General features: G+C 61.2%; 48 protein-coding genes, 1 tRNA gene and 4 pseudogenes (2 of these 53 cut by a window edge). 30 read left to right on the top strand and 23 right to left on the bottom strand.

Translation table 11 applies throughout. The features are described 5' to 3' along the window. Both H4P12_RS19000 and H4P12_RS06480 read left to right on the top strand, forming a co-directional pair. On the top strand, positions 1 to 663 hold the 3' end of the coding sequence (locus H4P12_RS19000; RefSeq protein ID WP_187792857.1) for a M10 family metallopeptidase. It extends 1,026 nt beyond the left edge of the window; only the last 663 of its 1,689 coding nucleotides appear in the window; the start codon falls outside the window, past its left edge; it ends in the stop codon at positions 661 to 663. Positions 664 to 732: 69 nt separating this feature from the next. Next, entirely contained in the window at positions 733 to 1,302 is a 570-nt protein-coding gene (locus H4P12_RS06480) for a DUF2585 domain-containing protein (protein WP_187792856.1), read from the top strand. Between the two features lie 51 nt (positions 1,303 to 1,353). Here H4P12_RS06480 and H4P12_RS06475 read toward each other — a convergent pair whose 3' ends face one another. Together H4P12_RS06475 and H4P12_RS06470 are read right to left on the bottom strand one after the other, a co-directional pair. After that, the gene (locus H4P12_RS06475; protein WP_187792855.1) at positions 1,354 to 2,550 is read right to left on the bottom strand and encodes an MFS transporter; all 1,197 of its coding nucleotides are present in this window, start codon (positions 2,548 to 2,550) and stop codon (positions 1,354 to 1,356) included. A 12-nt stretch (positions 2,551 to 2,562) separates the two neighbouring features. Further along, positions 2,563 to 3,387: an aldo/keto reductase gene (locus tag H4P12_RS06470; RefSeq protein WP_187792854.1), complete on the bottom strand. Its 825-nt coding sequence runs from the start codon at positions 3,385 to 3,387 to the stop codon at positions 2,563 to 2,565. A 125-nt stretch (positions 3,388 to 3,512) separates the two neighbouring features. Here H4P12_RS06470 and H4P12_RS06465 point away from each other — a divergent pair, with 125 nt between their 5' ends. The 12 genes from H4P12_RS06465 (at position 3,513) to H4P12_RS06410 (ending at position 19,566) form a co-directional block, all read left to right on the top strand. Then, positions 3,513 to 4,451 carry a LysR family transcriptional regulator gene (locus H4P12_RS06465; RefSeq protein WP_343069775.1) on the top strand — a complete coding sequence of 313 codons (939 nt, stop codon included), beginning with the start codon at positions 3,513 to 3,515 and terminating at the stop codon, positions 4,449 to 4,451. Positions 4,452 to 4,563: 112 nt separating this feature from the next. Further along, positions 4,564 to 5,988 (top strand): SLC13 family permease, encoded by a 1,425-nt coding sequence (locus tag H4P12_RS06460; protein WP_187792853.1) that lies wholly within the window; start codon positions 4,564 to 4,566, stop codon positions 5,986 to 5,988. A gap of 133 nt (positions 5,989 to 6,121) precedes the next feature. Further along, complete coding sequence (locus tag H4P12_RS06455) at positions 6,122 to 7,282, top strand: glycerate kinase family protein (protein WP_187792852.1); 1,161 nt, start codon at positions 6,122 to 6,124, stop codon at positions 7,280 to 7,282. A gap of 339 nt (positions 7,283 to 7,621) precedes the next feature. Then, the gene (gene thiC / locus H4P12_RS06450) at positions 7,622 to 9,415 is read left to right on the top strand and encodes a phosphomethylpyrimidine synthase ThiC (protein WP_187792851.1); all 1,794 of its coding nucleotides are present in this window, start codon (positions 7,622 to 7,624) and stop codon (positions 9,413 to 9,415) included. Positions 9,416 to 9,519: 104 nt separating this feature from the next. Next, positions 9,520 to 10,107 carry an ANTAR domain-containing response regulator gene (locus H4P12_RS06445; protein WP_187792850.1) on the top strand — a complete coding sequence of 196 codons (588 nt, stop codon included), beginning with the start codon at positions 9,520 to 9,522 and terminating at the stop codon, positions 10,105 to 10,107. Continuing rightward, entirely contained in the window at positions 10,104 to 11,285 is a 1,182-nt protein-coding gene (locus H4P12_RS06440; protein WP_187792849.1) for an ABC transporter substrate-binding protein, read from the top strand. Before H4P12_RS06445 ends, H4P12_RS06440 begins: the two co-directional genes overlap by 4 nt. A 295-nt stretch (positions 11,286 to 11,580) precedes the next feature. Next, complete coding sequence (locus H4P12_RS06435) at positions 11,581 to 12,792, top strand: MFS transporter (RefSeq protein ID WP_187792848.1); 1,212 nt, start codon at positions 11,581 to 11,583, stop codon at positions 12,790 to 12,792. Positions 12,793 to 12,810: 18 nt separating this feature from the next. Beyond that, positions 12,811 to 15,246, top strand: a complete 2,436-nt coding sequence (nirB, locus tag H4P12_RS06430) for a nitrite reductase large subunit NirB (protein WP_187792847.1) — start codon at positions 12,811 to 12,813, stop codon at positions 15,244 to 15,246. Beyond that, positions 15,243 to 15,575, top strand: coding sequence for a nitrite reductase small subunit NirD (nirD, locus tag H4P12_RS06425; RefSeq protein WP_187792846.1), 333 nt, complete (start codon positions 15,243 to 15,245; stop codon positions 15,573 to 15,575). The genes nirB and nirD overlap by 4 nt, the downstream gene beginning before the upstream one ends. 11 nt (positions 15,576 to 15,586) lie before the next feature. Next, the gene (gene cynS, locus H4P12_RS06420; protein ID WP_187792845.1) at positions 15,587 to 16,051 is read left to right on the top strand and encodes a cyanase; all 465 of its coding nucleotides are present in this window, start codon (positions 15,587 to 15,589) and stop codon (positions 16,049 to 16,051) included. A gap of 134 nt (positions 16,052 to 16,185) precedes the next feature. Then, positions 16,186 to 16,938, top strand: a complete 753-nt coding sequence (locus H4P12_RS06415; RefSeq protein ID WP_246448999.1) for a formate/nitrite transporter family protein — start codon at positions 16,186 to 16,188, stop codon at positions 16,936 to 16,938. 12 nt (positions 16,939 to 16,950) lie between these two features. Continuing rightward, positions 16,951 to 19,566: a nitrate reductase gene (locus tag H4P12_RS06410; RefSeq protein ID WP_246448997.1), complete on the top strand. Its 2,616-nt coding sequence runs from the start codon at positions 16,951 to 16,953 to the stop codon at positions 19,564 to 19,566. Here H4P12_RS06410 and H4P12_RS06405 read toward each other — a convergent pair. The 4 genes from H4P12_RS06405 to H4P12_RS06390 form a co-directional block, all read right to left on the bottom strand. Further along, positions 19,563 to 20,138, bottom strand: a complete 576-nt coding sequence (locus tag H4P12_RS06405; RefSeq protein ID WP_246448995.1) for an AAA family ATPase — start codon at positions 20,136 to 20,138, stop codon at positions 19,563 to 19,565. The two genes, H4P12_RS06410 and H4P12_RS06405, sit on opposite strands and share 4 nt — an antisense overlap. A 74-nt stretch (positions 20,139 to 20,212) precedes the next feature. Next, a complete protein-coding gene (locus tag H4P12_RS06400; protein WP_223115726.1) occupies positions 20,213 to 20,986 on the bottom strand; it encodes an ATP-binding cassette domain-containing protein in 774 nt (257 codons plus the stop codon). After that, positions 20,983 to 22,038 (bottom strand): ABC transporter permease, encoded by a 1,056-nt coding sequence (locus tag H4P12_RS06395; protein ID WP_187792842.1) that lies wholly within the window; start codon positions 22,036 to 22,038, stop codon positions 20,983 to 20,985. Before H4P12_RS06395 ends, H4P12_RS06400 begins: the two co-directional genes overlap by 4 nt. A gap of 76 nt (positions 22,039 to 22,114) precedes the next feature. Beyond that, positions 22,115 to 23,143 (bottom strand): sugar ABC transporter substrate-binding protein, encoded by a 1,029-nt coding sequence (locus H4P12_RS06390; protein ID WP_187792841.1) that lies wholly within the window; start codon positions 23,141 to 23,143, stop codon positions 22,115 to 22,117. Between the two features lie 124 nt (positions 23,144 to 23,267). On the opposite strand from H4P12_RS06390, the gene H4P12_RS06385 reads away from it, so the two are divergent. From H4P12_RS06385 to H4P12_RS06365, 5 genes are all read left to right on the top strand, one after another. Next, entirely contained in the window at positions 23,268 to 24,380 is a 1,113-nt protein-coding gene (locus H4P12_RS06385) for an ROK family transcriptional regulator (RefSeq protein WP_187792840.1), read from the top strand. A gap of 122 nt (positions 24,381 to 24,502) precedes the next feature. Continuing rightward, positions 24,503 to 27,940 carry an ExeM/NucH family extracellular endonuclease gene (locus tag H4P12_RS06380; RefSeq protein ID WP_187792839.1) on the top strand — a complete coding sequence of 1,146 codons (3,438 nt, stop codon included), beginning with the start codon at positions 24,503 to 24,505 and terminating at the stop codon, positions 27,938 to 27,940. 259 nt (positions 27,941 to 28,199) lie between these two features. Beyond that, positions 28,200 to 29,153: a TAXI family TRAP transporter solute-binding subunit gene (locus H4P12_RS06375; protein ID WP_187792838.1), complete on the top strand. Its 954-nt coding sequence runs from the start codon at positions 28,200 to 28,202 to the stop codon at positions 29,151 to 29,153. 55 nt (positions 29,154 to 29,208) lie between these two features. Beyond that, entirely contained in the window at positions 29,209 to 31,302 is a 2,094-nt protein-coding gene (locus H4P12_RS06370; RefSeq protein ID WP_187792837.1) for a TRAP transporter permease, read from the top strand. Positions 31,303 to 31,313: 11 nt separating this feature from the next. Then, a complete protein-coding gene (locus tag H4P12_RS06365; RefSeq protein ID WP_246448992.1) occupies positions 31,314 to 31,679 on the top strand; it encodes a DUF1850 domain-containing protein in 366 nt (121 codons plus the stop codon). A gap of 15 nt (positions 31,680 to 31,694) precedes the next feature. Here H4P12_RS06365 and H4P12_RS06360 read toward each other — a convergent pair whose 3' ends face one another. The 12 genes and pseudogenes from H4P12_RS06360 to H4P12_RS06305 all read right to left on the bottom strand — a co-directional run bounded on the left by H4P12_RS06360 (position 31,695) and on the right by H4P12_RS06305 (position 44,811). Then, positions 31,695 to 32,171, bottom strand: a complete 477-nt coding sequence (locus H4P12_RS06360; RefSeq protein ID WP_187792835.1) for a MarR family winged helix-turn-helix transcriptional regulator — start codon at positions 32,169 to 32,171, stop codon at positions 31,695 to 31,697. 235 nt (positions 32,172 to 32,406) lie between these two features. Then, the gene (locus tag H4P12_RS06355; protein ID WP_187792834.1) at positions 32,407 to 33,690 is read right to left on the bottom strand and encodes an aspartate aminotransferase family protein; all 1,284 of its coding nucleotides are present in this window, start codon (positions 33,688 to 33,690) and stop codon (positions 32,407 to 32,409) included. Next, positions 33,687 to 34,676 (bottom strand): phosphotransferase, encoded by a 990-nt coding sequence (locus H4P12_RS06350; RefSeq protein ID WP_187792833.1) that lies wholly within the window; start codon positions 34,674 to 34,676, stop codon positions 33,687 to 33,689. Before H4P12_RS06350 ends, H4P12_RS06355 begins: the two co-directional genes overlap by 4 nt. Next, positions 34,673 to 35,347: an FCD domain-containing protein gene (locus tag H4P12_RS06345; RefSeq protein WP_187792832.1), complete on the bottom strand. Its 675-nt coding sequence runs from the start codon at positions 35,345 to 35,347 to the stop codon at positions 34,673 to 34,675. Before H4P12_RS06345 ends, H4P12_RS06350 begins: the two co-directional genes overlap by 4 nt. Continuing rightward, entirely contained in the window at positions 35,344 to 36,396 is a 1,053-nt protein-coding gene (locus H4P12_RS06340; RefSeq protein WP_187792831.1) for a histone deacetylase family protein, read from the bottom strand. The genes H4P12_RS06345 and H4P12_RS06340 overlap by 4 nt, the downstream gene beginning before the upstream one ends. After that, complete coding sequence (locus H4P12_RS06335) at positions 36,393 to 38,093, bottom strand: thiamine pyrophosphate-dependent enzyme (protein WP_187792830.1); 1,701 nt, start codon at positions 38,091 to 38,093, stop codon at positions 36,393 to 36,395. Before H4P12_RS06335 ends, H4P12_RS06340 begins: the two co-directional genes overlap by 4 nt. After that, positions 38,086 to 39,717, bottom strand: coding sequence for an ABC transporter ATP-binding protein (locus tag H4P12_RS06330; protein ID WP_187792829.1), 1,632 nt, complete (start codon positions 39,715 to 39,717; stop codon positions 38,086 to 38,088). The genes H4P12_RS06335 and H4P12_RS06330 overlap by 8 nt, the downstream gene beginning before the upstream one ends. 1 nt (position 39,718) lies before the next feature. Next, on the bottom strand, positions 39,719 to 40,558 hold the full coding sequence (locus tag H4P12_RS06325) for an ABC transporter permease (RefSeq protein ID WP_187792828.1): 840 nt from the start codon (positions 40,556 to 40,558) through the stop codon (positions 39,719 to 39,721). A gap of 7 nt (positions 40,559 to 40,565) precedes the next feature. After that, the gene (locus H4P12_RS06320) at positions 40,566 to 41,543 is read right to left on the bottom strand and encodes an ABC transporter permease (RefSeq protein WP_187792827.1); all 978 of its coding nucleotides are present in this window, start codon (positions 41,541 to 41,543) and stop codon (positions 40,566 to 40,568) included. 129 nt (positions 41,544 to 41,672) lie between these two features. Continuing rightward, positions 41,673 to 43,211: an ABC transporter substrate-binding protein gene (locus tag H4P12_RS06315; protein ID WP_187792826.1), complete on the bottom strand. Its 1,539-nt coding sequence runs from the start codon at positions 43,209 to 43,211 to the stop codon at positions 41,673 to 41,675. Positions 43,212 to 43,403: 192 nt separating this feature from the next. Continuing rightward, positions 43,404 to 43,790, bottom strand: a pseudogene (locus H4P12_RS06310) (transposase); the annotation flags it as partial. Between the two features lie 76 nt (positions 43,791 to 43,866). Then, positions 43,867 to 44,811: a glycosyltransferase family 61 protein gene (locus tag H4P12_RS06305; protein ID WP_187792825.1), complete on the bottom strand. Its 945-nt coding sequence runs from the start codon at positions 44,809 to 44,811 to the stop codon at positions 43,867 to 43,869. Between the two features lie 587 nt (positions 44,812 to 45,398). On the opposite strand from H4P12_RS06305, the gene H4P12_RS06300 reads away from it, so the two are divergent. Both H4P12_RS06300 and H4P12_RS06295 read left to right on the top strand, forming a co-directional pair. Continuing rightward, positions 45,399 to 45,920 carry an SMI1/KNR4 family protein gene (locus tag H4P12_RS06300; protein ID WP_187792824.1) on the top strand — a complete coding sequence of 174 codons (522 nt, stop codon included), beginning with the start codon at positions 45,399 to 45,401 and terminating at the stop codon, positions 45,918 to 45,920. A 44-nt stretch (positions 45,921 to 45,964) separates the two neighbouring features. Then, a complete protein-coding gene (locus H4P12_RS06295) occupies positions 45,965 to 46,189 on the top strand; it encodes a hypothetical protein (RefSeq protein ID WP_187792823.1) in 225 nt (74 codons plus the stop codon). Positions 46,190 to 46,197: 8 nt separating this feature from the next. On the opposite strand, the gene H4P12_RS18725 is transcribed toward H4P12_RS06295, so the two are convergent. The 5 genes and pseudogenes from H4P12_RS18725 to H4P12_RS06270 all read right to left on the bottom strand — a co-directional run bounded on the left by H4P12_RS18725 (position 46,198) and on the right by H4P12_RS06270 (position 50,264). After that, complete coding sequence (locus H4P12_RS18725; protein ID WP_187792822.1) at positions 46,198 to 46,923, bottom strand: YetF domain-containing protein; 726 nt, start codon at positions 46,921 to 46,923, stop codon at positions 46,198 to 46,200. A 278-nt stretch (positions 46,924 to 47,201) separates the two neighbouring features. Beyond that, positions 47,202 to 47,278, bottom strand: a tRNA-Pro gene (locus H4P12_RS06285). 65 nt (positions 47,279 to 47,343) lie between these two features. Then, positions 47,344 to 48,318, bottom strand: a complete 975-nt coding sequence (locus tag H4P12_RS06280; protein WP_281390398.1) for a DMT family transporter — start codon at positions 48,316 to 48,318, stop codon at positions 47,344 to 47,346. Continuing rightward, positions 48,319 to 49,442: pseudogene (leuB, locus tag H4P12_RS06275) on the bottom strand (3-isopropylmalate dehydrogenase). Between the two features lie 105 nt (positions 49,443 to 49,547). Continuing rightward, positions 49,548 to 50,264: an SDR family oxidoreductase gene (locus H4P12_RS06270; RefSeq protein WP_187792820.1), complete on the bottom strand. Its 717-nt coding sequence runs from the start codon at positions 50,262 to 50,264 to the stop codon at positions 49,548 to 49,550. Positions 50,265 to 50,340: 76 nt separating this feature from the next. On the opposite strand from H4P12_RS06270, the gene H4P12_RS06265 reads away from it, so the two are divergent. The 9 genes and pseudogenes from H4P12_RS06265 to H4P12_RS06230 form a co-directional block, all read left to right on the top strand. Then, entirely contained in the window at positions 50,341 to 50,703 is a 363-nt protein-coding gene (locus H4P12_RS06265; protein ID WP_343069774.1) for a DUF488 domain-containing protein, read from the top strand. Positions 50,704 to 50,867: 164 nt separating this feature from the next. Further along, positions 50,868 to 50,977: pseudogene (locus tag H4P12_RS19250) on the top strand (IS5/IS1182 family transposase); the annotation flags it as partial. A gap of 42 nt (positions 50,978 to 51,019) precedes the next feature. Then, positions 51,020 to 51,331: pseudogene (locus H4P12_RS06260) on the top strand (transposase); the annotation flags it as partial. 201 nt (positions 51,332 to 51,532) lie between these two features. Continuing rightward, positions 51,533 to 52,573, top strand: a complete 1,041-nt coding sequence (locus H4P12_RS06255) for a glycosyltransferase family 4 protein (protein ID WP_187792819.1) — start codon at positions 51,533 to 51,535, stop codon at positions 52,571 to 52,573. After that, a complete protein-coding gene (locus H4P12_RS06250) occupies positions 52,570 to 53,199 on the top strand; it encodes a glycosyltransferase family 29 protein (RefSeq protein ID WP_187792818.1) in 630 nt (209 codons plus the stop codon). Before H4P12_RS06255 ends, H4P12_RS06250 begins: the two co-directional genes overlap by 4 nt. Then, positions 53,199 to 53,891: a 5,6-dimethylbenzimidazole synthase gene (bluB, locus tag H4P12_RS06245; protein WP_187792817.1), complete on the top strand. Its 693-nt coding sequence runs from the start codon at positions 53,199 to 53,201 to the stop codon at positions 53,889 to 53,891. The genes H4P12_RS06250 and bluB overlap by 1 nt, the downstream gene beginning before the upstream one ends. Before the next feature lie 135 nt (positions 53,892 to 54,026). Next, entirely contained in the window at positions 54,027 to 55,961 is a 1,935-nt protein-coding gene (locus H4P12_RS06240; protein WP_187792816.1) for an autotransporter domain-containing protein, read from the top strand. A 140-nt stretch (positions 55,962 to 56,101) separates the two neighbouring features. Continuing rightward, positions 56,102 to 57,124 carry an aspartate-semialdehyde dehydrogenase gene (locus tag H4P12_RS06235; RefSeq protein ID WP_187792815.1) on the top strand — a complete coding sequence of 341 codons (1,023 nt, stop codon included), beginning with the start codon at positions 56,102 to 56,104 and terminating at the stop codon, positions 57,122 to 57,124. Positions 57,125 to 57,134: 10 nt separating this feature from the next. Next, positions 57,135 to 57,671, top strand: partial view of a VTT domain-containing protein gene (locus H4P12_RS06230; protein WP_187792814.1) — the 5' portion only. It continues 63 nt past the right edge of the window; 537 of the gene's 600 nt are visible here — the first part of the coding sequence; it begins with the start codon at positions 57,135 to 57,137; the stop codon falls past the right edge of the window.

Here is a 57,671-nt window from a genome sequence, read left to right as displayed (position 1 = left end):
ATCATCGGCAATGTCGTTGCCAACGATCTGCGCGGTCAGGGCGGAGAGGACCGGCTTAGCGGGCTTGGCGGCAATGATACGCTGCGGGGCGGTCATGGTGACGATACCCTGCTGGGCGGGCTTGGGAACGATATCCTTTTCGGCAATCAGGGCGCTGATCTGTTGAACGGTGGCCAAGGCCGCGATGAGATAAGCTTTCTGCGTGCCAAGGCTGCTGTGACGGTCGACCTGACCGAGGCAAGGGGAACCCGTGGCGAGGCGGCTGGCGACCGCTATATCGCCGTCGAAGATATCGTGGGCTCTCGTTTCCACGATGTCCTGATCGGCGACGTCCGCGCCAACAAGATCGTCGGGAATGGCGGCCGTGACCTGATCGACGGGCGCGGTGGAAATGACCACTTGTCGGGCGGTGCCGGGGCCGATGTCTTTGTCTTTGGACCGGGCCGGACACATCGCGACATCATTGCCGATTTCGGTCTGGGCGGCGTTGACGATCATATCAGGATGGCGGGGTTTGGCGGTTACGAAACCTATCGTCAGCTGCGCAACAACATGACGCAATCCGAGGGCGACGTGCATATCGGCGACCGTGACGGCGATCTGATCGTGATCGAGGATACGCTGCTGGCCACGCTTGACCGCGACGTGTTCCTGTTCGCCTGACCTCTGGCCAAGGCTTCGCGCCTGCGATAGGGCCGAGGAAAAATTCCTTCGGCAATGGTTGGTGCGTTGATGTCATCCCGTAAATACCTGCCCTATTTCCTGACTGCGGCCATTGTCGTTGCGGCCGCCGCCTATCTTTTGTGGATCGGGCGCGAGCCGATCTGCAAATGCGGCTACGTCAAGCTGTGGCATGGCGAAACGATGAGTTCCGAAAACTCTCAGCATATCGCGGATTGGTATACGCCATCGCACCTGCTGCACGGGATCATCTTCTATGGCCTGCTGTGGCTGTTTGCGCGGCGTGTGCCATTCGTCTGGCGGCTGATGATCGCCACATTGATCGAGGCGGCATGGGAACTGGTCGAAAACTCTGACGCGATCATCGAGCGTTACCGGGCCGTCACCATCTCGCTGGATTATTACGGCGACAGTGTCCTTAATTCGACCGCCGACATCATCGCCATGATCGCCGGCTTCTTTCTGGCCAGCCGATTGCCGGTCTGGGCCTCGGTCGCGCTGGTGATCGGGTTCGAGTTGCTGACCATGTGGATTATCCGCGACGGGCTGACGCTGAACGTCGTGATGCTGCTGTATCCACTGGACGCGATCCGCGAATGGCAGGCGGCGTTGTCGCACTGAAAAGGGCCAGACCCCGAAGGTTCCGGCCCGACGCACATGTTCACGCGTCACTTATGCGTTGCACAAGTCCGCTTGTGCCGTGCTGCGTTGGCGGCCCAGCCAGACCAGCCCCAGACCGGCCGCGGCAAGCACCCCACCGGCAACCGGCACCATCGCATAGCCCAGACCGGCGCTGATCACGGCGCCCCCGACCGCTGCACCGATCGCGTTGCCAAAGTTGAACGCGCCGATGTTGATCGAGGATGCCAGACCCGGAGCTTCGGACGCGGCCAGCATGACGCGGGTCTGAACGGGCGGGACGACGGCAAAGGCCGCGGCGCCCCAGACCAGCAGGATGATCGCGGCACCGGCCTGCGTGCCAACCACCAGCGGTATGACGACCATGATCGCGGCCAATGCGCCAAGAAAGATCGCCGTCGCACCATCCAGTGACCAGTCGGCCAGCTTACCGCCCAGCCAGTTGCCGATGGTAAAGCCAATTCCGATCAGAACCAGCGCCAGCGTCACAAAGCTGTTCGACGCGCCGGTCAGGGTTTCCAGCATCGGGGCGACGTAAGTATACAGCGTGAACATCGCGGCCGAACCCATGATGGTCGTGCCCATGGACATCAACACCTCGGGGCGGACCAGAACGCGCAATTCGCGGCCGACGTTGGGCCGTTGTCCCGGCATGCCCTTGGGCAGGGCAAAAGCCAGTGCGGTCATCGCGATGACGCCCAGAACCGCGGTGCCGGCAAAAGCTTCGCGCCAGCCGATCTGCTGACCGACCCATGTGGCAACCGGAACGCCGCCGATATTGGCGATGGTCAGGCCCATGAACATGGTGGCCACCGCGCTGGCCTGTTTGTCCTTCGGCACGACGCTTGCGGCAACAACCGCCCCCAGGCCGAAGAAGGCGCCGTGGTTCAGGCTGGTCACGACCCGCGCGATCAGCAGCGTGGCATAGCCCGGCGCCATGGCCGACATCAGGTTGCCGATGGTGAAAATCGCCATCAGCGCCATCAGCGCCGTCCGCTTGCCAAAGCGGCTGAACAGCAGCGTCATGATGGGCGCACCGGCCATCACGCCAATCGCATAGGCGCTGACCAACAGCCCCGCCGAGGGGATCGACACCCCCACGCCATCGGCGATGACGGGCAGCATGCCCATGGGCGAAAATTCGGTCGTGCCGATGCCAAAGGCACCGATTGCCAGCGCCAGAAGCGGCCAGTTGATGCCGCTGCGCGCCCCGGTGTTTACAGCTTCCATTGGAAATTCTCCTTACGCCGCCCAGTCGGGGGCAAGCCCTTCCGGGCTGACGATGCGGCCGTTCGGGCTGGCCAATGCGGAAATCGCAGCCATATCCTGATCGGCCAGGGTAAAGTCGAAAATAGCGGCGTTCTCGGCGACGCGACCCGGATTGGCGGTTTTGGACAGCGCGACAAAGCCCTGCTGGATCAACCAGCGCAGGCCAACCTGTGCCGCCGTCTTGCCGTAACGCGCACCGATATCCTGCAACAGCGCATCCTGCGGCACACGGCCATCGGCCATGCCGTAATAGGCGGTGATCGCCGTGCCGGTCTCACGCGCCGTCGCAATCATCGCGCTTTGGTCCAGATAGGGATGCAGCTCGATCTGGTTCGTCACGATGGGGGCATTCGCCCGTGAGATTGCCTGTTTCAACTGCGATGAATTGTAGTTGCTGACCCCGATGAGCCGGGTTTGACCGGCCGCCCGAACCTCGTTCAGCATGGCGACCTGATCGGCCACCGGAACGCTGTCGCCCGGCCAGTGCAGCAACAGCAGATCGACCTGATCCACCTTCAGCCTGTCCAGGCTGTCCCGGACGGATGCGGCGAATGACGCGTCGCTGTAATTCTCGACCCAGACCTTCGTGGTCAGAAACAGATCGTCGCGCTTCACGCCGGCCGCCTGCAGGGCGCGGCCAAGGGCGGCTTCGTTGTTATAGATCTGCGCGGTATCGAAATGGCGAAATCCCGCATCCAAAGCGGCGGGAACCACGCGTTCGACCTCGGCATCCGACATGCGGAATACGCCAAAGCCCAAGGCCGGGATATTCGCTCCATGTGCTGTGACAAACTGCATGTTCTTCTCCTTTCCGGCGGCGCTGCCGCCTGGTTCATTCCAGAGGGGTCTGCGTTTCGCGTTCACGAGGGCGTAGATAACCCCATCACCACCGCTTGATAATCACCGCAAATGCCACATAATCTGTGAACCAGTTTCACAGATGGGCCAGCCAGATGGACAATCGCGCCGGAGAAATGCAGGTTTTCCTGCGCGTCGTCGAAACCGGCAGTTTTTCCGAAGCGGCCCGATTGCTGATGATGACACCGTCAACCGTCAGCAAGCTGATCGGGCGGATCGAAGCCCGGCTGGGCGTGCGATTGCTGGAACGGTCCACCCGCAAGCTGTCGCTGACGACCGAGGGGCGCATCTATTACGACCGCAGCAAGCATCTGCTGGATGAGCTGGACGAAATCGAGGTCGAATTGTCGCAAGGCGCCGCCAGTCTGGGCGGCGTGGTGCGGGTCAGCACATCGGTTGGCCTTGGCGTCGTCGCGATCGAGCCGTTATTGCCCGTTTTCTGGCAGGCACATCCGAAAATCACCATCGACCTGTCCCTGTCGGATGAAATGGTCGATCTGTATCTGGACCGGACCGATGTCGCCTTTCGTGTGGGGAAGCTGGACAGCTCCAGTTTAACGGCGATCAAACTGGGCAGTGCGCAGCGCAAGATCGTTGCCGCACCCGAGTATCTGGCGCAACATGGCGTGCCCCAAACCATCGACGATCTGGAACACCACAGCTGTCTTGGCTTCAATTTCCGCCGCTCGTCGCCGCTTTGGCCATTGCGCGACAGCGGGCGCGTGATCGACCGCAACGTGTCGGGTCCGCTGATGGCCAATAACGGTGCGACCGTCAGGCATATGGCATTGGCGGGAATGGGACTGGCCCGCATGGGCGAGTTTCATATCCGCGAAGATCTGCGCTCTGGCCGGCTGGTCGAAGTGATGCCGCACGCTGTCGACGGGGATTGCGAGGATATTCACGCCGTCTTTCTGGGCGGCGGGCAGATGCCGCATCGGGTGCGTGCCTTTCTGGATTTCATGACGCCACGCCTGCGCGAATTTCTGGCCGCAGCGGTCTGAGGGGGCCGCCAGATCGTCCGCCAGATCGCCCGCCCGTCATCCCGGTCGTCATGATACGCGGAATATTCGCGGGATAGCGCCGTAAGCCCCTTGTTGGAATACGGAGGCGACCATGACCGCATTGACCCTGAACCGGACCCCGCTGCCCAAGCCACGGCATCTTCTTGTCGGCTTGGCGGCCCTTGGCATCATCTGTGGCGGCATTGCGCTGCCCGGTGCATGGCCGGGCGACGCGCGCGCGGTTTTGGTGGCGATGGCCTTGGCGGTGCTGGGCTGGACCTGCACCCGGTTGCCGGAATCGCTGATCGCGCTGGCGGCGGTCCTTGGGCTGGTATTGGGCGGCACCTTACCAGAGGATATGCTGTTTGACGCCTTGGGCAACGAGTTGATCTGGCTTCTGCTATCCGCCTTTATCATCGCGGCGGTCCTGAAGGATGCGGAGATGGCACAAAGCCTGATCGCACCGCTGACCCGTCGCCCGATCCGCTTTGATGCGTTTGCGATGCTGCTGACCTTGGCGATTGCGGCGACAGGATTCGTCCTTCCCTCGACCTCGGGACGTGCCGCATTGTTGATGCCGGTCTTTGTCGCGCTGGTCGCGGTCATGCCGGATGCCCGGTTGGTCAGGCCGCTGGCGCTGATCTTTCCGACCGTGATCCTGATGTCCGCGGGCGGTTCGCTGATCGGGGCCGGTGCGCATCTGCTGGCGGCGGAAAGTATCCGCGCCGCAACCGGCCTGCGATTGGGCTATCTGGATTGGGCAGCACTTGGGCTGCCCTTCGCATTGCTGGCCAGTTTTGCCGGCACGACGTTGATCCTGTGGTTGTTCGTCCCCACGGACCTGCGCCGCGCACGGATCAGGGCGGCAATGCCAACCCCGGTCCCCCGGGACTTGCGCGCCCGTCAGCACCGCATTTCGCTGGTTCTGGCGAGCATCATCGGGTTGTGGCTGACGGCTGGCCTGCATGGCACCAGCATGGCGCTGATTGCGCTGATCGGCGCGCTGCTTCTGCTGACCAAACCATTCACCCCCCGCAGGCCGAAAGAGATGTTTCGCGCCGTCGATATGGAATTGCTGCTTTATATGGCCGCCACCGTGCTGCTGGCACAGGCGATGACGCGGACCGGGGCGGATCGCCGCCTTGCCGAGCTGGCCTTGTCCGTCCTGCCGCCGTCCTTGGCTGGCAATCTGCCGGTTGTCGCGACACTGTTGGCGGTGATCGCGGTGCTGGCGCATTTGTTCATCACCTCACGTTCGGCCCGCGCGGCGGTGTTGATCCCGGCGGTCGCGCTGCCCTTGGCGGGTTTGGGGCATGATGCTGCGCTGATGATCCTGATTGCCGTGATGGGAACGGGATTTTGCCAGACGATGACGGCGTCGGCCAAGCCGGTGGCGATCTTTGCCAATGCGGATCAGCCAACCTTTGCGCAGAAAGACCTGCTGCGTCTGGCGATGCCGCTGATGCCCGTCGTGACTGTGTTGCTGATTACCTTTGCGCTGACGATCTGGCCCGCGCAGCTTGCACTTCTACGCTGACATCTCGGGACATCAACGGATTGAAAAGGCGGAGGATATCCGCCTTTTTCTTTTGTGCAGAAAAATGAACCCGCGCGGGAATAAGTTGGTGATCGACCCGTAATCCTGTCACCAGAACATGAAAGGACAGGCAATGACACTGACTGTTTTGATCGCGCCCTCGGGCTTCAAGGAATCACTGTCGGTAGATGAGGTGACACGCGCGATTGCCAAGGGGGTCCGCAAGGCAATCCCGGACGCAAAAACGCTGTCCGCGCCGATGGTCGACGGGGGCGAGGGCACGACCCGCGCCCTGATCCACGCCACCGGAGGCAGGATAATCCAGACGCGGGTCACTGGCCCGGTTGGCGACCAGGTGGACAGTTTCTGGGGCCTGATGGGCGGTGAGGGTTCCCGAACCGCGGTGATCGAGATGGCGGCCGCTGCCGGCCTGTCGTTGGTGCCCCGTGATCGGCGCGACCCCACCCTGACGACCAGTCGTGGCGTGGGTGAACTGATGCTGCAGGCGTTGGATCAGGGTGTTGAGCGCATCCTGATCGGTTGCGGCGACAGCGGCATCAACGATGGCGGCGCGGGCATGGCGCAGGCGCTTGGCGCCAGGTTGCTGGATGCCAAGGGCGATGACTTGCCGGCTGGCGGCGGTGCGCTTGCGCGATTGGCCAAGATCGACCTTGGCGGTCTGGACCCACGCCTGACACACACGCAGATCGACGTGGCCGTGAACTGGCACAACATGCTGCTGGGCCAAAAGGGCGTGGCGCGTGTCTTTGGCCCGCAGAAAGGCGCGACGCCGCAGCAGGTCGATCAGCTTGAACAAGGGCTGGACTGCTATGCCGCGCATATCAGGACGGAAACCGGGATCGACCTTGCGCCCATGCAGGGAGCCGGGGCCTCGGGCGGGTTGGGCGCCGGGCTGATCGCCTTTGCCGGGGCAAAACTGCATCCGCGTTTCGATATCATGCTGCAATATCTGGATTTCGACCGGCTGCTCGATCAGGCCGATCTGATCATCACCGCCGAAGGGTCGCTGGACGGGCAAAGCCCCTATGGCAAAGTCCCATGCGAGGTCGCCCGCCGCGCCGCAGCCCGTGGCATCCCCACGATTGCGCTGGCCGGCACCATCGGCAAAGGTGCCCGTCAGACATATGATCACGGTATCGCGGCCTTTACCTCGATCGTGAAACGCCCCTGTTCGCTGGAAGAAGCCATCGAGAAGGGCGAAAAATTGCTGCGCCGCGCGACCGAGGATGCGATGCGGATGATGCAGGTCGGCCGTCGTCTGGCGGCGCATTGATCGCCTCTCTGCCCCATATTGCGGCAACGCCTGAACCTGGCAGCCCACGGCCAACGTGGGCGATCCGATCTGCATGCCCAGCCGCGAAAATGGCGGTTGACCCGCCCCGCAAAAACGACAATGCTGCCCCCACGTCAGGGGAGTCCCGCCTTAGGGGACTGAGAGGCTGATTGGGGGCAAAGCCCCGGTGAAGCGACCCTTTGAACCTGACCCAGTTGACACTGGCGTAGGAAGACCGAAGGGCGATTTCCCCAGATGCAAAAGGGGCGGTCCTTTCGGGCCGCAAGGCCCCTTTCTGCCAGCCGTTCACTTGGGTCTTTTCGCAAAGAGGAGACCAGAATGAACAAGCCCGTTCCCGCCATCACCACCGGTGCTTTGCCCGCTTCACGCAAGATCCATCTGCCGGGGCAGATGCATGATATCCGCGTGCCGATGCGCGAAATCGCCATTTCAAACGAAGACCCGCTGCGGGTCTATGACAGCAGCGGCCCCTATACCGACCCGGATTGCCAGACCGATATTGCCAGAGGATTGGCCGATCTGCGCGGCGATTGGCTGATCACGCGGGGCGATGTCGAAGCCTATACGGGGCGCAAGGTGATCCCGGCGGATAACGGCTTTGCCGAGGGCAAGCGCCTGACGCCCGCCTTTCCCATCCAGCGCCCGCCCTTGCGTGCCGTGAACGGTCGCGCGGTGACGCAGCTTGCCTATGCCCGCGCGGGCATCATCACGCCGGAAATGGAATTTGTCGCGATCCGCGAAAATGAAGGCCGTATCGGGGCGGCGGCGCGTGATGGCGAAGCGTTTGGCGCAGAGCTGCCCGATCTGGTGACGCCCGAATTCGTGCGCGCCGAAATCGCCGCCGGTCGCGCGATCATCCCCGCCAATATCAACCACCGCGAATTGGAGCCGATGATCATTGGCCGTAACTTCAAGGTCAAGATCAACGCCAATATCGGCAATTCCGCCGTCACCTCGTCGATGGAGGAAGAGGTGGACAAGATGGTCTGGGCGATCCGTTGGGGTGCCGATACCGTCATGGACCTGTCCACGGGCCGCAATATCCACAATATCCGCGACTGGATCATCCGCAACGCGCCGGTGCCCATCGGCACGGTGCCGCTGTATCAGGCGCTGGAAAAGGTCGGCGGCGTGGCCGAAGACCTGACATGGGAAATTTTCCGCGACACGCTGATCGAACAGGCCGAACAGGGGGTGGATTACTTCACCATCCACGCCGGTGTGCGGTTGCACATGATCCCGATGACGGCGCGGCGGGTGACGGGGATCGTGTCGCGCGGCGGCTCGATCATGGCGAAATGGTGTCTGCATCATCACCGCGAAAGTTTCCTCTATGACCATTTCGCCGAAATCTGCGACATCATGCGCGCCTATGATGTCAGCTTTTCCCTTGGCGACGGGTTGCGCCCCGGGTCCATCGCCGATGCCAATGACGAGGCGCAATTCGCCGAGCTGCGCACCCTGGGCGAGCTGACCAAGATTGCCTGGGCCAAGGATTGCCAGGTGATGATCGAGGGGCCGGGCCATGTGCCGATGCACAAGATCAAGGCCAATATGGACGAGCAGTTGAAGCACTGCCACGAGGCACCCTTCTATACGCTCGGGCCCCTGACCACCGATATCGCGCCCGGCTATGACCATATCACCAGCGCCATCGGGGCCGCGATGATCGGTTGGTTCGGCACCGCGATGCTGTGCTATGTCACGCCCAAGGAACATCTGGGCCTGCCTGACCGCGACGACGTGAAAACCGGCGTCATCACCTATAAGCTGGCCGCCCATGCCGCCGATCTGGCCAAGGGGCATCCGGGCGCTCAGCGGCGCGATGATGCGCTGTCTCGCGCCCGGTTCGAATTTCGCTGGCAGGATCAGTTCAACCTTGGCCTTGACCCGGACACCGCCCGTGCGATGCATGACGAAACCATGCCCGCCGAGGCCCATAAGGTCGCCCATTTCTGTTCCATGTGCGGGCCGAAATTCTGCTCGATGCGGATCAGTCACGACATCCGGGCCGAGGCCGAAAAGCAGGCGGGGATGGACAAGATGGCCGAATTGTTCCGCGAAGGTGGGGAATTGTATGTGCCGCTGAAAGAGGATGAGCTGGTAAAGTAGCCTGCCAGCCCCGGTGCTTAATTACCGGGCAATCGCGCAGAAGGCGCGGCGTCAACGCAGCCTTGTCGTTGCGTTGACGCCTGCTTCTGTGCATCCACGGGGATATGGCCAATCGCTTGCTGATCGTCGTTGTCGAACCAGACCCGGACCGGGCGCAACCCATCGTCGATGGGCTGCGGGATACCGGCGATCACGACATCCGCATTATCGCTGAGCCATCCGGGCTGGCGCGTCAGGTGGCTGAATTGCGCCCCGATATCGTGCTGATCGACATTGCCAATCCATCCCGCGATGTGCTGGAGGAACTGGCGTTGGCCGCAGGGCCGGAGCAGCGCCCGGTCGCCATGTTCGTTGACCGCTCGGACGAACAGCTGACACGTTCGGCCATCGAGGCCGGGGTTTCGGCCTATGTCGTGGACGGATTGCGGCCGGACCGGATCAAGCCCATTCTGGACGCCGCCATCGCCCGCTTTCACATTCTGCAACGGCTGCGAACCGAACTGATCGCCACCCGTGCCGCGCTGGAAGAACGCAAGATCATCGACCGCGCCAAGGCCGTGCTGATGAAGGCGCGCGGCATCGACGAAGAGGCCGCCTATGGCCTGCTGCGCAAGACCGCGATGGATCAGGGCAAGCGCGTCGCCGACATTGCCCAGCAACTGGTCATGGCGGCGGGGCTGCTGGGCAAATGACGCAACTGCGCCTTGGCTATGTCCCGCTGATCGACGCCGCCCCGCTGATCGTCGCGCATGAACTGGGCTTTGCGGCCGAGGAAGGGCTGACCCTGGACCTGATCCGGCTTGGCGCCTGGGCGCAAAGCCGCGACATGCTGGGGGCAGGTCTGATCGACGCGGCACATATGTTGGTGCCGATGCCCATCGGGCAGGCGCTTGGGCTTGGCCCGCTTATGCCCGAACTGGATCTGGTGATGTTCCTGTCCCATGGCGGTCAGGCCATCGCTATCAACCGGGCCATCGAGACGCGGTTGCGGGCACGCGGCCACAATTTCGACTTTGCCGATGCGCGATTGGCGGGCCGCGCCCTGCGGCAGGTCGTGACAGGCCCGCTGCGGATCGGTGTGCCCTTTGCCTTTTCCACGCAGCTGGAGCTGACCGACCGCTGGCTGACGGTCAGTGGCTTTGTCTCTGATGAAATCGACCTGATCACCGTCCCGCCGCCGCTGATGGCCGATGCCATTCAGGCAGGCGATGTGGACATGTTTTGCGTAGGCGAGCCTTGGGCATCCTTTGCCGTCGAACGCGGCGTTGCGACGCTATTGCTGCCGGGCACCGCAATCTGGGCCGCGCCGCCCGAAAAAGGCTTGGTGCTGCGCCGCGACTTCACCGAACAGCAGCCAGACGAAACCGGCGCGTTGATGCGGGCTTTGTGGCGGGCGGGACGGTGGCTGGACGACCCGGATCATCGCGGCCTTGCCGCCGAAATCATGTCACGCAGTCACTATCTGGACCTGCCCCCGGAACTGGCCGAACGCGGCCTGAACGGGCGGCTGATGATTTCAGCCGCGGGTGAGCTGCGCGATGCCCCCGGCTTTATCGCCTTCAACGCGGGTGCGGCCAGCTTTCCATGGCGCAGCATCGCGGCACTGATCGCACAGCGCATCGCGTTGCGGTATGGGCTGGACGCTGGCGCCGCGATGATCCGCGCGATGCAGCATTTCCGAACCGATCTGTATCGCCAACACCTGCGGCCGTCGGGGGCACCCCTGCCCGGTGCGTCGTCGCGGCTTGAGGGGGCCTTGTCGCAAGACCGGGTGGTGCCTGCGGAAAAAGGCCAGATGATTCTGCGTGCAGACAGCTACTTTGACGGCCTCACGTTCGAACCGCCAGCGTCGCAGTCATCCAAAAACTGACTAAATTCCGGGCAACTCGGGCAGCAATCGCATGAATTTTTTGCGGCGCAGCATATGCACCCGCGATTTTTGCTGCCCCGCAGCATTGATCCTTGTTGCGGCTGTGGTTCGGGACAATCATCCAGTCATGGCCCGGCGCAATGGCGCGTCCCCGGCCTGATCGCAACGATGCGGCATTTTTGCTGAAAGCGTGCCTGCGGCCTGCCGTCCTTTGCCCCATTCGGGCGGCTGCCCCGTCCCGCACGCTTTCCGACAGCCACTGCAAACCAGTTTTGCCATCGGAGCATCAAGGCCAATGACCACCCCATCCCCCCAGGATGCGCGCCATGCGCTGAGCCTGTCCACCTTCGCCTTTACCATCTGCTTTGCCGTCTGGACGATTTTTTCGATCATCGGCATCCAGATCAAACAACAACTCGGCCTGTCCGAGACTCAGTTCGGCCTGCTGGTCGGCATGCCGATCCTGACCGGTTCGCTGGTCCGTCTGGGCTTGGGCGTGCTGACCGACCGTCTGGGCGGGCGCATCGTCTATACCCTGACGATGCTGGCCGCGGCGCTGGCGACGTTCTTGTTAAGCTGGGCCACGACCTATCCGCAAATGTTGGCAGCCGCGCTTGGCGTCGGGCTGGCCGGTGGCTCGTTCGCGGTCGGTGTCGCCTATGTCTCGCGCTTTTTCGAGGGCAAGAAACAGGGCACTGCGCTTGGTATCTTTGGTGTCGGCAATGTGGGCGCTGCTGTCACCAAATTCGTCGCGCCCTTTGTCATGGTCGCCCTTGGCTGGGAAGCGACCGCCCAGATCTGGGCCGCTGCACTGGTCGTCACCGCGATCCTGTTCTGGATGTTCAGCAAGGACGACCCCGTCACCGCCGCCCGACAGACCGAGAAACTGCCGCTGCGCAGCATGAAAGCCGAATTGGCCCCGTTGAAGAATGTGCAGGTCTGGCGCTTCTCGGCCTATTACTTCTTCAGCTTTGGCGGGTTCGTGGCGCTGGCCCTATGGCTGCCGCACTACCTGATCGGTGTTTACGGATTTGACGTGAAAACCGCAGGCATGGTCGGTGCGGCCTATTCGATCCCGGCCTCGGTTTTTCGCGCCTATGGCGGCGTGCTGTCGGACCGCATCGGTGCCCGCAGGGTGATGTATGGGACGCTGATCGTTTCAGCGGTCTGCGCGGCGGTCCTGTCCATGCCGGCCAATGCGCCGGTCACGATGTTTCTGGTCGTGATCTTCGTGCTTGGCTTCTTCATGAGCCTGGGCAAGGCCGCTGTCTACAAGCACATACCGACCTATTACCCCGCGAATGTCGGCGCGGTTGGTGGGCTGGTCGGCATGATCGGTGGTCTGGGCGGCTTCTTCCTGCCGATGTTATTCGGCTGGCTGAAGGATGAAACCGGCCTGTGGTCCACCTGCTTCATGGTGATCTTTGCGCTGGTCGTCGGATGCCTGATCTGGATGCACGCCTCGATCCGTCGGATCGATCGCAACCCTTCCCTGCAAGCCGCCTGAATTCAAGGAGTGCCAGCTATGAAAAAGAAACTTGTCATCATCGGTGCGGGCATGGCCTCGGGCCGGATGCTGGAACATCTTCTTGAGGCCAATCCGGACGCCTATGACGTGACCCTGTTCAATGGCGAGCCGCGCGGGAACTATAACCGCCTGATGCTGTCGCCGGTCCTGTCGGGCGAAAAGACCTATGACGATATCGTCACCCATGACGATGACTGGTATGCCGCCCATGGCGTCGATTGCCGCTTTGGCGAACCTGTCGTGCACATTGATCGCGACAGGCGGATCGTCCATTCCAACCTGTCCAGCGCCGAATATGACGCGCTGGTCATCGCGACAGGCTCGGCACCCTTCATCATCCCCGTCGTGGGCAAGGAACTGCCGGGCGTCGTCACCTATCGCGATCTGGAAGATACCAACGCCATGATCGACGCGGGTATGGCGGGCAAGGAGGCGGTCGTCATCGGCGGCGGGTTGCTGGGTCTGGAAGCCGCCGCAGGCATGGCCGCGCGCGGGGCGAAAGTCACAGTCATTCACCTGATGGGCCACCTGATGGAGCGGCAGCTGGACCCGGCGGCAGGATACCTGCTGCAAAAGGATCTGGAGCGGCGCGGTATCACCGTCCATTGCAAGGGCGCGACCAAGGCGATCATGGGTCATGGCCAGGCCGAGGCCGTGCTGCTGGAAGACGGCACCGTCTATCCCGCCGATCTGGTCTGCATGGCCGTGGGGATCCGCCCCGAAACCCGCATCGCCGTCGACGCCCATCTGGAGGTCGAACGCGGCATCACCGTCGATGACACCCTCCGCACCAGCGATCCGCATATCTTCGCGCTTGGCGAATGCGTGGAACATCGCAAGCAATTGTTCGGTCTGGTCGCCCCGCTTTACGATCAGGCCAAGGTGCTGGCGAAAACCCTGTTGGGCGAGGCCGCCGAATTTCAGCCGGTGCAAACCGCGACCAAGCTGAAAGTCACCGGCTGCGATCTGTTCAGCGCCGGCGACTTTGCCGAAGGCGAGGGCCGCGAGGATATCGTGTTCCGCGATCCGGGGCGCGGCATCTACAAGCGTCTGGTGTTGGAAAATGACCGCATCATCGGCGTCGTCATGTATGGCGATACCGCCGATGGCAGCTGGTTCTATGGCCTGATGAAAGACGGCGCCGATATCCGCGAGATGCGCGATACGCTGATCTTTGGCCCGGCCTTTCAGGGGGGTGCCGCACCGGACCCTATGGCGGCCGTTGCAGCCTTGCCGCCTGAGGCGGAGATCTGTGGCTGCAACGGCGTCTGCAAGGGCACCATCGTTCAGGCCGTCCAGAACGGCGCAACCACGCTGGACGCGGTGCGTGCCTGCACCAAGGCCAGCGGATCTTGCGGCACCTGCACCGGGCTGGTGAAGCAGGTGATGGCCCTCACCCTTGGCGGCGCGGTCGTCGAGGCGCCGACAGGCATGTGCAAATGCACCGATCACACACATGAGGATGTCCGCCGACTGATCACGTCGATGGGTCTGAAATCCATCCCTGCGGTTTTGCAGGAACTGGGCTGGAAAACCGTTGGCGGATGTCATTCCTGTCGCCCGGCGTTGAATTTCTATCTGCTGGCGGAATGGCCGCTGGACTATCAGGATGACCGCCAGTCGCGTTTCGTCAACGAACGCAATCACGCCAATATCCAGAAGGACGGCACCTATTCGGTGGTTCCGCGCATGTGGGGGGGCGTCACCACGCCCGCTGAATTACGCGCCATCGCCGACGCAGCCGACAAATACAATGTCCCCATGGTCAAGGTGACGGGTGGCCAGCGCATCGATCTGCTGGGCGTCCGCAAAGAGGATCTGCCCCATATGTGGGCCGATCTGAACGAAGCCGGACTGGTCAGCGGCCACGCCTATTCCAAAGGGTTGCGCACGGTAAAAACCTGCGTGGGCAGCGAATTTTGCCGGTTTGGCACGCAGGATTCGACCGGCCTTGGCATCCGACTGGAAAAACTGCTGTGGGGATCGTGGACCCCGCACAAGGTCAAGCTGGGCGTATCCGGTTGCCCCCGCAACTGCGCCGAGGCGACCTGCAAGGATGTGGGCGTCATCTGCGTCGACAGCGGCTACCAGATCAGCGTCGCCGGCGCAGCGGGAATGGAGCTGAAGGAAACCGAAGCCCTTGCCGCAACCCCGTCCGAAGATGAAGCGGTCGAGATCATCACCGCCTTTGTCCAGCTTTACCGCGAAAGTGCCAAATATCTGGATCGCCCCTATAAATGGGTCGCCAAGGTCGGTCTTGACTGGGTCAAGGACCGCGTCGTCGCCGATCTGGAAAGCCGCCGCGCATTGGTCGCCCGGTTCGAGATCAGCCAATCGGTCTATCGCAAAGACCCTTGGGCCGAACATTCCACCACGTCCGAAATGCCCAAATGGGCACCCCTTGCCGATCTGACATTGGAGGCTGCGGAATGACCCTTTTCGTTGATATAGGCGCATTGGACGATATCCCGCAGCAGGGTGCGCGGGTGGTCAAGACGGCACAGGGCTGCATTGCGGTGTTTCGCACCGCTGATGATACGGTCTTTGCGCTGGATGACCGCTGCCCGCACAAGGGTGGCCCGCTGTCCGAGGGCATCGTGCATGGCACATCCGTCACCTGCCCGCTGCATAACTGGGTTTTCGACATGAATTCGGGTCAGGCGCAGGGCGCGGATCAGGGCATGGTCCGCACCTATCCGATCCGGGTCGAGGCCGGCCGCGTCCTGATCAGCGCCAGACTGGCCACCCGCAAAGCCGCCTGAAAGGGACGATGATGAACAAGATGACGATTCAGGACCTGAGCCGCGACGATCTGACTGCCATGATCCTGCGCGCCAAGAAACGCGCGGGGCTTGGCTGGGTCGATATTGCCGAAGCCATCGGCATGTCGCCGGTCTGGACCCATTCAGCAGCCACCGGAATGAACGCCTTTCCCGCTGACAAGGCCCGCCTGTTCGCCGACCTTCTGGGCCTGCCCGAAACTGCCATCGAGGGTCTGACCGAAAGCCCCTTGAAGGTCTGGACCCAAACGGTGCCGACCGATCCCTGCCTGTATCGTTTCTACGAGATCGTCGGCGTCTATGGCCCGACGCTGAAGGCCCTGATCAACGAAGAATTCGGCAATGGCATCATGTCGGCCATCGACTTCTCGATGCATATCGAACGCGAGCCGAATCCCAAAGGGGATCGGGTCAAACTGACCATGTCAGGCAAATATCTGGAATACGCCAACTGGTAAAACCCCCACTCTGGCCCGCTGAGAAAGGAAATCCGCATGTCATACGTCGCGCCCAATGACTTCGCCAAGAAGATGATCGATGCAGGCGAGGCGAAGGTCTTCATGTCCACCAAGGACACGCTGATCCGAGCCTTATGGCCGGGGCGATCCTTGCACTGGCGGCCGCATTTGCTGTCACCGTCACCGTCAATACCGGCGACCCGCTGATCGGTGCGCTGTTATTCCCGGTCGGCTTTTGCATGTTGTATCTTCTGGGTTTCGATCTGCTGACCGGGGTTTTCACCCTTGTGCCCCTGGCCCTGATCGACAAGCGTCGCGGCGTCACCGTCAAGGGGGTCATGCGCAACTGGGGCCTTGTCTTCTGCGGCAATTTCGCGGGCGCGTTCACGGTTGCGATCTTCATGGCCATCATCGTCACCTTCGGCTGGTCCGAGGCGCCGAATGCCGTCGGCGAAAAGATCGGCCATATCGGCGAGGGCCGCACGCTTGGCTATGCCGCCCATGGCGCGGCGGGGATGCTGACGCTGTTCATCCGCGCGGTCATGTGCAACTGGATGGTATCGACCGGCGTCGTCGCGGCGATGATGTCCACCAGCGTTTCCGGCAAGGTCATTGCCATGTGGATGCCCATTCTGGTGTTCTTCTATATGGGCTTTGAACATTCCATCGTGAACATGTTCCTGTTCCCTGCGGGCCTGCTGCTGGGCGGCAATTTCACCATCGCCGACTATCTGATCTGGAACGAAATCCCGACCGTTCTGGGCAATCTGGTAGGCGGGCTGACCTTTGTCGGCGCGATGATCTATGCCACGCATTACAAAACCTCGCCAGAGCTGGGCCGGGACGGCGACATCGCGGCACAGCCCGCCGCCATTCCCGCCGAATAAAGGGGTAAGGCCATGAGCATGCAGCCCGCGACCAAGCCGATACGGACGACCTGCCCCTATTGCGGCGTCGGCTGTGGTGTTCTGGCGACCCCCCTGGCCGATGGCGGGCTTGCAATTGAGGGCGACCCCGACCATCCCGCAAACAAGGGTCGGCTTTGTGTCAAAGGCGCAGCGCTTGGCGAAACGGTGGGCCTGCGGGGGCGGTTGCTGGACCCGCATATCCACGGGCGCAAGGCTGGCTGGGACAAGGCGCTTGATCTGGTCGCAAAGCGGTTCGGCCAGACGATTGCAAAGCACGGCCCTGATTCCGTGGCCTTCTACGTCTCGGGGCAGTTGCTGACCGAAGATTACTATGTCGCCAACAAGCTGATGAAGGGCTTCATCGGCAGCGCGAACATCGACACCAATTCCCGGCTGTGCATGGCCTCTTCCGTGGCGGGTCACAAACGCGCCTTCGGCAGCGATACCGTGCCGGGCCTGTATGACGATTTCGAGAAAGCCGATACCGTGGTTCTGGTCGGCTCGAACCTCGCCTGGTGCCACCCGGTGCTGTATCAACGGCTTGCCGCCGCGCGTCAGGCACGAGGTATCAAGGTCATCGTGGTCGATCCGCGCCGCACGGCGACCTGCGATATCGCAGACCTGCATCTGGCACTTGATCCGGGGGCCGATGCGGCGCTGTTCAACCTGCTGTTGGCCGAAATCGACCAGCGCGGCCTGATCGACGCGAATTTCATCCGCAATGTCGATGGTCTGCCCCAGGCGTTATCCGCTGCCCGCGAAACGCCGCCCTTCTCGACCGGGCTGACCCATGCGGACCTGATTCGCTTTCTGGACTTGTGGACCCGCAGCGAAAAGGTCGTGACCGTCTATTCGCAAGGGATCAACCAATCAGACAGCGGCACGGATAAGGTGAACGCGATCCTGAACTGCCATCTGGCCACCGGCCGCATTGGCCGCCCCGGCATGGGTCCGTTCAGCGTCACCGGCCAGCCCAACGCCATGGGCGGGCGCGAGGTCGGCGGCCTTGCCAATATGCTGGCCTGCCATCTGGATATCGAAAATGTCGATCACCGCAACGCTGTCCAGACCTTCTGGAACGCCCCCCGGATGGCCGACAAACCCGGCCCGAAAGCGGTCGATATGTTCCGCGCGGTAGAAACGGGACAGATCAAGGCCCTGTGGATCATCTGCACCAATCCCGCCGCGTCGATGCCCGAAGCCGACCGCGTCGACCGCGCGATCAAGGGCTGCGATTTCGTCGTCGTCTCGGACATGATCGCGGACACCGACACGACGCGGCTGGCCCATGTCCTGCTGCCCGCAACCGGCTGGGCGGAAAAGGACGGCACAGTCACCAATTCCGAACGCCGGATCAGCCGCCAGCGTCGGACATTGCCGCCCGCAGGACAGGCCCGCGACGATTGGCGTATTCTGGCGCAGGTCGGTCAGCGCATGGGCTGGCGTGATGCTTTTTCTTGGAACGATCCCGCCCAGATCTTCGCGGAACATGCAGCGCTTTCCGGGATCGCAGGACGGTTGGGACGCGATTTCGACATCTCGGACCATGCCGAGATCACCCAAGGCCAATACGCGGCGATGCAGCCATTCCTGTGGCCGCAATCAGCAAGCCGTCGGGGTGGTCGCTTCTTTGGCGATGGCGCGTTCCACACGCCATCCGGCAAAGCCCGGATGCTGCCCATCACACCGCGCAGGCCCGCCACCCTCAGCCCGGAATTCCCGTTCCGCCTGAACACGGGCCGCGTCCGCGATCATTGGCATACGATGACGCGAACGGGATTGGCGCCCCGTCTGTCGCGACATATCGCCGAGCCTTTTCTGGAAATTCACCCGCGTGATGCCGAAAAACTGGGCCTCGCCCCCGCCGCTTTGGCCGAGGTGACAAACCCGCATGGCCGCGCCATCCTGCGCGTTCTGATTACCGACCGCGTCGCACCGGGCCAACCCTTCGCCCCCATTCACTGGACCGGCGAAACCGCCCCCACGGGGCGCGTCGGTGCACTGGTTCCCGCCTCTGTCGACCCGTTGTCCGGCCAGCCCGCGTCAAAATCGGCGACTGTCGCGATCCGCCCCTTCGCCGCCAGCTGGTATGGCTTCGCGGTTTCGGCCAAACCCTTGAACCCACGAAGTGATTATTGGGCTTGCGCGACCCTGCCTGCGGGCTATCAAGCCGAACTGGCCGGCATCAAAGCCCCGGATGAATGGCTTGCCGAAGCAGCCGATCTTTTTGGCACCGATGCCGATCCGCTGGTCGTTCGCGACAACAGGCGCGGTATCATCCGCATGGCCTTCCTCGAGGATGCGCGGCTGATGGCTGCCCTGTTCGTGTCGCCAGATCCGGTCGCCCTGTCGCGCAGTCACCTTGCCACCGCCCTGGGGGGCGATTGCGGTGGCGAGATCCTGGCCGGTCGTCCGGGCGAAGGCCGTGCGGATGAAGGTGCGCTGATCTGCGCCTGCTTTGGCATCGGCGCCAAGACGATCCTGCACAGCATCGCGACGCAAAAACTGGTCTCGGTCGAAGATATCGGCAAGGCGCTTGGTGCGGGCAGCAATTGCGGCTCCTGCCGCCCCGAATTGAAAACCCTGCTCGCCTCGGCCATGTCCTAGCCGCGCAGGATCACATTCGCCGGACGGGACTGCCGGGTCACAAACCGCGCATTCGCCAGATCATTCGCCAGATGCGCGGCCACCGCTGCTTCATCCTTGCCAAAACCCCGCCAACGCGCGGTCAGACGGCGCGCAAGCTCTGCCTCTGGAACCTCCAGAAACACCGTCAGATCATATCGCGCCCGGTTCCACGGTGCCTGATCCAGAAGCAGATAGTTCCCTTCGATCACCACCACCCGGCTTGCCGGGGCCACGACGCCCGCCCCCGCAACGGCCAGTTCCCGACTGCGGTCGAACACGGGATAAATCACCTCGCGCCCCGGCTGTTCCAATCGCGCGGCCATGGTTTGAAAACCATCCGCATCAAAAGTCTCAACCGCGCCTTTGCGATGCCGCAATCCCCGTCGCTCCAGCACGCTGTCATCCAGATGAAACCCGTCCATCGGCACCAGCACAGCGTCGGACAATTGATCCACCAAAGCCTCGGCCAAGGTGGATTTCCCCGATCCGGGCGCCCCGGCAACGGCAACCAAGACACGTTCCCCCGGCACAGCGTTGATCCGCCCGATCAAACCCTGCCCATCTTCTGTGTCAAAATATCCCGGGGGGAGTCCGAAGGACGGGGGGCGGCGCCCCCCTGCAACGGTCATGCCGCCACACCTTCGGGCACCTTGGCCCCGGTCATATAGGCCACGGCATCCGACATGCTGTGCTCTTTCGGATCGATGACAGCCAGCCGCTTGCCAAGACGGTGGATATGCACCCGGTCGGCCACCTCGAACACATGCGGCATGTTGTGGCTGATCAGCACGATCGGGATGCCCCGCGATCTGACGTCAAGAATCAGATCCAGCACCCGGCGGCTTTCCTTGACACCAAGCGCGGCGGTTGGTTCGTCCAGAATAATGACGCGACTGCCAAATGCCGCCGCACGTGCCACCGCCACGCCCTGCCGCTGACCGCCCGACAGCGTCTCCACCGGCTGGCCTATGTTCTGAATGGTCATCAGGCCCAGTTCAGTCAGTTTTTCACGCGCAAAACGGTCCATTTTTGCCTTGTCCAGCATCCCGAACCATTGGCCCATGATACCTTCCTTGCGAATTTCGCGGCCCATGAACATGTTGTCCGAGATCGACAGGGCGGGTGACAGGGCCAGTGTCTGATACACCGTCTCGATCCCGGCCTTCCGGGCATCCAGCGGGCTGGCAAAGCTGACCGGCTTGCCGTCCAGCCGAATTTCGCCCTCATCCGGTTGCACCGCGCCGGAAATCGCCTTGATCAGGCTGGATTTTCCGGCACCGTTATCGCCGATCACGGCAAGGATCTCGCCCGGATACAGGTCGAAATCGGCATGATCCAACGCGGTCACGCGGCCATAGCGTTTGACCAGATTGCGGGCTGTCAAAAGCGGTTCGGTCATGACGAAATCTTTCTGATCCATTGGTCCACGGCAACGGCGACGATGATCAGCCAGCCGGTTGCGAACAGCTGCCAAAGCACATCGACCCCGGCAAGGCGCAGGCCCGAATTGAAAACACCCACGATGATCGCCCCGATCAGCGGCCCAAGGATCGATCCGCGGCCCCCGAACAAGGAAATCCCCCCGATCACCACGGCGGTGATTGATTCCAGGTTCGATTCAAAGAATGAGGTCGGGCTGACCGATCCGACGCGCCCGATTGACGACCACGCGGCCAAGGCACAGATGAAGCCGGCCACCATATACACCGACATCAGGATGCGGTTGGTCTGGATACCGGCCAAGGCCGCCGATTCAGGATCGTCACCCACGGCATAGACCCGCCTGCCCCAAGCGGTCTTGTTCAGCGCATACCAAAGCACCGCAAAGACAACCAACATCAGGACCACCCCCCATGTCAGCACGGCACCGCCCAGATTGAACCGTTCGCCGAACAGTTTCAGCAGCGGCGCCTCGGCGTCCAGGGTCTGGCTGCGGATGGTTTCACGCCCGGACAGATAATAATTCAATGCAAGGAAAATATTCCATGTTCCAAGCGTTGTGATGAACGGCGGCAGTTTCAGCCGCGTCACCAGAAAGCCGTTCAGACCTCCGGTCATCAACCCGCAGCCAAGGCCGATCAGGATCGCCAGTGGCACCGGGACACCGAACTCGATCGATAGCCGCCCCATGATGACCGAAATCATCACCATGACCGCACCGACCGACAGATCGATGCCTGCCGTCAGGATAACCAGCGATTGCGCAGCCGCCAATGTGCCGACAACGGCGACCTGTTGCATGATCAGTGACAGGTTGAACGCAGAGAAGAAATTCGGCGCGATCAGCCCAAAGGCGATCAGCGACAGCACCAGCACGATCACCGGCACCATGGTGGGATAACGGTGCAGGAAATGCTGCAACCGGTCCAGCGGCCCGCGGGCATGATGTTCGAAGGATGCAACGGCCTCGGACCGGTCGCGCTCGACCACGGGATCAGGGGTGTCGGACATGGGCCTCTGCCTCCAGATGTGGGGATAAGGACGGCGGCGGGTGCCGCCGTCGGATCAATCGTTCAGACGATGCGGGTCAGCCCCAGCATTGCGCGGTTCCATCCGCGACGCTGATCGAAGGCACGCCTTCGACCGGCTCATCCGTGACCAGATTCACGCCGGTATCGGTGAAATCCAGCCCTTCGCTGGTGGCGGGCTTGGTGCCATCGGCGGCGAAAGCTGCAATGGCCTCGATCCCCATGGCGGCCATTTGCAGCGGATATTGCTGCGATGTCGCGCCGATCACGCCTTCGCTGACGTTCTGCACGCCAGGGCAGCCGCCATCAATCGAAACGATCAGGGCCTTGCCCTCCATCCCAAAGGATTTCAGCGCCTCATAGGCGCCCGCAGCGACCGGTTCGTTGATGGTATAAACCACGTTGATCCCGGGATCTTTTTGCATCAGGGCTTCCATCGCCTGACGGCCCCCCTCCTCGTTCCCCGAGGTGATTTCGTGGCCGACGATACGCGGATCATCCTCATCCCCGATCCGGGCCTTGTCCTTCACGTCGATGCCAAAGCCTTCCATGAAGCCCTGATCGCGCAGCACATCAACCGATGGGGCGCTTTGCGACAGGTCCAGGAAGGCGATCTTGGCATCCGCCGCCGCATCGCCCAGCTTGCCAGCAGCCCAGGCGCCGATCAGACGCCCCGCCTCGTAATTGTCGGTGGCAAAGGTTGCATCTGCGGCATCAATCGGGTCCAGCGGCGTATCCAGTGCAATGACCAGAATGCCTGCATCGCGGGCCTGCTGGACGCTTTCCACGATGGCCTTGGTGTCCGACGCGGTGATCAGAATGCCCTTCGCACCCGCCGCGATACAGCTTTCCATCGCCTGTTGCTGGGTTTCGTGATCGCCGTCGATCTTGCCCGCAAAGGTCATCAGCTCGATCCCAAGCTCTTCTGCCTTGGCTGCGGCGCCCTCTTTCATCTTCACGAAGAAGGGATTGATGTCGGTCTTGGTGATCAGGCAGGCCTTTACCGGCTCTTGCGCCTGAGCCAGCCCTGCGGTCATGGCAAGCGCGGACGCAGCCAGCGACAAGCGCAATAGGGATTTCATGGTCATTTGTAACTCTCCTCCTCTGCAAGCGGATTCCTCTGGTCCGCGTTGTCGTCAAACAAGCACCAGAAGTTTTCACTTGTCAATAAATCAATTTGCTTGATTAATAAGAACCGGGAGGACGGAAATCATGCCGCAGGACACCAGTGATGCCGGGACGCTCAGCCGGAATGAGCGATTGATCCTGTCGTTGATCCGCAGGCACGGCCCAATGGCCCGCGCAGCTTTGGCGCAGGCAACGGGATTGTCGGCACAGGCCATCACGAACCTGACCAGAAAGCTGATATCCAGCAATTTTCTGGGAAAGGAAAACGTTGTTCGCGGCCGTGTCGGGCAACCGTCAACGCCGCTATCGCTGGCACCTGACGGCGCATGGTTCGTTGGCCTGAAGCTGGGCCGCAGGTTAGCCGAACTGGCACTTGTGGATTTCACTGGGCAGGTCAGAATCCACCGGCAAGAGCTTTATGCCTTTCCGCAGCCCGATCACATGCTGACCTTCGCGCGGCACGGACTCGCCACCTTTCAAGCCAGTCTTGCCGAAAAACCTCATGCGCAGATCGCGGGCCTGGGAATCGCCGCGCCGTTTCATCTGTGGGATTGGGGCACCGAGATGACCGAATGGCATGGCCGCAATCTGCGCGATGATCTGGCACCGCAGTTGCCATTTCCGGTCTTTCTGGAAAATGACGCGACAACCGCTTGCGGGGCGGAACTGATCTTTGGCCGCAAGGGCCTGCCACCCGATTTCCTTCATCTGTATGTAGCGCATTTCGCGGGCGGCGGCATTGTCATGGATGGCAAGTTGCGTTTTGGTCCGCAACGCAATGCCGGGGCACTGGGGTCCATGCCCCTTGCTGACGGCAAACAGTTGCTGGACATCGCATCCGTATCGGATCTTGAGCGTCGCTTGGGCCATGTGCTGCCCCCTGACGATGCCGGCTGGGACGTGCCGGACAGCATCGAGGCGGAATGGGCGACCGATGCCGGGCGGGCGCTGGCTTTTGCGGCGCTGTCTGCCGTGGCGCTGGTCGATCTTCCCCTTGTCGTGATTGACGGCGCGGTGCCCTCAGCTACCCGTGCGCGGCTGGTTCAGGAAACCCGCAATGCCCTCGAACGCATGCCCGCCGCCGGAATTGACCGGCCAGAGGTGATCGAGGGCAGCATGGGCCGTCACGCCCGCGTTCTGGGTGCAGCCGCGCTGCCCTTGTCGCATTTCTTCCAGCCGGATGGTCAGCTGGGCTAGGGCGGCGCAGGTCAAGCCCCCACAACCCAAAGTTGCTATAGACAGCGAAAACCGCTTCGGTCACGCTGCCGTTACGCAGGGCGTCCATGACTGCACCTGCCTGACCAGCCAGAGGATTCGCAATGAAAGATTTTGGTGGCCGCACATGGTTCGATTGGGATTTCAACTGGAACAGCCCGCTTCGGCTGGGGCCGCTGATCCTTGGGAACGGCAAATCGAATGAGCTGAAGGGCAGCCCGCGCAGCGAGGTCATTCTGGGCTTGGGGGGCCATGATACCATCACTGGCGCGGGTGGCGATGATCTGATCCTTGGCGGGGGCGGCAAGGATACCGCGATCTATCAGGGCGGCATCGACGACTACGACATCGCGTCGAAATCCGGGCCTGTTGTCACCATCACCTCGCGGGTCACGAATGAAGGCACCGACCGGCTGAAAAGCGTCGAGGCGATCTATTTCGCGGGCGATGATTATACCCTGTATCTGGACAAGCGGAACAATGCGGTTCTGGCGGGTGATGATGCGATTACTGTCGCCGAAGAGGGTGCAAACGTCATTTCCGCAGATGATCTGCTGGCAAATGACCGCGATTTTGACGGCGACAGCATCGCGATCACGGCTGTTTCTGCATCGGCGGCGGGCGCGACCGTCGCGCTGGTCGACGGCAATGTCAGCTATGACCCCGGCACCCTGTTCGATCATCTGGCCGAAGGGCAAACCGCAACCGATACCTTCAGCTATACTGTCGATGACGGCAAAGGCGGCAGCGATACCGCAACCGTTACCGTGACGATCACCGGCAACAATGACGCGCCGGTCCTGACCGCTGAAACGGCAATCAGCGTGGCAGAAAATGAAGCCGCGATTGCCGCAAACCTGTCCGCCCGCGACGTTGATGGCACGGGGCTGATCTATACCATCACCGGCGGCGCAGATGCGGCGCTGTTCCAGATTGACCCGGAAACGGGTGAGCTGCGCTTTATCAACGCGCCTGATTATGAAAATCCCGCTGATGCCGGTGGCGACAATATCTATGACATCACCGTCGGCGTCAGCGACCCGCAGGGCGCAACCGACAGCGCGGATATTGCCATCACAGTAACGGATGTGGATGAAGCCCCCGCATTCACGGCGCGGATCAACGAATTTCACTATGACAATGCAGGCAGCGATACCGGCGAATTCATCGAGGTCCGCGTGACCGCCGGTGGCGATGCCTCTGCCATGTCGGTTGAGCTTTACAATGGCAATAACGGCGCAACTTATGGCACGCTGAGCGCCGCCGATGCGACCATGACCAGTGACGGCACCTATGACTATTACGTCTGGGATCTGCCCGCGAATGGCCTTCAGAACGGTGCGCCGGATGGAATGGCGCTGGTGAATGATGGCGGCGTCGTCGAATTCATCAGCTATGAAGGCGCCATGATTGCCACGACCGGCACGGCCAGCGGGATGACATCGACCGATATCGGCGTCGCCGAAACCGGCGGTGATGATGCGGGGCAATCATTGCAACGCGACGATGCGGGGGTCTGGTCCCCGCCCGCAGCGGAAACCAGGGGCGCCGCCAATTCCGACGATGGAGGCGGCGGCGGCGAGGCCACCCCTGCCCTGATTTCCGCCATTCAAGGCTCGACCGATGCGTCGACCATGATCGGCCAGCGGGTTCAGGTGACGGCGGTTGTCGTCCACATCGCCGCCAATGGCTTTTACATTCAGGAAGAAGATGCCGATGCCGATCTGGACGCCCTGACATCCGAGGGGATCTTTGTCTACACCGGCAGCGGGGCTGCCGTCGCCCTGGGCGATCTGGTCCAGCTTTCGGGCGAAGTGACCGAATATTTCGGCCTGACCCAACTGACCGATGTGACGGATATGGTCACGGTCTCCACAGGCAATGACCTGCCCACCGCCGCCACGGTCCAGCTGTCGCCCGATGGATACAATTATGAATCCGTCGAAGGGATGCGCGTCGCCGTGACCAGCGGCACGGATGATCCGCTGACAGTGATCGAAAACTTCGATCTGGACCGTTACGGCGAAATCGTCGTTGGCGCAGGCGTGCAATATCAGCCCACCCAGATTCATGACGCCCAGACCCAGCCGGATGAGATTGCCGAACTGGCCGCCCAGAACGCCAATAACCGGCTGATCATCGAAGACGGGATCAGCGCCCAGAACCCCGACAGCTTTACCTTTATCCCGAACAACTCGGCCGGGGATAACGGCAATGGTTATGTCGATGCGGGCGATACATTCGGCAATGACGGGGCCACGCTGCGGCTTGGCGCGCAATTCACCGCACCCATCGAAGGCGTGATGACCTATCAGTTCGGTGATTATGCCGTCATCCCTACAGCCCGGCTGTCGATCGATGAGGCCACCAACAGCGGTGCGCGTCAGGATACGCCCGATGATGTCGGGGGCGATTTGCAGGTCGCATCGGTCAATGTGCTGAACTATTTCACCACGCTGACGGGCGGCACCGGCCCGGACGGCGATCTGGACCCGCGCGGCGCCACGACCCAGGCTGATCTGGCCCGCCAGACCGAAAAGCTGATGTCGGTCATGACCGGCACCGGAGCGGAGGTTTTTGCCCTGCAAGAGGTTGAAAATAATGGCTTCGGCGAAGGCTCGGCCATCGCGACCATTGTCGGCCACCTGAATGCGGAAGCCGCCGCAAGCGGTTCGGGCGCGAATTATGCCTTTGTCGATCCCACCGGCAGCGGCGGTTTTGTCGGCGATGACGCCATCATGGCCGGCATCGTCTATGAAGCCTCGGCGGTCACCTTGCGTCATGCCGATTATCTGGAGTTCAGCGAAGCGGCGGCAGCCACGACCTATGCCCTGGCCAAGGTGCTGGATGATGCTTTGCCGCAAAGCACCTATCTGGCGGATTTGCAGCGCAACCGCCCCTCGGTCGCGGCGACATTTGAAGATGCCGATGGCAACCAGTTCACGGTCGTTTCGTCGCATTTCAAATCCAAGGGCGACAGCGGGTTGGCATCGCTGGCAACGGCGGCGCAGACCTATCTGGACGCGAATGGCGCGGCGGCGGGGTTTACGCAGGCCGATATCGATGCGCTGACCAGCGATGCGAATTTCGATCTGGGCAACGGTCAGGGCTATTGGAACGCGGTGCGAGCCGAGGCTGCGTCAGAGTTGGCCGATTGGATGGCCAACAGCTATTCCGGCGCGGGCGTCGCCGATTATCTGCTGCTGGGCGACATGAACTCTTACGCGCAGGAAGACCCGGTTCAGGTGCTGCGTGAACAGGGGCTGACCGATCTGATCGACGCCTTTATCGGGCAGGATCAGGCTTACAGTTATGTCTTTGACGGCCAGCGCGGCACGCTGGATCAGGGGTTTGCGTCCGATGGTCTGGCCGACAATGTGACCGGGGCGACCGAATGGCATGTCAACGCGGATGAGCCGGATTTGCTGGGCTATAGCTCTGCCTTCAAGGACGAGGGGTTCTACAACTCCGGCCCCTATGCGGCGTCTGACCATGATCCGCTGATCGTCGGGATGACATTGGGCGACGATCCGATCGCCTGATACAAAACAGCCCGCCGCGTATTGTCACGCGGCGGGCCAACTCCGGCCGGAACGGCAGCTGCCACCCGTCTTGAAACAAGCGATCCTGTTGCCGCATGCGACGACCGGCCGAGGGAATTTGCACAACTGATGCGGTTTTCAGATGGAATATGACGTAAATTCCATCAGATCGACGCGATGAAGGTTGCCCGAACCGGGTCTGTTCGACACAATCCCGGCTGACCTGCCAACGAGCAGGCTGGAATTAGGGAGGAAACCAATGACCATCCGCTTTACGTTTGCGGCGGCGATTGCCGGTGCGCTGGTGTTTGCAGCACCTGTCGCCAAGGCCCAGGAATTCATCAACATTCTGACGGGCGGCACGTCCGGCGTCTATTACCCGATGGGCGTGGCGCTGTCGGAAATCTATGGCCAGAATATCGAAGGCGTGCGCGTTCAGGTGCAATCCACCAAAGCCTCGGTGGAAAACCTGAACCTGCTGCAGCAGGGCAAGGGCGAACTGGGCTTTGCTCTGGGCGATTCCGTCCAATATGCGTGGGAAGGCAGCGAAGATGCCGGGTTCAAGGCACCGCTGACCAAGCTTCGCGCCATTGCCGCCATCTACCCGAACTATGTCCAGATCGCCGCCCTGAAAGAGGCGGGCGTCACCACCGCCGCCGATCTGGCGGGCAAATCCCTGTCAGTGGGTGCGCCCAAATCGGGGACCGAGCTGAACGCCCGCGCCATTCTGGAGGGCGTGGGCCTGACCTATGAGGATCTGGGCAAGGTCGAATATCTGCCCTTCGCCGAATCCGTCGAATTGATGAAGAACCGCCAGTTGGAAGCGACGCTGCAATCCTCGGGTCTGGGCAATGCCGCGATCAAGGATCTGGCCTCGTCCCAGGACATCAGCATCGTATCGGTTCCGGCCGATGTCGTCGCGGCCATTGGTGCGCCCTATATCGCAGGTGTGATCCCGGCCGGCACCTATCAGGGCCAGACCGAAGACGTGCCAACCGCAGCCGTCGTCAACCTGCTGGTCACGCATGAGGGCGTGTCCGACGAAACCGCATATCAGATGACCAAGCTGCTTTTCGACAATGTGGATACGCTGAAGGCGGCACATAGCGCGGCCAACGACATCAGCCTTGAAAATGCGGTCAAGGATCTGCCGATCCCGCTGCATCCGGGCGCTGAAAAATACTATCAGGAACAAGGCGTCCTGACACAATAATACAGGCAGAGGCGGCCCCGCGCAGGGCCGCCCGCCGAACTCGAGGGAGGGGAACATGAAAGAAACCGCAGATGCAATCCTACAGGCCCCGCCCGGGCCTGACGGTCATGACCCCCTTGGCGCGGGTTTTCCGCCCGGCCTGTGGGGCCGGGTGCTATTCTGGCTGGCCGTCGCCTTTTCGACGTTTCAGATCGCCCTGGCCGCGCATCTGATCGACATGCCCAGCCAGATTGCCCGTGCCGTGCATGTGGGCTTTCTGCTGACCCTGGGGTTTCCGTTGCTGGCCTATGCCAAACGGATGGGGCCACTGGGGCGGGCGCTGACGCTGCTGCTTGCCGCCAGCGCGATTGCCGTCGCCGCCTATCAGTGGGTCGAATATTACGATCTGATTCTGCGCGCGGGCGACCCGCTGGCCCGCGACATCTGGTTCGGGATCGTTGCGCTGATCGGGGTCTTTGCCGCGGCGTGGCTGTTGATGGGGCCTGCGCTGCCGATCCTGTCGGGCCTGTTTCTGGCCTATGCGCTGTTCGGGCAGCATCTGCCCTCACCGCTGAACCATCGTGGTTATGATTTCGCGCAGGTCGTCGAACACATCGCCTATGGGACCGAGGGGATTTATGGCATCCCGATCTATGTCTCATCCACCTATATCTTTCTGTTCATCCTGTTCGGCGCGTTTCTGGAAAAAGCCGGGATGATCAAGCTGTTCACCGACGTGTCGCTTGGGCTGGTCGGGCATTTCACGGGTGGCGCGGCCAAGGTGGCGGTGCTGTCCTCGGGACTGATGGGCACCATTTCAGGATCGGGCGTGGCCAATGTGGTCACCACCGGGCAATTCACCATTCCGCTGATGAAACGCTTTGGCTATCGCCCCGCCTTCGCCGGCGGGGTCGAGGCAACAGCCTCCATGGGTGGGCAGATCATGCCGCCGGTGATGGGCGCCGTTGCCTTCATCATGGCCGAAACGCTGGGCGTCGAATATATCGAGGTGGTCAAGGCCGCGCTCATCCCCGCGATCTTGTATTTCCTTGGTGTCTTCTGGATGGTCCATCTTGAGGCTGGCAAGCGTGGCCTGCGCGGCCTGTCGCGCGATCAACTGCCCTCGGCCCGCGCGGCACTAAGGCAGGGCTGGTATCTGATCCTGCCGCTGGCGGTTTTGGTCTATCTGCTGTTTTCCGGCTACACGCCCCTGTTCGCGGGCACCGTCGGGTTGGCCATGACGGCGCTGCTGATCCTTGGCGGCTCGGTTGTGCTGGGCCTGCCATCGGGTGTGATCCGCACGATCTTCTGGATCATCCTTGGCATCGTCTCGGCCGGGTTCTTCCGCTACGGGATCGAGGTGATCATCCTTGCGCTGATCGTGCTGATCGTGATCTGCGCCATGTCGCAAGGGGGGCGCGAAACGCTGGCGATCTGTCGCGATAGTCTGGCCGAGGGCGCACGAACCGCGCTGCCGGTGGGCATCGCCTGCGCGCTGGTCGGCGTCATCATCGGCGTGATGACCCTGACAGGCAGCGCCAATACCTTCGGGCAATTCATCGTCGGCGTCGGTCAGGACAGCCTGTTTCTGTCGCTGATCCTGACCATGATCACCTGCATCATCCTTGGCATGGGGATTCCCACGATCCCCAACTATATCATCACCTCATCCATCGCCGGTCCGGCGCTGCTGTCGCTGGGCGTGCCACTGATCGTCAGCCATATGTTCGTGTTCTATTTCGGCATCCTTGCCGACCTGACGCCACCTGTCGCGCTGGCTTGCTTTGCTGCCGCACCGATTGCCAAGGAAAGCGGCCTGAGGATCAGCTTTGAGGCGGTCAAGGTGGCCGCCGCCGGTTTCGTCGTGCCCTTCATGGCGGTCTATACACCTGCGCTGATGTTGCAGGATGGCGGCCCGCTGGCACAGGCCATCGGCTATGCGCCGGCGGTGATCTATATCACCGTCAAGACCGTCGTCGCGCTGGCCCTGTGGGGCGCTGCGGTCATTGGCTGGCTGGGCCGTCCGCTGGCACTGTGGGAACGCGCACTGGCCATGATCGCAGCCTTTACGCTGGTTGCCGCCATGCCATTAACGGATGAGATCGGCTTTGCCCTGTCGGCGGCCTTTGTGGCGCTGCTGTGGTTCCGGCGCGGTCAAGCCACCGCATGAGCGGGTGCCTGATGGCCGGTGCCATCGCCATCGGGCTTGGCCCCGGTTCCAGCTTTTCGCTGGAATGGACCCATTCGGTCGAAAAGGTGACCTGGCACGAAGATTGGCGGGTGACAGCAAACGGGCTGACGCCCATACGCGCGGCAGTGCAGGGTTATGGGGCGGGCATGGAACCCGGCCCTGATGCCAAACTGATCGATGGCTGGATGGTGTGGTTTCCGACCGCGCGTCCGGTGCGGGAACTGGCCCTTGCCTCATCCGGTGCGACGGGCGGGGGCTGGCTGCTTTGCGGGGTGGATTGCGTCACCCTGGGGATGACCCCCTCCGATCCGGTCATTCTGCGACCCTGCCCCGACCAGTTCGCGCAACCGAACTGACATCTGATCGCCGCGCTATCCCTGTGCGCTGACCAAGCGTCGTTCCAGCGGCGCGCGGCTGAACTGATTGCCCGTTTCCGTCAGAATGCGCATCAGGCGCATGAATTCTGCCCGGTCAGGCCCTGTCAGAACGGCAACGATCTGATCCTGCGTGGCCAGCACGGCCGGCTCGATCGCTTTCAGAACCGCGATCCCCGCATTGGTCAGCGTCAACACCCGCGCACGCCGATCATCATTGCGGACCTTGCGCCGGATATAGCCCCGCGCCTCTAACCGGGCGATCACCCCGCCAATGGTCACGCGGTCATGGGCGATCATACCGGCCAATGTCGCCTGATCTATTCCCGGATGATCGCGCAGCGTCGCCAGCGCCCCATATTGCACCGGTGTCAAATCAAAGCCCATCGCTTGCGTTTCGGCAACAAATATGGCCACCGAGATCTGGTGCAGCCGCCGAATGAGATGGCCCGGATGATCGTATATCTGTGTCATCGAACAGTCCTTACGGGTTGCCAATCGAAAGATAGCATACGCACCCGTCCGTCAAGCTATCGTTAGCTGGCACCGCTGCATCGGGAATACTGATTGCAAAACAGTCGCGACGCATCATGGGGGGCGAAAGTTATGGCGGTTGGGCTTTGTAAAGAGTTTGACGTCGCAGCCACCATTTCACGACATGATCAAGTTCCTCTTGCCGGGCTGAGCGGGCGGCAGGGGCCCGCGTCCATCAAAGACACTCATCCAGACAGCGCAGCAGGATGTCAGCCTCGGCATATGAGAAGACCAGAGGCGGGCGGATTTTCAACACATTCGCGCCCGGACCGGTCGCACTGATCAGAACGCGCCTGTCCCGCAACCCGTTGACAACGCCAAGCGCCGTTGCGCTGTCGGGCGCTTTGGTCGCGCCGTCGGTGACGAATTCAAGCGCCAGATACAGCCCTTGCCCGCGCACATCGCCGATCACCGAATGCCGCGATTGCAGGGATGTCAGACCCTCCAGCAGATATTCACCGACAGCCGCGGCATTCTGGCACAAATTCTGATCCCGGATCACATCCAGAACCGCCAAACCGACCGCAGCAGCCACCGGGCTGCCGCCGAACGTGTTGAAATAGCGCATGTTCTGGCCGAAGCGGTCCAGTATATCACGGCGCCCGGCAAGACCCGCGACAGGATAGCCGTTGCCCATCGGCTTGCCCATCGTCACGATGTCAGGTGTCAGCCCCAGGTGGTCGATGCCCCACATTTTTCCGGTGCGGCCAAAGCCCGGCTGAACCTCGTCCGCGATATACAGGCCGCCTGCGTCCCGAACCATGGCAACCGCTTCAGCCAAACCGGGGGCCGTCGGAAAAATCCCGTCGCTGGCGAAAATCGTATCGGCAAGCAACGCGGCTGGCTGCACGTTCCGGGCCCGCATCTGGACAAGGGCTGCGGCCACACCATCTGCAAGACTTGTTCCCCGATAGCTGTCTGGTGCGGCCACCATCCAGACATCCTGCCCCTTGCGCATCGCCGGCCCAAGCGACGGCGACATCCCGGCCAAAAGCTCGGTCGTGCCGTGATAGGCGTTGGCCGTGACGATGACGCCGGTGCCACCGCTTTCCGATTTGGCGATCCGCAGCGCCAGATCATTCGCCTCGGACCCCGTGCAGGTAAAGACCATGCGGCCCAGATCATCTGGCAGCGTGTCCAACAGACGCTGGGCATAATCCAGCAGCAATTCATGCAGATAACGGGTATGCGTATTCAGGATTGCCGCCTGACCGGCCATGGCTGCTGTGACGCGCGGATGGCAATGCCCGACCGATGCCACATTGTTATAGGCATCCAGATAACGGTTCCCCTGTGCGTCATACAGCCAGCAGCCTTCACCACGAACGACATGCAGCGGCGTGTCATAGAACAACCGATAGGCCGGACCCAACAACGCCGCCCGCCGTTCAACAAGGGCGCGATCCGCAGGCGGAAGTTGGTCGGTCCGGGTCGGATCATGCGCGTTGATCATGGTCATTTCGTGTTTTCCCTTGCAGCGGCGGACAACAAGCCTCGTGCCCGGTCGGGCGGCAGCGCATAAAGCTGTCGCAGGCCAGTCAGGGCAGTCGGGACATTGCGGGTCAGATAGTCCCGGTTGTCCGGGTTGCGCGCCGACAACCAGGCTGACGTGATCAGCGTCATCGCGCGGCGGGCTGCGATCATTTCGCGCAGGACATCAAGCTCGGCTTCGGTCAATGGCAGGATCGAGGTAAATGCCGACAGCACCTGACGGATCGCGCCAAGCGGCTGATCATCCACATCCGGATGATAGGCCAGCGCAACGGCCAGATCCTGCACCAAAGGCCCCTCGATCATGTCCCCGAAATCAATGATGCCCGTGACCTGATCATGGGTCGCACCGCCAACAAGAATATTATGCGGGTTGAAGTCATTATGAATGATCTGCCTTCGCAGATCGGCCCAGACCGGCAGGACGCGGCTGCGGAATTCGTCCAGCGCACGGGCAGCCAGGTCGCGATGCTCGGGCGGCTCGACCAGATGCAGATGCGCCTCCAGTTCGGGAAAATGCTGCAGATCCCAGATCAGGCGGCGGCGTCCGGCCGGGTGGAACAATCCCTGCAGCCCCAGATCCAGCCGCGCAAGGGTCTGGCCAATGCTGTGGCGGAGCGCAGGTGTTGACGCCGTCCGATACAGCGGCATCCCGGGAAGCCAGCTAAGCACCCTGATGGTCACGCCATCGGCTTGCGCCAGCGACGCGCCATCCATGGTGGCGATCCCAGCCGGAACGGGCAGATCCGGCGCATGATCGGCCAGATGCGCCAGTGCGGCGGTCTGCAAATCAGCCTCGGCACGCGTTTCCGCAGGATGGCAGCATTTCAGCACATATTCGCCCGCCCGTCCGGTCAGATGAAAATTCAGATCACGCTCACCGCCAAGCCGGGTGGCGGTCGCATCAATTCCGTAATGCAAGGCGGCAATTCTTGCGGCGATTTCGGGCCTCATGGCGCGGCCTCGGGGCCAAGGACATTCGCAGACAGAATGATGTCACCGCCCTCGGCCAGATCCCGTTGAATCGCGGCACGGGCCCTTGCGCCATTGCCATCACGAATGGCATTCAGAATGTCATAGTGACAGGAAATCATCACCCGACCGCCCTGCTGATACGCGGCCGAAATGACCGGCCCCATCTGCAACCACAACCGGCGAACGATTTCTTGCAGCAACGGCATGTCGGCGATTTGCAGCAAAGAGAAATGAAACTGCTGATTCAGGCTGATTGCGGTTGCCGTATCGCCCTCCAGCAAGGCTTTTTCATTGGCGGCAACCAGTTCTTCCAGCATGGCAATATCGGCTGGCGTGCGCCGTTCGGCAGCGGTCTGGGCGCCCAGACCCTCCAGCTCCATCCGAATGCGCCGAATTTCCATATAACGGTCTTGGTCGATGACGGGCACACGAATGTCACGCGGGCCGCGAAACACCAGCCCGCCATCCTGCACCAGACGCAGCACGGCATCGCGGACCGGAGTAACGCTGACGCCCATCTGTTCGGCAAGGCTGCGAATTGTCAGGCGGGTGCCGGGTTTCAGCGCACCACTGGCCAGTGATTTACTGATCGCCAGATAGACCTGATCGCCCAAGCCCGACTTGTCGATGGGCGGAAAAAGCCTGCTCACCCGCGCTCTCCTGCCAGACCTGCAAGAAATTCCTCCAGACAGCCGGCGATGACATCAATCGCATAGCCGCCTTCCTGAACGATAACCAGGGGCAGCCCGGCCTCGCGCAGCTTTGCACCGATGCCCGCGAACGCGGCCTCGGTCACCTGCAACATGCTGAGCGGATCGGCCCGATGCGCGTCATAGCCCAGCGACAGGACCACCGCTTGCGCGCCGAAATCCGCGATGCGTGCCAGCCCCTGATCAACGGCCGCCAGCATCTCGGCATCGCCGGAACCCGGCTTCAATGGCAGGTTCAGGTTATGGCCCAGACCGTCACTGGCCCCGGTTTCGTCGGCATAGCCAATGTAATACGGATAATAGGCAAGCGGATCGACATGCACCGAAACCGTCTGAACATCGGCACGGCGATAAAAGATTTCCTGCGTGCCATCGCCGTGATGGGCGTCGACATCAAGAACCGCGACCCGTCCAAAATGTTTGCGCAGCGTTTCCGCCGCAACGGCGGCATTGTTGATGTAGCAAAAGCCGGTCGCGCGGTCGCGGCGTGCATGGTGCCCCGACGGACGGCACAACGCATAGGCCGCATCGGCACCATCCACCACAGCCTGTGCGGCGGCGGCGGCTGTCTGGCTGGACGCGATGGCCGAACGATAAGTCTCTGGCCCGATCGGCACTGCAAGATCGCCCATATACCAGCCCACTTGCCCGATGACGCTGTCGGAACGGCAGGGCGGCCGGGCGTCCTGATCGGGGGCACCGTTCCAATAGGGGGAACAATTCGGCAAAACCTCGGGACCGGCATTGGGAAGGTCCCGCCAGCGGTCATAGATCGTTTCCAGAAAATTCAGGTAATCCGGGGTATGCACCAATTCTGCCGGGGCGCGTCCCAGATCGGCAGGCGCCTCGACCGTGATCGACCGCGCGGCCAATGCACCCAACAGGCGCGACGTGCGCTCTGGCAGATCTGTCGGATCGGCAAGCACACCGACGCGCATGAATTGCTTGGGATCATGCAGGGCCTGATCGGGGTGATAGAATGCTTTCATCTTCCGGCGTCCTCGGCGGCTTTGCGGATTTCGGTCAGGGTGGTGTCGGGGGCGATTGCATCGACATCATAGCGCAGCTCGATCAGGGCCGGGCGTCGGTTGACATCGGCAAAAGTCGTGGCGCGATACCATGCGGGCAGGAAATCGTCGGTCGCCTCGACCACCTCTCCAAACCCGCCATAGGCCTGGGCAAGTCGGGCGAAATCGGGATTCTCAAGGTTCAGCCCGAAGCTGCGACCCGGATAATCCCGTTCCTGATGCGCCCGGATCGTGCCCCAGGCAGAGTTGTTGCAGAGGATGATGACAATGCCCAGACGATGCTGCGACGCGGTCGCCATCTCTTGCAAGGTCATCTGGAAACAACCGTCCCCGGCAAAGCAGACGACGCGCCGCTCCGGCCATTCCAGTTTCGCGGCGATGGCGGCGGGCAGGCCGTAACCCATTGATCCGCAAATCGGGGAGGCCTGTGTGCCGCGCCCGGTGAATTGCAGAAAGCGGTGCGGATACAGCGCGAAATTGCCCGCCCCCACCGTGACGACGGCATCCAGCGGCAGGACCGTGGACAAGGACGCCGATACAGCCGACAGATCCAGCTGCGTATTTGCAGCAGGTGGTGTCAGGCTTGCGCGATAATCGCTGTTGGCGGCTGCGGCCGAACCAGCCCAGGCAACCTCCCCTGCCGGTGCAAGCCCTGCCAGCTTTCTGGCAAAGCCCGCCGGCGTCGCGACGATGGCATGATCGGCGCGGTAAACGGTGCCAAGTTCCTGGGCATCGGCGTGAATGTGGATCAGGCGCTGGCGCGGGACAGGGCTTTCAAACAGCGTGTAACCTTCGCTGGTCGGCTCATTGATGCGGGTGTTGACCGCAATCACCAGATCGGCGTCGGCGATGCGTTGGCGCAGACTTGGCTGCATCCCATATCCGACATGGCCCGCGAAATTCGGATGCCGGTTGTCGAACGCCTCGAACCGGCGCCATGACACCCCGACGGGAAGATCAAAACGCTGGGCAAAATCCTGCAGGGATGTCCGCGAAACATCGTCCCAGCCATGACCGCCCGCCAACACGAAAGGCCGCTGCGCCGCGGCCAGCGCATCAAGGATCGCCTGCATGTCGTCATCCGACGGTCCCGGCCGTGGCAGCGGTGCTGCGGCAATGGCCGGCACGTCCGCCTGCCCCCATAACGTATCTTCGGGCAGGGCCAGGACGACCGGGCCGGGCCGCCCTGAACAGGCGATCCGCCAGGCCCGCGCGATCAGTTCCGGGATGCGATCCGTGCGGTCGATTGATCCGACCCATTTCGCGACCTGCCCGAACATGCGGCGATAGTCGATTTCCTGAAAGCACTGCCGCTCGACCGTGTCCGACCCGATCTGCCCCACAAACAGGATCATCGGCGTTCCATCCTGCATTGCGACATGCAGCCCGATCGAGGCATTGGTGGCACCCGGCCCCCGCGTGACAAAGCAGATGCCCGGCTCTCCGGTCAGCTTTGCATGCGCCTCGGCGGCATAGGCCGCGCCGCCTTCCTGCCGGAACCAGATCGTTTCGATGGTGTCGCGATCACGCAGCGCGTCGATACAGGGCAGAAAGCTTTCACCGGCCACCATGAACACGCGATGGACGCCCAGCTTTTCCAACTGGCGGATCACCAATTCCCCGCCGCCGACGGCCCGACCAGTCGTTTCTTCAGGCATCTACGCGCTCCGTCAGCGAGGTGGTGGGATCCCAATTCCGGCCGGGAATGGCCGCGATCAGTTTTTGCGTATAGGGATGGGTCGGGTTGTCAAAAATTTGCGCCGAGGGGCCTTCTTCGACCAGTTCACCCTGACACATCACCCCGATCCGGTCGCAGACCTGCGCCGCAACCCGCAGATCGTGGGTGATGAAAATGATGGCAAGGTTCAGCCGCTCCTGAAGCGACTTCAACAATTGCAGAACCTGCGCCTGCACCGACACATCCAAGGCCGAGACACTTTCATCCGCGACCAGCACCTCGGGGTCCAGCATCAGGGCGCGGGCAATGCCGACACGCTGGCGCTGGCCCCCGGAAAATTCATGCGGGTAACGGTCGAAGGCATTTTCCGCCAGCCCGACCATGGACAGCAATTCACGCGCCTTGGCGGCGGCAGACGCATGGGAAATGCCATTGGCAACCGGGCCATCCGTCAGGATGCGGCCAATGGTCTGACGCGGGTTCAGACTGGCGAAGGGGTCCTGGAAAACCATCTGGATATGCCGCCGCATGGGACGAAACTGGCTGGGCGACAAGGGAACCAGATCCTGCCCACGAAACAGGATCTGACCGCTGTCCACAGACATCAGCTTCATGATCGCGCGGCCCAGCGTCGATTTCCCCGACCCGCTTTCGCCAACAATGCCCAGCGTTTCACCCGCGTGCAGCTGTAGCGAGACACCGGCAAGGGCGCGCACCTCTCGCGGGGCGGAAAACAGCCCGCCGCCGCTACGATAGGTCTTTTTCAGGTTTCGCGTTTCGATGATGGGCCGACCTTGCGCGACCTGATTTTGCCGACCCTCTCCATGCGGGACGGCAGCAATCAGGCGGCGGGTATAGGGGTGCTGCGGACGATTCAGCACCTGATCGACGGTGCCCTGTTCGACAATCAGGCCCTTTTCCATCACCACGACCCGATCCGCGATATCGGCCACGACACCGAAATCATGGGTGATGAACATGACCCCCATGCCCTTGTCGCGCTGAACGCGCCGGATCAGGTCCAGGATCTGCGCCTGCGTGGTCACATCCAGCGCCGTTGTCGGCTCATCCGCGATCAGCAGCGCGGGTTCCAGCGCCAGGGCCATGGCGATCACGACACGTTGCCGCTGACCGCCCGAAAGACGGAATGGATAGGCGTCACGCAGGCTTTTCGGATCAGGCAGGCCAACGAAATCCAACAGTTCCAACACCCGCGCCCGGCGGCCGGCCGCATCGCCGACCTTATGGACCAGCATCACCTCTTCGATCTGATCGCCAACGGTCATCAGCGGGTTTAGCGCCGATAGCGGTTCCTGAAAGATCATCCCGATCTGACGGCCACGCATGCTTTCCAGGGCTGGCTCACTCAGTTTCAGCAGATCCTGACCCTGAAACAGGATTTCGCCGCGTTCGGGCCGCATGTTTGGCGGCAGCAACCCCATGATCGCATTCGCGGTCATCGACTTGCCCGACCCGCTTTCGCCGACGATGCACAAGATCTCATTCATGGCCAGATCATAGCTGAGACCTTCGACCGCATATCTGCGGTCGGCGGTGGCGGGTAGCGGCACGGTCAGGTCGCGAATTGACAAAAGCTCGCTCATGTCAGTCCTTCCTTCCGCGAAGATGCGGGTTGACGGCATCATTCAGCCCTTCGCCAATCAGGTTGATCGCGATGACGGTCAGCAGGATTGCAACGCCCGGAAACACGCTGAGCCACCACGCCTCGCGCAACATCGTTCGCGCGGCACCGATCATGTATCCCCAACTCATCATGTTGCGGTCGCCCAGGCCCAGAAACGAAAGGGAACTTTCGGTCAGAATCGCGGTGGCCACCATCAACGAGGCGGTGACGATGATCGGCGACATGGTGTTGGGCAGGATCTGGCTGAACATGATCCGCAGCGGCCTTTGCCCCAATGTCACCGCGGCCTGAACGAATTCGCGCGATTTCAGGGACATGAATTCCGCCCGGACCAGCCGCGCCACCGGCGGCCAGGACACGATGGCGATGGCCCCCGTGATCGAGGTGATCGACGGCGTGAAAATCGCCACCAGAACGACCGCCATGGCAAAGGCCGGGATGGTCTGGAAAAACTCGGTAAATCGCATCAGCAGATCGTCCACCCAGCCGCCAAAGAACCCGGCGATCGCGCCCAGCACGACCCCGACAAGGACCGCCGCCATGGTCGATATGACCCCGATCAGCAGCGAAACCCGCGCGCCATGGGCCAGCCCCGCGGCAATATCACGACCCAGCAGATCGGTGCCCAGCGGATAAAGCGGATCCCCCCCCGGAGGCAAAAGCGGCGGCCCGACGCTTTGCCAGGGATCGCCCGGATACAGCAATCCGGCAAAGGCCGCGATGAACAGGACGGCGGCCAGCAACAGCAGCCCGATGAGGGCGCCGGGATGCGCGGCGAAACGGCGGGTGAATGACATCATAAGCCCCCTACGCCCCTTGCTCGATCCGCGGATCGACAAAGCGATACAGAAGATCCGCGATCAGGTTGACCAGAACCACCATTGCCGCCGTGATCAGAAAGACGCCCAGCAGGACCGGATAATCACGCGACAACAATGCGTCGAACATCAGGCGACCGATGCCCGGCCATGCAAAGACGGTTTCGGTCAGCACCGCCCCGCCGACAAGCTGCCCGGCCTGTAAGGACGCAAAGGTGAAGATCGGCAAAAAGGCGTTGCGCAAGGCATGGCGGCGGATGATGCGCCCCTTGGGCACACCCTTGGCCCGCGCGGTCTTGATGAAATCCTGACCCATCACCTCTAACATCGAGGCGCGGGTCAGCCGGGTATAGATCGCTGTGAAAAACAGGCCCAGCGTCACCACCGGCAGCACAAGATGCCACGCGATATCCTTGACCCGCGCCCAGCCGGTCAGGTTCGCGCCGATGGTTTCCATGTCAAAGGGTGGCAACCAGCCCAGCTTGATGGAAAACAGCAGCACCGCCATCAGCGCGGTCCAGAAAAGCGGCGTCGCGTAAAACAGCAGGGCGCCGAACATGATGGTGGAATCCAGCACTCCACCGCGCCGCCACGCCGCGATGACACCGAACAGGATGCCGAAGACCAGCGAAAAGACCAAGGCGCAGCCCGTCAGCAACAGGGTCGCCGGAAGCCGGTCCATGATCAGATCCAGCACCGGCAACTGGTTGCGATAGGAATATCCCAGATCCCCGGTCAGCACGCCCGACAGATAGTTCCAAAGTTGCACCGGCAGCGGCTTGTCCAGACCGAATTGCGCCCGAAGCTGGGCAAGATATTCCGCATCCCCCGCCCCGGCGTCGCCCGCCATCACCGCCGCCGGATCGCCGGGGGCAAGCTGGATCAGCAGGAAATTCAGTATCACCACGCCGATGACCACGAAGAATGCCTTGGCCAGGCGTCTTAGAATGAAATCCAGTGATTTCATGTTTCTACCATCCCCTTCCGGCATGTCGCAGGACCTGCGTTTCGGATAGCCGACGCTGCGCGCAGGTCAGACCAAAGCAACGGCAAGAGAGAGGCGCGTCGGCGCCTGCCCTCATATTTTGCCGCAGGATTATTTCGATATCCAGACTTCATCCATGGATTCATTCAGGCCGATCCCGGTGCGGATCAGGTTGCGCACCTTGGGCCGCCAAAGGGTCACGTTCTGCATGTCAAACAGCCATGCCATCGCCACATCATCGACAAGGATCTGCTGCACCTCGGCATATTTGGCCGCAACCTCATCCGGGTCGGTGCTGCTGGCTGCTTCGGCGAACAACTGATCAACCGCCGGGTTTTCATAGCTGACGTTATTGCCATAAGGCGTGCCCTTGACGATGTTCGACGACAGATAGTGCCGCGCAACGCCCTGTGCCGGATCGCCGTATTGGTAGGTAAAATTGAAGGCCAGGTCGAAATTGAAATCCGACATCGCCTGCGACCAACCGCCCGGATCAACCGCCTGAATGGTGATGTTGAAGCCAAGCTGCTCCAACTGCTGCTTGACGTATTCGGCCAGACGATCCCATTGCGAACCATAGGGCAGGCCCATCAGCCGGATCGTGTAATCGCCCGGATTCACCCCGGATGCTGCAATCAGTTCCTTGGCCTTTTCAATATCATAGGGATATTGCGGCACGTCATCGGTGTGATATTTGGTGGTCGCGGCAAAAGGCCCATCCGCCGGCTGGCCAATGCCGAACATGATCGTCTGGACGATGAAGTTGCGATCCAGCACATGCATCACAGCCTGCCGCACTTCCTTCTTCTCGAACGGCGGCGTCTTCAGGTTCATTTCCAGGAACACGACCGGCGAATACATCTCCCAACCTTCGACGCTGTTTTCGACGTCGGGCATGCCGGTCAGGCGACGCACCTCGAACCCCTCGACATCGCCGCCGCGCAGGATATCGACGGTTCCCTGTTCGAACGCGATGGCACGGGACGCAGAATCCGGGATCACGCGGAAATACAACTCATCCAGATAGGGCAATCCCGGCTTCCAGTAGTCCGGGTTCTTGACCAAGTGGATATACTGCCCGCGCTTCCATTCCTTCAGCATGAACGGACCTGTGCCAATCGGGTTCTGGTTGGCCGGGTTGGTCCGATAATCGGTGCCCTCATAGATATGCTTTGGAATGATCGGGAATGAGCTCAGCTCGAACGAATAGATGAACGCCGAGAAGGGCTTGGACAGCTTGAACACGACGGTCTGGGGGTCTGGCGCGGTGATGCTTTCGACATAGGTATTCGCGATCAAACGCCAGCGTGGATGTGCCTCACGCAGAAATTTATCGCCGGTAAAGACGACATCATCCGCCGTCATCGGCTGACCGTCATGCCACTTCACGTTATCCTGCAAAGTGAAGGTATAGGTCAGACCGTCCTCGGACACGTCCCAGGATTTTGCCAGCAGGGGCAGCGGCTCCAGGTCTTTGCCATAGGTCAGCAGGCTTTGATAGATCTGCCCACCCGCATAAAGTGTTGGCCCCTGAGTATTCAGGCCAACCATCAGGATCGGCGGTTCTGGCTGGACAATCATGTTCAGCGCCCCTCCGGGCTGCGGCGTCTCTTGCGCGCTTAACGGCGTCACCGAAAGGGCAACGGCCATCGCAACAGCACATGCACTGCGAATTCTCTGCAACACGTCTCAGTCTCCCTGTTTCAAGCGGGTTTTTTTTGGCGCTATTTTTGTCAACAATGATGCATCATACATCAAAGTCAACAAAACATTGTGGTGGCCTTGCCCGGGAAAAGTGGAAAGCACCAACTGAGGAACCAGAACGTGTTCTATCGAAAACGGGAACAGGACGGCGCCGGAATTTCGGCGTGAAGCGGTGCGGATGGCATTCTTGAGCTTGTTGAAGCATCGCTCGACCAGATTGCGGAGGGAATGCAGCGAGTGAGCCACACCGACGCGCATTTTTCGTGATTTGCGCATCGGGATCTGGTTCAATATATGTCGCGCCTCCATCTTTTCCCGAATGTTGTCAGCATCATAGCCTCGGTCTGCCAGCGGGACACTCGGCTCTGGCAGGTTGTCGGTCATGACCAGAACGGACCCCATGTAGTCGGATGTTTGACCCGGGGTAGTTTCGGTCCTCATGGGCAGGCCCGTTGTATTGACTCGGAGGTGGATCTTGGTCGTAAAGCCACCTCTTGAGCGGCCAAAACCCTGTCGTGGCGCTCCCACGACAAATCTAGCTCATAATGCTTCCTTCGATTTCTTAGAAAGAATCACGTCATTGAACCGTAGGACTAAATACCTACAGATGGCTAGCTGATGGTTCTTTGAGAGGAGCGACTCTGAAGTTGTCAGCATTCCATACATGATCCAATGCGCTGAGAAGAGAGACCGGATCCACTTCAAAGCTATCGTTCTGGAACTCTGAAAAAAATTTTTGTTTCATATTATAAGCGGATTTTACATATCTAGGTTTAATTTTACCCCTTACACCGATCCATCGACATCCCACTTGCTGTGCCATCATACGAAAAATATCACTGGCTATCCCGCAAGGAATGATCTCGACAATGTTCGTTACTTTAGTGCTATTGGAAGGTCTATACAGCAGTAGACCAAGAGCTGCTCCATGAATCGCGACAATTGTCTCACATTCAGAAAATAATCTGAGTTGATCAGCTATGTGCAGGTCTTCCGCGTATATGGTTTCGAAACCTCTCTGACGCAGAGCAATTTCAACTTCTTCTTGATTCAAGATAGTACGCGATCCCCGTCGCGCTATCAGTATTCTTTGAGGAAGTGTGCCTCTGCTAGAGCCCAGTTCATTTAACCTTTCAAGTATAGAAGATGAATTGATCCATTTATTTGAATGCGGCCTATGAATATTTCCATGATTTTGTAGTATTTTTACGCTCGAGCCTCTAACAGGCCCATCTGTGAAATAAGCATTTATGCCAAGAGCCATTAGCAAGTCTCGTCCATAGCTAGGCATATTTTTAGGAAAAATAACATTGATATCTGAAATATGGCACCCTAAAGCTGATTCGACAAAAGAAAGCAGGGGAATATGTTGATTGAGGAGGTGAGACCAGTTTTGTGGGCTATTATACCTAAAATCAATGCATATTCCTTCATGAAAATCTATTGTAGACTCCCTTCCTCGTCCTCGGAGTCGATCGCGCATCCGTAGTCGAGGCTGCATTGTCATCGCGCCCTCTTCTACTATTTTTACTTCGCCTGCAGGCATAATTTTTTCTGGTAGTTGGATAACGTCACAGCCTGGTATAGCTCGGTCTAAAAAAAAGATCTGGCAGAAAAAACTACCGAGGGAGCAATTCGAAAGGCTGGCACTGCTTCTTTATGCTCAACAGAAGATTTTTGACTTTGCATGATTTCTTTCTTCGATCTATATACTTAAGACATCTAATTTATAATCAAACTATTTGGTTCGAATGTCCAGAGCTTACAGATGCATTGATAGGGCGTGAGGCCGCCGAAGATCTTGATCTGGCGCGCGAAGTTGTAGGCTGCCATGATTGCCTTAGGTCATCTTGACAAAAGGCGGACCCAGAGGCGGATGGACGTGATGTCTATGAAGCCTGGGAAGCTCTCGGCGGTTTTGTCCTAGGCCGTCTGACCGCTTTCCCGGTTTCGCTGCAGTTGCCCTGCCGCACCGCCGACAGACGACTTTCCGCGCTTTATTACCGATGTGAGAGCAGAGGCGCCGAACAGCAGACGAAGCAGCGCCCATTGTAAGCGTTTGATTGCACTGCTGCATCGCGATGCACCCTACCGCCGTCAACGCCGATAGTAGCACTCAATCGAGTTCCCCGAGTGCTCGCAGAAGTCGCGGCAAACACCGACCCGGATCAGGTCAACAGCCATTTCACGCGCCCTGATGCCCGCGAATTCCGCACGCGCCACAATCCGGTCGATGTGGTTCCGGAGAGCCTCTGGGGGGATATTACCTTTTATCCTTTCGCCGCGCTGGATGATCAGCAGATCGGCTACGCAATCGACGGCCGCACCGGCGAAGCGGTCGCGGACTGGCCGCCGAACATGCTGGTCGTTGCTGATTGCGGCGGCAATCCGATCATGCTGGATCCGTCGGTCGAGGGTGAGGTGTTCTTTGCCATTCACGGAATGGGAAGCTGGGATCCGCAGCCGGTCGCCAAGGATATCTCGGGGTTTTTTAAGCTGTTGATCGCATGGCTGGAAACGTCCCAGCAGCGCGGCGAGGGCCTTTATGACGAAACATATGAGCTTGATCCTGACTCGCTCGCGCTGTTTCGCGATCTTGCCGCAGCGCAATGCGTCGACGACAGATATATCCGGAACGCCATTGCTCTGCGTTAGACCGGCCGTCCGGCATCCGCCTTGGGCGGGTCCATGACGACCTGATGTTCGCATGTGATTGTCGGGACGGGCAGGCCTCGCTGCTGGTTGTTGCCCGAGAGATCGGTTTTGCAAAGGCGGTCTTCGGGTTCGCCTTGCCCGCAGTGATCGGCAACATCGTCGGCGGCACGATGATATTCACGGTCTTGATCTGGGTGCAAATCAGGTCAGATCGGATCGACACAAAGATCGACGAAGAGTTTTCCCATAGCCGGTTCCGGACCAAATAGACGGATGGCTATTCGCCCCAATTGCGCCCGTTCGCTTTCTGCCCGCCCGCTGCTTTCACCCAATGCGAGCGCCCGCAATTGGGGCAAGCCGTCCCCGCATCGGGCGGGAAGACCCGCGTCAGCCCGCAACAATAACAACTTGCCGCCTCTCCCGCTTCCGGCGGCGGCAGGCTCGGGGCCGTCGGGATCAAATCCAGCGGCGGCACGATTGCCAGCCCCGGACGCGGCGTGTCGAACAGGAAGACCGAGACCTGGCCGCCTGCCTCCATGAACGCCCATTCCACCGCTCCGAGGTTCCGGACACCGTGGATGCGCAGAAGCTCCATGACCTCAAGCGTGTTCAGATCACGGCGCGACGCGCCCGCCATGTCGATCACCCCATCGCGGACCAGCAGGATCGGAGAGTTGGACAGCGCGCTCTTCAGGAAATCCTGATTGTGGATGGCCCTGTCAGCGAATTTCGTGACCAGAATGATCACCGTCATCGCGACCAATGCGTGAATGATCGGCACATCCTCATAGAACGTCAAATCGCCCACAGCCGAGCCAAGCGCGATGATCAGCACAATATCGGTCATCGACATCTGAGCGACCGCTCGTCCGTTCAAGACCCGGATCAAGATGAAGCAATAGAGATAGGCAAGCGTGCTTCGAAAAATGATCTCAAGCAGAAACAGCCAAGGCGCGCCGTCAAACCACATGCGCCCCGCTTCAAATGGAATGACATTCTCCACGCGCGTCCCCCTCTCGCGAAAACGAAACACCTGCCGATCGGGATTGGTTTCACCGGCAATGCGGGCCGCGATGATCTGCGCCCCAATGACCCAGAAGGTGATGCCGTTGCCGCTCTATGAACGCCAATACGTTGCGCCGCTTCTTCAGCATACAACCGATTGAACTGCCGGGGCGGGGGGCTTGCGGCTGGGCCCGCTATCCCGCGCCTGAAGCAAAAAACCGACCTATGACGAAAAGTCGGTGTTTCGATGTCGAACGACACTTATCAACTGAGAAATGGTCGGAGCGAGAGGATTCGAACCTCCGACCCCCTGCTCCCGAAGCAGGTGCGCTACCAGGCTGCGCTACGCTCCGACCGTGGTGGGGCAGGTAGCGCGGGGCGGGGGTGAATGCAAGGGGATTCGTCGCTGGGCGTCGTTTCAGTGGTGCGAATTGCCGCGATGAAACAGGATGCGGCCCAACAATGTGGATTTCGGCGTGGTGACGGTATCGGCCCGCATCCGCGCTGCAATGACCGGCCGATTTGAGGCATGCCCATGCGAACGCTCGCGCCAGACAATATACAGCCCCGAGGCGATGATCACGCTGGCTCCGATGATCGTCGGCAGATCCAGCCTTTCGCGAAAGATGAACCAGCCATAGATCGTCGCCCAGATCATCTGGGAATATTGCATCGGGGCAACGATGGCCGCCTCTCCGGTGCGATAGGCAAGGATCGACAGAAAGCCACCTGTCAGCCCCAGAACCGAAATCATCCCGGCCATCGCCAGATGCGGCAATTGCATCGGCACATAGGCCAGGCCAAGCGCCGATCCGGTCAGCAGCAGGTTGCCCAGCATCGGCCACATCAGCAGGACCAGCGGGCGCTCGGACCCGCCCAGCTTGCGCGTGACGACGGCCGAGGTCGCGCTGCAGCAGGCGCCGAAAAGGGCCGCCAGATGGCCAAAGGACAGCGCCTGCCCCGTCCCCGGACGCAACACGATCAACACCCCGCACAGGCCAAGCGAGACGGCCAGCCAGCGGTGAAAGCCGACACGTTCACCCAGAATCGGGATGGACAGCAGGGTGATCAGCAAGGGCGTTGCGAACAGGATCGCATAGACCTGTGCCAGCGGCAGAACCGAAAACGCATAGAAGGCGCAGACCCCGGACATCATGGCGCAAAACGATCGCAGCGCGACCCATCCGGGGCCATTGGGCCGCAGGGTGCCCGGCGTCTTTTCCTGCATCAGGATCAGCGACACCAGCGGAAAGGACAACAGCGAGGAAAAGAACAGAACCTGCAGCGACGGGTAATGCGCGCCCAGTAACTTGATGATCGTGTCATGGGTCGCGAAGACGCCCATTGACGCCAACGCGAAACCGATCGCTTTCAGATTGCCTGACGCGGCCAATTACGACGCCGCCAGCGCCGCCACGATCTTGTCCCCCATCTGAGAGGTCGAGACCGGGCTGCCGCCTTCTGGTCCCATCAGATCGGCGGTGCGGACACCATCGGCCAGAACCTTTTCCACGGCAGCTTCCAGATCGTCGGCGGCCTGACCTTCGCCAAAGGAATAGCGCAACGCCATCGCGAAGCTGAGGATACAGGCGATCGGATTGGCCTTGCCCTGCCCCGCGATATCGGGGGCTGAACCGTGGACGGGTTCATACAGCGCCTTGGGCCGACCGTTCGCCATCGGCGCACCCAGACTGGCCGAGGGCAGCATGCCAAGGCTGCCGGTCAGCATGGCGGCGGCGTCGGACAGGATGTCGCCGAACAGGTTGTCGGTCACGATCACGTCGAACTGGCGCGGGTTGCGGACCAGCTGCATGGCGCCGTTATCGGCATACATATGCGACAGCTCGACATCGGGATATTCGTTGTCATGGACCCACTGCACTTCCTCGCGCCAGAGGATGCCCGATTCCATCACATTGGCCTTTTCCATCGAGCAGACCTTGTTGTTCCGCTTGCGGGCCAGTTCAAACGCCGCACGCGCCACACGCCGGATCTCTCCGCTGGTATAGCGCTGCGTGTGATACCGACGCGGCCACCTTCGTTATCGGGATTGTTGTTGTCGTCATGGATGCCGCGCGGCTCGCCGAAATAGACGCCGCTGGTCAGTTCACGCACGATCAGGATGTCCAGACCGGCGACGATGTCGCGTTTCAGCGAGGAGAAATCCGCCAGCGCGTCAAAGCATTGCGCCGGGCGCAGGTTGGCAAACAGGTCCATTTCCTTGCGCAGACGCAACAGGCCGCGTTCCGGCTTCACGCTGAAATCCAGATTGTCATATTTCGGGCCGCCGACCGCGCCCAGCAGCACGGCATCCACGGATTGCGCATGGGCCATCGTCTCGTCCGCCAGGGGCTTGCCGTGCTTGTCATATGCCGCGCCGCCGACAAGATCATGGCTGACATCAAAGCTCATGCCGCGATTGGCCTGAAACCAGTCGATCACCTTGACCACTTCGGCCATGACCTCGGGGCCGATCCCGTCACCGGGCAGGATAAGAAGCGAATAGCTGTCGGACATGTCTTTCCTCCATGACGCGCCAGCCTGCGCCGAGCGCTTTGACCTTGGGTTAGACGTCGCGCGATCAAGGGTCAAGTTGGCGGGGGCGAAGTTTGCCCGATCCGATCACCATGGAAGCGTCCGGCCCGCGCGGTCAACATAATGCAGGCCCGGTCTTCCCTGTTGGATCAGCAACGTATCGACAACCTCTGGCATGGCTTCATCCATTGTGATCGGCGCATCCTCCCCGCCCAGATCGGTCCGAATCCAACCCGGAGCCAGCAGGACCAGCGACCGCCCGGCATCAGCCTGACGCGCGGCATAGCTGCGCATGCACATGTTCAGCGCCGCTTTGCTGGCGCGATAAACCTCGTTTCCGCCACCGGTATTGTCGCCGATGCTGGCAAGGCCCGACGACATGACGCCAATCATTCCATGGGGCGTTACACGATCCTGCAGACCTTCGATCACGCGCATCGGGCTAAGCGTGTTGGTGATCATCAGCCGGGTAAATTCTTCGGTGGTGGTTTCGGCGATTGTTTCGTTCATGTCGTCATTCATCACGCCTGCATTCACGAACATCATGTCAAAGGCCTGTCCGGCAAGGCGTCGATCCAGCGCGACGATCTGGTCCGGCTTGTTGATATCCAACAGCTCGATCGCGATCTGGCTCTCAAATTCATCGGCCAGATCGTGAAGCTGCGTGCGGCCGTCGCCACGAACCGTGCCGGTGACGCGCCAGCCGCGGCGGGCAAGTTCTTGCGCCATGGCATGACCAAGGCCGCGGGATGCACCGATGACAAGGGCAGAGCCTGCGATTTCCGATGGGTTTTCCGACTGCATCCAGTTAACCTTTCCAGGTGACGACCGTGATATTTAGGCCGGTGTGACCGGAAGGAACAACACAGGAGGCTGCATCGTGGCGGTTCCAGCCGCACATATCGCCCTGAAACGCGCTTATGAGGCCGCTTCACCCGATGACGGGCTGCGCATCCTTGTGGATCGTCTGTGGCCGCGCGGCGTCAGCAAGGAAAAGGCTGATCTCGATGACTGGATGAAGGATATCGCGCCCAGCACCGCTTTACGGAAATGGTTCAACCACGATCCGGCAAAATGGGCCGAGTTCAGGCAGCGCTACAAGACCGAACTGGCTCAGCATCCCGAACAAATGGCAAAGCTGCGCGAACTGGCCCAAAAGCAGAAAGTAACCCTGATCTTTGGCGCGCGCGACACAGAACATAATGAAGCCGTTGTCCTGAAAGATGTGCTGACCGCCACCTGAAGCCGCATCCGATGCCCTCAGGTGCGGAAAGCGCCACAGCGCCCGAATCGGGACCGGGACCGGGGCCGGATTCGGTCAGATATTCATCGCCCTGACCCTGGTGTCAGGACCCATTGTTTTCCGGTTTTCGGCATGATTCACGGCTCGAAAATCCGGCGGTGACGATGTCTGATCTTTTCTGGCTGACGGATGCGCGGATGGCCGTCCTGCCCCCTTCTTTCCCAAGTCCCACGGCAAGCCCCGCGTTCATGATCGACGCGTGCCGAGTGGGATTGCCTTTGTCATGGGCCACGCAAGACGCTTTGCAACCGTTGGAAGCGCCGGACAGGTCAGCGACGGCATCGGTGCGCGGGCACTCCTGTCCAGCTTGCCGAAGGTAGACTGCTTGCTCGGGGACCCGGGCCATGACGCTAACTGGTTCAGGGACGCGTCGCAGCACAAAGGGAGACCTGCCGGCATTCCGGGTCGAACACAACGCAGGACGACCGTGAAATACGACAAGCAGCGTAACCGCATCGAGATCATGTTCGGACACCTCAACGATTGGCGGCGTCCCGCGACCCGCGACGACCGATGCGCGAAAGCCTTCCTCTCCGTCAGCGCAGGCGCAGCAACCGTCATCCATTGGCGATCAGACCTGACCCTGAAGCGAATCAAACCGCGTCACACCTCCTCACGTTGGGGCGTGCCCCGTGGACATGCGGGACCGTGTCTTTTTGCACCTATGTCCCGCCTACCCTCTGCCGAAAGGCTTCGCTATGGTGTCCCTGTTTTTCCTGATCCCCTGGCGGTCGGGTTCCTGACCTATTCCTGACGCCCGAGGCTGAACATGGCTGATACACCGCTGGTCATTGCCCCCAATCTGAAGCGCCGCTTGTCTGGCGTCACCGCGACCGTCGTGCGCTTGATCCCGGTTCAGGCGCGGATGATCGCGATTCGCGCCACCGGCCCCGGTCTGCCACCAGAGGTGCCGCATATCCCCCTGCTGCGCGCCGCCACCCTGCCCCGCGACCGCTGGCGGGTCTGGCATTCGCGGCGCAATACCGAAATGGCGCTTGGCCTGATCCTGCGCCATATTCTGCGGCGCAAATACCGGATGATGTTCACCTCGGCCGCGCAGCGCCATCATACCGGCTTCACCAAATGGCTGATCCGTCAGCAAGAGGCGCTGGTCGCGACATCCGACAAGGCCGCCAGCTATCTGGACGCCCCGTCCACGGTCATCATGCATGGCGTCGATACGGAAACCTTCATCCCCGTGACCGACAAAGCCGCGCTGCGCCGCGAATTGGGACTTGATCGCGATGCCTTATTGATCGGTTGTTTCGGCCGGGTCCGCGAACAGAAGGGCGTCGATCTGCTGGTCCGCGCGGGCCTGCGCCTGCTGCCGGATCGCCCGCAGGCACAGATCATTTTCACCGGGCGCATCACCCCGGACAATCAGGCCTTCGCAGATACGCTCTTGGCCGAGATCAAGGCCGCCGGGTTGCAGAATCGCATCCGGTTTCTGGGAGAACTGCCCTGGGATCAGGTGGTGAAACACTATCAGGCGCTGGACCTGTTTGCCGCCCCCGCCCGATGGGAAGGGTTCGGCCTGACACCGTTAGAGGCGATGGCCTGCGGTGTGCCCGCCATCGGCACGCGCGTCGGCGCCTATGAAACGCTGATCAAGGACAGCGTGACCGGCAGCCTTGTCGAAACCGGCAATCTGGAGTCGCTGACCGACGCGTTGCGATACTGGCTTGACGATCACGCGGCCCGTGACGCCGCAGGAATTGCCGCACGCCAGCATATCATGGCCAATCACGCCATCGAGGGCGAGGCCCGCGCCCTGGTGGCGATTTATAACCAATTGCTGTCGCAGCCATGAACAAGCTGCAATTCTATACCGCCCGCACGCTGCGCGACGAAGGCACGATTGCCAGCCTTTCGGTGTCGCAAGCCGATCTGCTGGCATCGCTGCAAGGGAAATCCGTGGCATTGGTGGGCAATGCCCGTGCGCTGTCCCAGACCGATCATGGCGCCGATATCGACGCCGCCGATGTGGTCATTCGCATCAATCGCGCCCCGAGGCCCGATGCCCGCAGCCACGGCACCCGCACTGACTGGCTGGCATTGGCCGTCAGGCTGTCGGACGAAGACCTTGACCAGATCGCGCCGGATCGCATCCTGTGGATGTCGCCCAAGCGCAAACGCCTGCGCTATCGCATTGCCACCGGTGACGGCTTCTATCTGCATCCACTGTCCGAATACGAGGCGCTGAAAGACCGCCTTGCCGCCCCGCCGACCACTGGTGCCATGATGATCGACCTGCTGCTGCAATCCGACCTGTCGAAACTGACGCTTTACGGCTTTGACTTTTTTGCCAGCCAAAGCCTGTCGGGCAGCCGCACAGCCGCACAGGTGCCGCATGATTTCAGCGCCGAAGCCTCCTGGGTTCAGGATGTTCAGCGCAGTGACCCGCGCCTGTCCGTCATCAGGCCCGCCGCGACCTGATGTCCGGTCCCGCCCCCGCCTCACCCTTCTCGGAGGACGAGAAACAGGCCGTCTATCGCGCCATTCACACCCGCCGCGACGTGCGCAGCAATTTCCTGCCCGACCCGATCGCCGATGATGTGCTGCGCCGCTTGTTGCTGGCGGCACATCACGCGCCCTCGGTCGGGTTCATGCAGCCGTGGAATTTCATCGTCATTCGCAGCCCGGCGGTCAAGATCCAGATCAAGGCCGCCTTCCAGCGCGCCAATGATGAGGCCGCGCAGATGTTCCCCGAACGGCAGCGAAAGCTGTATTCCGCGCTGAAACTGGAAGGCATCACCGAGACGCCGATCAATCTGTGCATCACCTGCGACCGCCAGCGCGGCGGCCCGGTGGTCCTGGGGCGGACGCAGAATATGGACATGGATCTGTATTCCACGGTCTGTGCGGTGCAAAATCTGTGGCTGGCGGCCCGCGCCGAAGGGATCGGCGTCGGCTGGGTCAGCATTTTCCACGACGACGACCTGCGTCGCATCCTGAACCTGCCGGATCAGGTCACACCCGTTGCTTATCTGTGCCTTGGCCATGTGGACAAGCTGTGGTCACAGCCGGAACTGCAGGCAAAAGGCTGGCGCAGCCGCCTGCCACTGGACGATCTGGTCTTTGCCGATGGCTGGGGCCAGACCCCGGATACCTGCCCCGCTGAGACCTGACCCAAGCAGCTGACCTATGGCCGGATTGCCACGGCCCTGCGGCTTTCCTTTGCTTCTGCTTGCATTGCCACGAAATCGTGCAACCGTTGGCTACGTTCGTTCGGACCAAAAAATCACATGAACAGGGAACCCAAGATGCGACACCATCTGGCCGCCTTACTGGCGACGACAGCCGCATTCAGCGCCGCGCCGGCTCTTGCCGATGATTTTGGCGATTACGCGCAGGATACGATTGAAACGCTGGTTTTTGACTATCCGGGCCGCTTTACCGGCAGCACCGTTTTTCCCAACGCCGCCGATTACATGGCAGGCCGCCTGTCCGTCGGGGACGCGACCGCGTTCCGTCAGGTTTTTGACACCAGCGCCGGATCATCCCAGAACGTCATCGTCGAAATGCCGGGCGAAACCGATGCCTATATTCTTGTCGGCGCACATTTCGACACGGCCGGAACCCACGCCGATCTGCAAGGGGTCGATGACAATTCATCCGGGGCGGCGGTCCTGACCGAACTGGCGGGGCACATGTCCGGGCTGGACACCGAAACCGGTCTGGTGTTCAACGCCTTCGGGGCCGAGGAAATCGGCCTTGTCGGCAGCCGTCATTACCTTGACCAGATGACCGCCGAACAGCGCGACAATCTGGCTGGCATGATCAACATCGACAGCCTGATCACGGGCGATTTCATGTATGCGCATGCGGGCACGAACTATCTGGCCAATCCGCAGCTGAAATCGCTGTGGACGCGCATCCATGCCATTGCCGATGAGCTTGACATCGACCTGCGCTCGAACCCCGGCCTGAACGAACATTATCCCGTCGATACCGGCTGTTGTTCCGACGCCGCCCCCTATGAGGCGCTGGACATCCCGATCTTGTGGATGGAGGCGACGAATTGGGAACTGGGCGATCTGGACGGCTATACCCAGACCGACAATCCCAAGATTCCCGGCGGCGCGACATGGCACAACCCCGAACTGGACAATTGGGACGTGCTGACCGACGCCTTGGGCGAAGATCGTATTCCCCAACGGATGCACGATTACACCCTGCTTCTGACCCGTCTGCTGGTCGAAGAAACCGGCGCCGATCTGATCGCCTCGTCTCGCAACGCCAGTATCGCGGCCGCGCAGATGGCCGATCAGGTGACGCGCCAGCAGGACGATCTGATGGCTTATTCGCTGCGCTCGGCCCGTGGCCGGTTGACCGCACCCGGCCAGATCGGCCGCTTTACCCCCACTGTCTCGGTCGAGGGGCTGGCGCGCCCGGGCGACAGCGAGGATTTCGGCATCGATGGCGGCAACGCACTGGCCGCGCATCTGGGGGGCTTTTGGCAATTCAGTGACACGCTGAGCGTCGGCGGCAACCTGTCCTATCAGCGGTCCAAAGATGATCTGTCCGAAGGCGGCGATATGACCGCCAAGGGGGCCGCGATTGGCGTGGATATGGCGTGGCGTCGCGATGCGACATGGGCCGTGGCCGGACTCAACTATGCCAAGACAGGTCTGGAGGGGAACCGCACCTTCTCCATGCTGTCCGGGTTGGGCGTTGAAATCCTGCGCCGCGACTTCGATCTGGACACCGACGCCTATACCCTGGGTGCCAGCGTCGAAGGCGGCTATGATTTTGGTGATACGGCGGGGCTGAGCTATGGTCCGGTTGCAGGTCTGGACTATGCCCGCAGCCGTATCGCGGGCTTTACCGAATCCGGCGCGGATCGTCGTGCGACGGGCTATGCTGAACAGGACTATGAAAGCCTTGAATTGCAACTGGGCGGTCAGGCGCGGCAGATGGTCAGCCTGGGCGGAAATGACGTGACCCTGTCGGCCCGCGCCGCCTATATCCGCGAGCTGGCCGATGGCGCGCCCGAGATCGCCGCGATCACGGACAGCAATGGCACGACACGGAACGTGCTGATCGCCGGATCGGACGATTCTTTTGGCCGTATCGGCGTGGCGGCGGAAACGCAGTTCACCCCGAATGCCCTTGGCTGGCTGTCGCTTGATGGTCGCGTTGGCCATGATGCAGGGTCGCAGACCACGGTCGGGGCGGGCGTCGCCGTCCGGTTCTGACCCCGCTTGCGATTTGTGGCGGCGGTGCACAGTTTGTGCACTGCCGGTGCACTGCCGGTGCACGCTCTGCGCGGCGCCTCTTTCAATCAGGCCCTGCTTGCGCTAAAGGCTCCTGACCGCAAGAAAGGAGTCCCCCCGAAATGGGTTACAAAGTCGTCGTCGCAGGCGCTACGGGTAACGTGGGCCGCGAAATGCTGAACATTCTGGCCGAACGCCAGTTCCCGGTCGACGAGATCGCCGCTTTGGCTTCGCGTCGCTCGCAAGGTACCGAAGTCAGCTTTGGCGACAAGACGATTAAGGTGAAGGATATCGAGCAATTCGACTTCACCGGCTGGGACATCGCGCTGTTCGCCATCGGCTCGGACGCGACCAAGAAATACGCGCCCATCGCGGCCGCGGCTGGTTGCATCGTGATCGATAACAGCTCGCTTTATCGCTATGATCCGCAGATCCCGCTGATCGTGCCGGAAGTGAACCCAGAGGCGGTTTACGACTATAAAAACAAGAACATCATCGCCAACCCCAACTGCTCGACCGCGCAGATGGTTGTTGCGCTGAAGCCGCTGCATGACCGCGCGAAAATCAAGCGCGTCGTCGTCTCGACCTATCAATCGGTCAGCGGCGCGGGCAAGGAAGGCATGGATGAACTTTGGGACCAGACCAAAGGCATGTATGTGCCCGGTCAGGAAGTCGCGCCGAAGAAATTCCAGAAGCAGATCGCCTTTAACGTGATCCCGCAGATCGACGTTTTCATGGAGGATGGCCAGACCAAAGAAGAATGGAAAATGGTCGCCGAAACCAAGAAGATCATCGACACCTCGATCAAGGTCACTGCGACCTGCGTGCGCGTTCCGGTCTTTGTTGGTCATTCGGAATCCATCAATATCGAATTCGAGGATTTTCTGGACGAGGACGAAGCCCGCGACATCCTGCGCGAAGCGCCGGGCATTCTGGTCGTGGATAAGCGCGAGCCGGGCGGATACGTCACCCCGATCGAGGCTGCGGGCGATTTCGCCACCTTCATCAGCCGCATCCGTCAGGATTCGACCATCGAAAACGGTCTCAACCTGTGGTGCGTCAGTGACAACCTGCGCAAGGGTGCAGCCCTGAACGCCGTTCAGATTGCCGAACTGTTGGGCAATCGCGTCCTGAAAAAAGGCTAGGGCGGCTCACGTGTTCGACTGGATCACCCATTTCCTGGAGAGTGGCGGGGCACTTGCCATCGCCGCCCTCATGTTTCTGGAAAACGTCTTTCCGCCGATCCCATCGGAACTGATCATGCCGCTGGCAGGCTTTAACGCCGCGCGCGACGGCACCCCCTTGTGGCAGGCCATTCTTGCGGGTGGTCTGGGATCGCTTGCCGGGGCCTATTTCTGGTATCTGATCGGTCTTGCCTTCGGGCCAATCCGCATGCGGATGCTGGTGGTGCGCTATGGTCGCTGGATGACCATCAATCTGGCCGAGTTGGATCAGGCCGAGGCATGGTTTCAGCGTCACGGCGCGGCCATCGTCTTCTTTGGCCGCTTCATTCCAACGATCCGCACGCTGATTTCCATTCCGGCAGGGATCGAGCGGATGCCGGTGGTGCCCTTCCTGATCTTTACGGGTCTGGGCAGTTTCATCTGGTCCGGCGCGCTGGCGCTGGCAGGCTATCTGCTGGAAGATCGCTATGAGCAGGTTGAAGATTGGATCAATCCGGTCTCGACCGCT

It is taken from the genome of Paracoccus amoyensis, assembly GCF_014490725.1.
Classification (GTDB): Bacteria; Pseudomonadota; Alphaproteobacteria; order Rhodobacterales; family Rhodobacteraceae; genus Paracoccus; species Paracoccus amoyensis.
The sequence above is the reverse complement of the archived record's forward strand: the minus strand, read 5'-3'. Positions and strand labels throughout refer to the sequence as shown.

Coding starts and splice junctions, on each gene's coding strand:
- H4P12_RS06270 (WP_187792820.1), bottom strand. CDS start 50,264: ATGCAGTCGGAAAACCCATCGGAAATCGCAGGCTCTGCCCTTGTCATC.
- H4P12_RS06350 (WP_187792833.1), bottom strand. CDS start 34,676: ATGAGGCCCGAAATCGCCGCAAGAATTGCCGCCTTGCATTACGGAATT.
- H4P12_RS06410 (WP_246448997.1), top strand. CDS start 16,951: ATGAGCATGCAGCCCGCGACCAAGCCGATACGGACGACCTGCCCCTAT.
- H4P12_RS06400 (WP_223115726.1), bottom strand. CDS start 20,986: ATGACCGAACCGCTTTTGACAGCCCGCAATCTGGTCAAACGCTATGGC.
- H4P12_RS06435 (WP_187792848.1), top strand. CDS start 11,581: ATGACCACCCCATCCCCCCAGGATGCGCGCCATGCGCTGAGCCTGTCC.
- H4P12_RS06480 (WP_187792856.1), top strand. CDS start 733: ATGTCATCCCGTAAATACCTGCCCTATTTCCTGACTGCGGCCATTGTC.
- H4P12_RS06475 (WP_187792855.1), bottom strand. CDS start 2,550: ATGGAAGCTGTAAACACCGGGGCGCGCAGCGGCATCAACTGGCCGCTT.
- H4P12_RS06295 (WP_187792823.1), top strand. CDS start 45,965: ATGTTCGCATGTGATTGTCGGGACGGGCAGGCCTCGCTGCTGGTTGTT.
- H4P12_RS06440 (WP_187792849.1), top strand. CDS start 10,104: ATGACGCAACTGCGCCTTGGCTATGTCCCGCTGATCGACGCCGCCCCG.
- bluB (WP_187792817.1), top strand. CDS start 53,199: ATGTCCGGTCCCGCCCCCGCCTCACCCTTCTCGGAGGACGAGAAACAG.
- thiC (WP_187792851.1), top strand. CDS start 7,622: ATGAACAAGCCCGTTCCCGCCATCACCACCGGTGCTTTGCCCGCTTCA.
- cynS (WP_187792845.1), top strand. CDS start 15,587: ATGAACAAGATGACGATTCAGGACCTGAGCCGCGACGATCTGACTGCC.
- nirD (WP_187792846.1), top strand. CDS start 15,243: ATGACCCTTTTCGTTGATATAGGCGCATTGGACGATATCCCGCAGCAG.
- H4P12_RS06375 (WP_187792838.1), top strand. CDS start 28,200: ATGACCATCCGCTTTACGTTTGCGGCGGCGATTGCCGGTGCGCTGGTG.
- H4P12_RS06365 (WP_246448992.1), top strand. CDS start 31,314: ATGGCCGGTGCCATCGCCATCGGGCTTGGCCCCGGTTCCAGCTTTTCG.
- H4P12_RS06250 (WP_187792818.1), top strand. CDS start 52,570: ATGAACAAGCTGCAATTCTATACCGCCCGCACGCTGCGCGACGAAGGC.
- H4P12_RS06320 (WP_187792827.1), bottom strand. CDS start 41,543: ATGAAATCACTGGATTTCATTCTAAGACGCCTGGCCAAGGCATTCTTC.
- H4P12_RS06380 (WP_187792839.1), top strand. CDS start 24,503: ATGAAAGATTTTGGTGGCCGCACATGGTTCGATTGGGATTTCAACTGG.
- H4P12_RS06390 (WP_187792841.1), bottom strand. CDS start 23,143: ATGACCATGAAATCCCTATTGCGCTTGTCGCTGGCTGCGTCCGCGCTT.
- H4P12_RS06395 (WP_187792842.1), bottom strand. CDS start 22,038: ATGTCCGACACCCCTGATCCCGTGGTCGAGCGCGACCGGTCCGAGGCC.
- H4P12_RS06355 (WP_187792834.1), bottom strand. CDS start 33,690: ATGACCATGATCAACGCGCATGATCCGACCCGGACCGACCAACTTCCG.
- H4P12_RS06255 (WP_187792819.1), top strand. CDS start 51,533: ATGGCTGATACACCGCTGGTCATTGCCCCCAATCTGAAGCGCCGCTTG.
- H4P12_RS06360 (WP_187792835.1), bottom strand. CDS start 32,171: ATGACACAGATATACGATCATCCGGGCCATCTCATTCGGCGGCTGCAC.
- H4P12_RS06460 (WP_187792853.1), top strand. CDS start 4,564: ATGACCGCATTGACCCTGAACCGGACCCCGCTGCCCAAGCCACGGCAT.
- nirB (WP_187792847.1), top strand. CDS start 12,811: ATGAAAAAGAAACTTGTCATCATCGGTGCGGGCATGGCCTCGGGCCGG.
- H4P12_RS06445 (WP_187792850.1), top strand. CDS start 9,520: ATGGCCAATCGCTTGCTGATCGTCGTTGTCGAACCAGACCCGGACCGG.
- H4P12_RS06305 (WP_187792825.1), bottom strand. CDS start 44,811: ATGCCTGCAGGCGAAGTAAAAATAGTAGAAGAGGGCGCGATGACAATG.
- H4P12_RS06335 (WP_187792830.1), bottom strand. CDS start 38,093: ATGCCTGAAGAAACGACTGGTCGGGCCGTCGGCGGCGGGGAATTGGTG.
- H4P12_RS06370 (WP_187792837.1), top strand. CDS start 29,209: ATGAAAGAAACCGCAGATGCAATCCTACAGGCCCCGCCCGGGCCTGAC.
- H4P12_RS06315 (WP_187792826.1), bottom strand. CDS start 43,211: ATGGCCGTTGCCCTTTCGGTGACGCCGTTAAGCGCGCAAGAGACGCCG.
- H4P12_RS06235 (WP_187792815.1), top strand. CDS start 56,102: ATGGGTTACAAAGTCGTCGTCGCAGGCGCTACGGGTAACGTGGGCCGC.
- H4P12_RS06240 (WP_187792816.1), top strand. CDS start 54,027: ATGCGACACCATCTGGCCGCCTTACTGGCGACGACAGCCGCATTCAGC.
- H4P12_RS06325 (WP_187792828.1), bottom strand. CDS start 40,558: ATGATGTCATTCACCCGCCGTTTCGCCGCGCATCCCGGCGCCCTCATC.
- H4P12_RS06330 (WP_187792829.1), bottom strand. CDS start 39,717: ATGAGCGAGCTTTTGTCAATTCGCGACCTGACCGTGCCGCTACCCGCC.
- H4P12_RS06340 (WP_187792831.1), bottom strand. CDS start 36,396: ATGAAAGCATTCTATCACCCCGATCAGGCCCTGCATGATCCCAAGCAA.
- H4P12_RS06385 (WP_187792840.1), top strand. CDS start 23,268: ATGCCGCAGGACACCAGTGATGCCGGGACGCTCAGCCGGAATGAGCGA.
- H4P12_RS06455 (WP_187792852.1), top strand. CDS start 6,122: ATGACACTGACTGTTTTGATCGCGCCCTCGGGCTTCAAGGAATCACTG.
- H4P12_RS06470 (WP_187792854.1), bottom strand. CDS start 3,387: ATGCAGTTTGTCACAGCACATGGAGCGAATATCCCGGCCTTGGGCTTT.
- H4P12_RS06415 (WP_246448999.1), top strand. CDS start 16,186: ATGGCCGGGGCGATCCTTGCACTGGCGGCCGCATTTGCTGTCACCGTC.